The organism is Mesorhizobium sp. BAC0120 (assembly GCF_033542235.1).
Lineage (GTDB): Bacteria > Pseudomonadota > Alphaproteobacteria > Rhizobiales > Rhizobiaceae > JAWRCU01.
The window spans coordinates 224,219-281,173 of record NZ_JAWRCU010000005.1 but is presented as its reverse complement, the minus strand read 5'-3'; the positions used below and the strand labels follow the sequence as shown (position 1 = coordinate 281,173).

Annotated in this window: 52 protein-coding genes (2 of these 52 only partly in view); 19 read left to right on the top strand and 33 right to left on the bottom strand. The window is 62.4% G+C overall.

What is annotated here, in order from left to right:
- Positions 1–765, top strand: partial view of an IclR family transcriptional regulator gene (locus SAZ10_RS14315; RefSeq protein WP_318609915.1) — the 3' portion only. Its footprint begins 36 nt before the window's first position; 765 of the gene's 801 nt are visible here — the last part of the coding sequence; its start codon lies off the left edge, out of view; the stop codon is at positions 763–765.
- A gap of 20 nt (positions 766–785) precedes the next feature.
- Here SAZ10_RS14315 and SAZ10_RS14310 read toward each other — a convergent pair whose 3' ends face one another.
- Together SAZ10_RS14310 and SAZ10_RS14305 are read right to left on the bottom strand one after the other, a co-directional pair.
- A complete protein-coding gene (locus SAZ10_RS14310; protein WP_318609914.1) occupies positions 786–1,724 on the bottom strand; it encodes a threonine/serine dehydratase in 939 nt (312 codons plus the stop codon).
- A complete protein-coding gene (locus SAZ10_RS14305) occupies positions 1,721–2,743 on the bottom strand; it encodes a succinylglutamate desuccinylase/aspartoacylase family protein (RefSeq protein WP_318609913.1) in 1,023 nt (340 codons plus the stop codon). Before SAZ10_RS14305 ends, SAZ10_RS14310 begins: the two co-directional genes overlap by 4 nt.
- 137 nt (positions 2,744–2,880) lie before the next feature.
- Between SAZ10_RS14305 and SAZ10_RS14300 the strand changes: the two genes are divergently transcribed.
- A complete protein-coding gene (locus SAZ10_RS14300) occupies positions 2,881–3,756 on the top strand; it encodes an IclR family transcriptional regulator (RefSeq protein WP_318609912.1) in 876 nt (291 codons plus the stop codon).
- A gap of 11 nt (positions 3,757–3,767) precedes the next feature.
- Here SAZ10_RS14300 and SAZ10_RS14295 read toward each other — a convergent pair whose 3' ends face one another.
- The 5 genes from SAZ10_RS14295 to SAZ10_RS14275 form a co-directional block, all read right to left on the bottom strand.
- Positions 3,768–4,127 carry an L-rhamnose mutarotase gene (locus SAZ10_RS14295; protein WP_318609911.1) on the bottom strand — a complete coding sequence of 120 codons (360 nt, stop codon included), beginning with the start codon at positions 4,125–4,127 and terminating at the stop codon, positions 3,768–3,770.
- Complete coding sequence (locus SAZ10_RS14290; RefSeq protein ID WP_318609910.1) at positions 4,124–4,993, bottom strand: carbohydrate ABC transporter permease; 870 nt, start codon at positions 4,991–4,993, stop codon at positions 4,124–4,126. The genes SAZ10_RS14295 and SAZ10_RS14290 overlap by 4 nt, the downstream gene beginning before the upstream one ends.
- Entirely contained in the window at positions 4,990–5,925 is a 936-nt protein-coding gene (locus SAZ10_RS14285; protein WP_318609909.1) for a sugar ABC transporter permease, read from the bottom strand. Before SAZ10_RS14285 ends, SAZ10_RS14290 begins: the two co-directional genes overlap by 4 nt.
- Positions 5,926–5,979: 54 nt before the next feature.
- A complete protein-coding gene (locus tag SAZ10_RS14280; RefSeq protein ID WP_318609908.1) occupies positions 5,980–7,296 on the bottom strand; it encodes an ABC transporter substrate-binding protein in 1,317 nt (438 codons plus the stop codon).
- Between the two features lie 148 nt (positions 7,297–7,444).
- Positions 7,445–8,530, bottom strand: coding sequence for a Gfo/Idh/MocA family oxidoreductase (locus tag SAZ10_RS14275; protein WP_318609907.1), 1,086 nt, complete (start codon positions 8,528–8,530; stop codon positions 7,445–7,447).
- A gap of 114 nt (positions 8,531–8,644) precedes the next feature.
- On the opposite strand from SAZ10_RS14275, the gene SAZ10_RS14270 reads away from it, so the two are divergent.
- Together SAZ10_RS14270 and SAZ10_RS14265 are read left to right on the top strand one after the other, a co-directional pair.
- Complete coding sequence (locus SAZ10_RS14270) at positions 8,645–10,255, top strand: hypothetical protein (protein WP_318609906.1); 1,611 nt, start codon at positions 8,645–8,647, stop codon at positions 10,253–10,255.
- Positions 10,255–11,175, top strand: a complete 921-nt coding sequence (locus SAZ10_RS14265; protein ID WP_318609905.1) for an amidohydrolase family protein — start codon at positions 10,255–10,257, stop codon at positions 11,173–11,175. The genes SAZ10_RS14270 and SAZ10_RS14265 overlap by 1 nt, the downstream gene beginning before the upstream one ends.
- Here the strand turns inward: SAZ10_RS14265 and fba are convergent.
- From fba to SAZ10_RS14245, 4 genes are read right to left on the bottom strand one after another with little or no spacing between them, the layout of a single operon-like run.
- Positions 11,169–12,203, bottom strand: coding sequence for a class II fructose-bisphosphate aldolase (gene fba / locus SAZ10_RS14260; RefSeq protein ID WP_318609904.1), 1,035 nt, complete (start codon positions 12,201–12,203; stop codon positions 11,169–11,171). The two genes, SAZ10_RS14265 and fba, sit on opposite strands and share 7 nt — an antisense overlap.
- 52 nt (positions 12,204–12,255) lie before the next feature.
- Positions 12,256–12,711 (bottom strand): RpiB/LacA/LacB family sugar-phosphate isomerase, encoded by a 456-nt coding sequence (locus SAZ10_RS14255; protein WP_318609903.1) that lies wholly within the window; start codon positions 12,709–12,711, stop codon positions 12,256–12,258.
- A 14-nt stretch (positions 12,712–12,725) separates the two neighbouring features.
- Entirely contained in the window at positions 12,726–13,496 is a 771-nt protein-coding gene (locus tag SAZ10_RS14250; RefSeq protein WP_318609902.1) for a triose-phosphate isomerase, read from the bottom strand.
- Between the two features lie 3 nt (positions 13,497–13,499).
- Complete coding sequence (locus SAZ10_RS14245; RefSeq protein ID WP_412535215.1) at positions 13,500–14,264, bottom strand: DeoR/GlpR family DNA-binding transcription regulator; 765 nt, start codon at positions 14,262–14,264, stop codon at positions 13,500–13,502.
- An 811-nt stretch (positions 14,265–15,075) separates the two neighbouring features.
- Here SAZ10_RS14245 and SAZ10_RS14240 point away from each other — a divergent pair.
- The 6 genes from SAZ10_RS14240 to SAZ10_RS14215 all read left to right on the top strand — a co-directional run bounded on the left by SAZ10_RS14240 (position 15,076) and on the right by SAZ10_RS14215 (position 20,488).
- On the top strand, positions 15,076–16,098 hold the full coding sequence (locus SAZ10_RS14240; protein ID WP_318609901.1) for a LacI family DNA-binding transcriptional regulator: 1,023 nt from the start codon (positions 15,076–15,078) through the stop codon (positions 16,096–16,098).
- A gap of 290 nt (positions 16,099–16,388) precedes the next feature.
- On the top strand, positions 16,389–17,288 hold the full coding sequence (locus SAZ10_RS14235) for a dihydrodipicolinate synthase family protein (protein WP_318609900.1): 900 nt from the start codon (positions 16,389–16,391) through the stop codon (positions 17,286–17,288).
- A gap of 75 nt (positions 17,289–17,363) precedes the next feature.
- Positions 17,364–18,218, top strand: coding sequence for an ABC transporter substrate-binding protein (locus SAZ10_RS14230; protein WP_318609899.1), 855 nt, complete (start codon positions 17,364–17,366; stop codon positions 18,216–18,218).
- Positions 18,219–18,283: 65 nt separating this feature from the next.
- On the top strand, positions 18,284–18,937 hold the full coding sequence (locus SAZ10_RS14225) for an amino acid ABC transporter permease (RefSeq protein ID WP_318609898.1): 654 nt from the start codon (positions 18,284–18,286) through the stop codon (positions 18,935–18,937).
- The gene (locus tag SAZ10_RS14220; RefSeq protein ID WP_318609897.1) at positions 18,934–19,677 is read left to right on the top strand and encodes an amino acid ABC transporter ATP-binding protein; all 744 of its coding nucleotides are present in this window, start codon (positions 18,934–18,936) and stop codon (positions 19,675–19,677) included. The genes SAZ10_RS14225 and SAZ10_RS14220 overlap by 4 nt, the downstream gene beginning before the upstream one ends.
- A gap of 52 nt (positions 19,678–19,729) precedes the next feature.
- Positions 19,730–20,488: an SDR family NAD(P)-dependent oxidoreductase gene (locus SAZ10_RS14215; RefSeq protein ID WP_318609896.1), complete on the top strand. Its 759-nt coding sequence runs from the start codon at positions 19,730–19,732 to the stop codon at positions 20,486–20,488.
- A gap of 289 nt (positions 20,489–20,777) precedes the next feature.
- Here SAZ10_RS14215 and SAZ10_RS14210 read toward each other — a convergent pair whose 3' ends face one another.
- The 4 genes from SAZ10_RS14210 to SAZ10_RS14195 are packed head-to-tail and all read right to left on the bottom strand — an operon-like array spanning position 20,778 to position 25,837.
- Entirely contained in the window at positions 20,778–21,731 is a 954-nt protein-coding gene (locus SAZ10_RS14210; RefSeq protein WP_318609895.1) for a sugar-binding transcriptional regulator, read from the bottom strand.
- 22 nt (positions 21,732–21,753) lie between these two features.
- Complete coding sequence (locus tag SAZ10_RS14205) at positions 21,754–22,686, bottom strand: sugar phosphate isomerase/epimerase family protein (protein WP_318609894.1); 933 nt, start codon at positions 22,684–22,686, stop codon at positions 21,754–21,756.
- Between the two features lie 52 nt (positions 22,687–22,738).
- Positions 22,739–24,256 carry a glycerol-3-phosphate dehydrogenase gene (locus tag SAZ10_RS14200; protein ID WP_318609893.1) on the bottom strand — a complete coding sequence of 506 codons (1,518 nt, stop codon included), beginning with the start codon at positions 24,254–24,256 and terminating at the stop codon, positions 22,739–22,741.
- A gap of 27 nt (positions 24,257–24,283) precedes the next feature.
- Positions 24,284–25,837, bottom strand: a complete 1,554-nt coding sequence (locus tag SAZ10_RS14195; RefSeq protein ID WP_318609892.1) for an FGGY-family carbohydrate kinase — start codon at positions 25,835–25,837, stop codon at positions 24,284–24,286.
- A gap of 752 nt (positions 25,838–26,589) precedes the next feature.
- Here SAZ10_RS14195 and SAZ10_RS14190 point away from each other — a divergent pair.
- From SAZ10_RS14190 to SAZ10_RS14155, 8 genes are all read left to right on the top strand, one after another.
- Positions 26,590–27,246, top strand: coding sequence for a DUF2291 domain-containing protein (locus SAZ10_RS14190; RefSeq protein ID WP_318609891.1), 657 nt, complete (start codon positions 26,590–26,592; stop codon positions 27,244–27,246).
- A complete protein-coding gene (locus SAZ10_RS14185; RefSeq protein ID WP_318609890.1) occupies positions 27,243–28,784 on the top strand; it encodes a sugar ABC transporter ATP-binding protein in 1,542 nt (513 codons plus the stop codon). Before SAZ10_RS14190 ends, SAZ10_RS14185 begins: the two co-directional genes overlap by 4 nt.
- A gap of 28 nt (positions 28,785–28,812) precedes the next feature.
- A complete protein-coding gene (locus SAZ10_RS14180) occupies positions 28,813–29,862 on the top strand; it encodes an ABC transporter permease (protein WP_318609889.1) in 1,050 nt (349 codons plus the stop codon).
- Positions 29,863–29,959: 97 nt separating this feature from the next.
- Complete coding sequence (locus SAZ10_RS14175; RefSeq protein ID WP_318609888.1) at positions 29,960–30,907, top strand: D-ribose ABC transporter substrate-binding protein; 948 nt, start codon at positions 29,960–29,962, stop codon at positions 30,905–30,907.
- Positions 30,908–31,162: 255 nt separating this feature from the next.
- Positions 31,163–32,038: a DeoR/GlpR family DNA-binding transcription regulator gene (locus SAZ10_RS14170; RefSeq protein WP_318609887.1), complete on the top strand. Its 876-nt coding sequence runs from the start codon at positions 31,163–31,165 to the stop codon at positions 32,036–32,038.
- A gap of 83 nt (positions 32,039–32,121) precedes the next feature.
- On the top strand, positions 32,122–33,648 hold the full coding sequence (locus tag SAZ10_RS14165) for an FGGY-family carbohydrate kinase (protein ID WP_318609886.1): 1,527 nt from the start codon (positions 32,122–32,124) through the stop codon (positions 33,646–33,648).
- Positions 33,645–34,412 carry a DeoR/GlpR family DNA-binding transcription regulator gene (locus SAZ10_RS14160; protein WP_318609885.1) on the top strand — a complete coding sequence of 256 codons (768 nt, stop codon included), beginning with the start codon at positions 33,645–33,647 and terminating at the stop codon, positions 34,410–34,412. The genes SAZ10_RS14165 and SAZ10_RS14160 overlap by 4 nt, the downstream gene beginning before the upstream one ends.
- Positions 34,409–36,061, top strand: coding sequence for a glycerol-3-phosphate dehydrogenase/oxidase (locus tag SAZ10_RS14155; RefSeq protein ID WP_318609884.1), 1,653 nt, complete (start codon positions 34,409–34,411; stop codon positions 36,059–36,061). Before SAZ10_RS14160 ends, SAZ10_RS14155 begins: the two co-directional genes overlap by 4 nt.
- Positions 36,062–36,144: 83 nt before the next feature.
- Here the strand turns inward: SAZ10_RS14155 and SAZ10_RS14150 are convergent, their stop codons facing one another.
- From SAZ10_RS14150 to SAZ10_RS14100, 11 genes are all read right to left on the bottom strand, one after another.
- Positions 36,145–37,635 (bottom strand): DUF1254 domain-containing protein, encoded by a 1,491-nt coding sequence (locus tag SAZ10_RS14150; protein WP_318609883.1) that lies wholly within the window; start codon positions 37,633–37,635, stop codon positions 36,145–36,147.
- Positions 37,636–37,762: 127 nt separating this feature from the next.
- Positions 37,763–39,070: an alpha/beta hydrolase gene (locus SAZ10_RS14145; protein ID WP_318609882.1), complete on the bottom strand. Its 1,308-nt coding sequence runs from the start codon at positions 39,068–39,070 to the stop codon at positions 37,763–37,765.
- A 122-nt stretch (positions 39,071–39,192) separates the two neighbouring features.
- Positions 39,193–40,149: a DUF2950 domain-containing protein gene (locus SAZ10_RS14140; protein WP_318609881.1), complete on the bottom strand. Its 957-nt coding sequence runs from the start codon at positions 40,147–40,149 to the stop codon at positions 39,193–39,195.
- 19 nt (positions 40,150–40,168) lie between these two features.
- Positions 40,169–41,563: a DUF3300 domain-containing protein gene (locus tag SAZ10_RS14135; protein WP_318609880.1), complete on the bottom strand. Its 1,395-nt coding sequence runs from the start codon at positions 41,561–41,563 to the stop codon at positions 40,169–40,171.
- Between the two features lie 60 nt (positions 41,564–41,623).
- Positions 41,624–42,628: an HAD family hydrolase gene (locus SAZ10_RS14130; protein WP_318609879.1), complete on the bottom strand. Its 1,005-nt coding sequence runs from the start codon at positions 42,626–42,628 to the stop codon at positions 41,624–41,626.
- A 231-nt stretch (positions 42,629–42,859) separates the two neighbouring features.
- The gene (locus SAZ10_RS14125) at positions 42,860–44,038 is read right to left on the bottom strand and encodes a hypothetical protein (RefSeq protein ID WP_318609878.1); all 1,179 of its coding nucleotides are present in this window, start codon (positions 44,036–44,038) and stop codon (positions 42,860–42,862) included.
- Positions 44,039–44,040: 2 nt separating this feature from the next.
- Positions 44,041–44,856, bottom strand: a complete 816-nt coding sequence (locus SAZ10_RS14120; RefSeq protein ID WP_318609877.1) for a transporter — start codon at positions 44,854–44,856, stop codon at positions 44,041–44,043.
- Between the two features lie 37 nt (positions 44,857–44,893).
- Positions 44,894–45,664 (bottom strand): hypothetical protein, encoded by a 771-nt coding sequence (locus tag SAZ10_RS14115; RefSeq protein WP_318609876.1) that lies wholly within the window; start codon positions 45,662–45,664, stop codon positions 44,894–44,896.
- Positions 45,665–45,797: 133 nt separating this feature from the next.
- Positions 45,798–47,675: an adenylate/guanylate cyclase domain-containing protein gene (locus tag SAZ10_RS14110; protein ID WP_318609875.1), complete on the bottom strand. Its 1,878-nt coding sequence runs from the start codon at positions 47,673–47,675 to the stop codon at positions 45,798–45,800.
- 131 nt (positions 47,676–47,806) lie between these two features.
- Positions 47,807–49,540, bottom strand: a complete 1,734-nt coding sequence (locus SAZ10_RS14105; RefSeq protein WP_318609874.1) for a hypothetical protein — start codon at positions 49,538–49,540, stop codon at positions 47,807–47,809.
- Positions 49,541–49,695: 155 nt separating this feature from the next.
- Positions 49,696–49,953, bottom strand: coding sequence for a hypothetical protein (locus tag SAZ10_RS14100; protein WP_318609873.1), 258 nt, complete (start codon positions 49,951–49,953; stop codon positions 49,696–49,698).
- Positions 49,954–50,352: 399 nt separating this feature from the next.
- Between SAZ10_RS14100 and SAZ10_RS14095 the strand changes: the two genes are divergently transcribed.
- Positions 50,353–50,766: a hypothetical protein gene (locus tag SAZ10_RS14095; RefSeq protein WP_318609872.1), complete on the top strand. Its 414-nt coding sequence runs from the start codon at positions 50,353–50,355 to the stop codon at positions 50,764–50,766.
- A gap of 323 nt (positions 50,767–51,089) precedes the next feature.
- Here the strand turns inward: SAZ10_RS14095 and SAZ10_RS14090 are convergent, their stop codons facing one another.
- The 7 genes in view from SAZ10_RS14090 to SAZ10_RS14060 are tightly spaced (at most 10 nt apart) and all read right to left on the bottom strand, a layout consistent with a single transcriptional unit that may run on beyond the window.
- Complete coding sequence (locus tag SAZ10_RS14090; RefSeq protein WP_412535214.1) at positions 51,090–51,248, bottom strand: DUF3302 domain-containing protein; 159 nt, start codon at positions 51,246–51,248, stop codon at positions 51,090–51,092.
- A gap of 7 nt (positions 51,249–51,255) precedes the next feature.
- Positions 51,256–52,608 (bottom strand): hypothetical protein, encoded by a 1,353-nt coding sequence (locus tag SAZ10_RS14085; RefSeq protein ID WP_318609871.1) that lies wholly within the window; start codon positions 52,606–52,608, stop codon positions 51,256–51,258.
- Positions 52,605–54,173, bottom strand: coding sequence for a VWA domain-containing protein (locus SAZ10_RS14080; RefSeq protein WP_318609870.1), 1,569 nt, complete (start codon positions 54,171–54,173; stop codon positions 52,605–52,607). The genes SAZ10_RS14085 and SAZ10_RS14080 overlap by 4 nt, the downstream gene beginning before the upstream one ends.
- A complete protein-coding gene (locus tag SAZ10_RS14075; protein WP_318609869.1) occupies positions 54,170–55,171 on the bottom strand; it encodes a VWA domain-containing protein in 1,002 nt (333 codons plus the stop codon). Before SAZ10_RS14075 ends, SAZ10_RS14080 begins: the two co-directional genes overlap by 4 nt.
- Entirely contained in the window at positions 55,158–55,685 is a 528-nt protein-coding gene (locus SAZ10_RS14070; protein ID WP_318609868.1) for a DUF4381 domain-containing protein, read from the bottom strand. The genes SAZ10_RS14075 and SAZ10_RS14070 overlap by 14 nt, the downstream gene beginning before the upstream one ends.
- Before the next feature lie 3 nt (positions 55,686–55,688).
- Positions 55,689–56,690 carry a DUF58 domain-containing protein gene (locus SAZ10_RS14065; RefSeq protein WP_318609867.1) on the bottom strand — a complete coding sequence of 334 codons (1,002 nt, stop codon included), beginning with the start codon at positions 56,688–56,690 and terminating at the stop codon, positions 55,689–55,691.
- Between the two features lie 10 nt (positions 56,691–56,700).
- Positions 56,701–56,955 carry the final stretch of a MoxR family ATPase gene (locus tag SAZ10_RS14060; RefSeq protein ID WP_318609866.1) on the bottom strand. Its footprint extends 726 nt past the window's final position, so the window shows 255 of its 981 coding nt (coding positions 727–981); the start codon falls outside the window, past its right edge; its stop codon occupies positions 56,701–56,703.

The following is a 56,955-nucleotide window of genomic DNA, read 5'->3' as shown; positions in this document are numbered from 1 at the left end:
AGCATCCCGGTCCAGCGCGGCGGCGAGCGCAAACGCGGCATCGATCGTGTCATCATGCTGCTCGAGGCACTGCTGAAGCACCGCGCGCCCGCACGCGTCGGCGATATCGCCAAAATGATCAACGCGCCGCGTTCGACCACCTACGAGATCGTGAACAGTCTGCTCGATGCCGAGATGCTGGAGAATGTCGGTTCGGACGGCCACGTCTATTTCGGCCGCGCGATGCATCTGTTCGGCTGGGCCTACAGCCATCACAATGCGCATTATCGGCGGATCATCGAGACGATGGACGCAATGGCTGCCGAGACGGGCGAGACGGTCCAACTGTGTGGGCTGCGCGGCAACAAATACGTCGTGCTCGATTGCCGCGGCTCGCCGGGGCCGTTCCGTATCTCGAGCGACGTCGGCGTCGAGGTGCCAATTCCGTGGACGGCATCCGGCCGGCTCTTGCTCAGCCACATGAGCGACGACGAAGTGCGTGCCTTCATCCCGAAGGAGGACTTCCGGCTCCGCGACGGCCGCGTGATCGCGCAGGACGCCTTCCTGGCAGATATCGCCAACGCCCGCGAGCAGGGCTTCAGCGAGACTTCGGGGCTTGCCGACAGCTTCACCTGGTGCATGGCGGCGCCATTGCGCGAAAGAAGCGGTGCAATCACGCGGACGTTGTGCCTTGTTCTGCCGGTCGACACGCCTCAGCCGCGGCGGTCTGAATTGCTGGCAGCGCTGCGCGAGCGTGCGCGCAACCTGTCGCTCGCCGGCAATTGATCGGCTCCGGAAACGCAAAGTCAGCCGATACCGTCGGGTCCCGCACCGCAGACGAGCGCGCCGATCGTGTGGTCGCGGCCGAAGCTCACCGCGCCGGATCTCAATGCGGCGATCGCAGCCGCCCCGCTGAGGTCCGCCGCGATGCCGAGCTCGAACCAGAGCCAGCGCGCGGCGTCGATCATCGCCTCGTCGGAGACCAGCACGATGTCATCGACATGGTCGCGCACCGTCTCGAATATCTGCTGATCGGTCTGGCCGCAGCTCATGGTGGCGACACGGCTCGTGACCTTCTCGAGCCGGACGACGTGGCCGGCCTGCAGGGAGGCGAGAAGCGTCGGCGATCCGACAGGCTCGATACCGATGATGCGTATGGATGGCTTGAGGGCTTTCAGGGCCACGGCCATGCCCGAGATCAGTCCGCCGCCGCCGATCGCCACCAGCGCGACATCGAGGTCAGGTAGCGCCTCCTGAAGCTCGAGCCCCACGGTGCCCTGCCCCGCGACCACGGCTGGGTCGGCGAAGGGGTGGAAATAGGCGGCGCCCTTCTCTTCGGCGAAAGCGAGCGCGGCCTCGTTGGTCTCGTTCCAGATCTGCCCCAGCACTTCGACCTTCGCTCCCCAACGCTTGAGCTTATCTCGTTTTTCCTGCGTCGCACTCTCTGTGACGAACACCGTGGCCGGAACCCCGGCGAGCCGCGCCGCGCGCGCCACTGCGAGCCCGTGATTGCCGCCGGATGCCGTGACAATGCCGTTCGCGAGCTCGTTCTTTTGCAAGGTGAGCAACTTGTTGGTCGCCCCACGTGCCTTGAACGAGCCCGTCGCCTGCAGGCATTCGAGCTTGAGCATGAGGCGGGCGTCCGTGACCGGCTCCGAAACTGCCGTGACCTCGATGGTCGGCGTGTCGCGAATATGCGGCGCAATACGATCGGCGGCCGCGCGGATGTCGTCCAAGGAAATCATGGCTTCTTGCTTTCATAAGGCGTGGCAACGACGAGACAGCAATTGCCGGGACGCACTCTGCCGGGTTGGCGCCGGCCATAGACGATGCCGTCGGCTCGATAATGCAGATCGACAGGCTTGCGGCCAGGCTGCGTGATGAAGTGTATGCGCCCTGCCAGTTCCCCTGCCCGCACTTCCGTGCCGAGTCGATGGATCGGCTCGAACACGCCGTCGTCTTCCACGATCACATGGGCGCGAGATGTCAATTCGAAAAGAGCGGGCGGCTTCTCGACGGGCGTCGCAAAGTGGCGCGGCACCACCCCGAGATGCGCCAGCACGTTTCGGACACCTCGACGGCAAAGCGCGAGCGCGTCGATCGACACCGTGCCGCCGCCCGCCATCTCCGTGCCGATCACCGTCAGGCCTGCCAGGGCGGCCGAAGCGGTCGCCGTCCGCGGATCCCCTCTGTTGTCGATCACCACGGCGATCGGCGCACCAAAAGCCGTCGCCGCCGCCACATTCGCCTCATGCTGCTCCGGCGACTTGCCCGGTTCGATGACGGCGCTCGGGATGATGTCCAGCGACGAACCGCCCGAATGGAGATCGATGAACACATCGCCCATCGGAAACAACACGTCGTTGACGAAAGCCGCAATCTGCCGTGTCGTCGTGCCCAGCGGATCGCCGGGAAAGGTACGGTTCATGTTGATCCCGTCGATCGGCGAGACGCGCTGCGCCGCCATGACTGCCGGCTGATTGATCGCCGGAATAAAGATCAGGCGACCCGAAACCGAAGCCGGATCAAGGTCGCGGATCAGTTCGCCGAGCGTGATCGGACCTTCATACTCATCGCCATGATTGCCGCCTTCGAGAATGACGGTCGGCCCCTTGCCGTTGCTGATCACGGCGACCGGGACCGGCACCACACCCCAGGCATCGTCATGCGCCGAGAATGGCACATGAAACGCACCGATCTGCTTTCCCGGTTTGTCGAAGTCCACTGTCGCGGGTGTCAGCTGTTGGGTGGTGTTGCGTTCCATGTGCTACTCTTGGTGCTGGATTTGAAGGAAGCGGATCCTGGCCCGGCGGGATGTGTCGCAGGAGGACGACAAATTTTATAGACGGAAACTTGATTTCTTATATGATAGTACTCGTCGTTTCCAACCGACGGGGCCATATGCCGAAGAAGACCAGCACGACGACCGCTCGACCTGCCAAGACGCCGAGCGCAGCCGAGACCAAGCAGGCCTATGGCGCGCCTGCGCTCGAAAAGGGGCTCGATGTCCTCGAATTGCTTGCAGGCATGTCCCGCGGCGTCACCCAGAGCGAAATCGCCCAGTTGCTTGGCCGATCGCTGCAGGAGGTCTACCGCGTGGTGATGGTGCTCGAACGGCGCGGCTTTATCCAGCGCCGGCCGGGCGACGACGGGCTTTTCCTGTCCAACCGGCTGCACGACCTCTCCAACCGCTATCCGCCGATGCGGCGCATGCTCGATATCGCCCTGCCGATCATGACCTCGGCCTCGGTCGAGGCCTACCAGGCCATGCATATCGCGGTGCTCGACCATCTCGATATCCGCGTCGTCGCTCAGGTCGACAGTCCCGCGCCGCTCGGTTTCCGGCTGCGCGTTGGCACGCAGAACCCTGCCGCCGCAACGGCTTCCGGTCGCGTGCTGATTGCCTTCCAGCGACCCGCCATCAAGGACTGGGCTTTCCAACAAATCGAGCGGACGGTTTCTCAGGACACGGCCAAGGCGCTCGAACAGCGGATCGAAGCCATCCATCGCCGCGGATATGAGATGATCGCCGGCGAGGGACTGCAGGGCATCACCGATGTGAGCTTCCCGATCCTCGATTCCGAGGGCCACGCCATGGCCGCTCTCACCATGCCCTATCTGCCCTCGGCCAAAGAGCGGGTGAGCTTCGACGATGCCTGCCGCGCCCTTTTCGATGCGGCGAGCGCGGTCACGCAAGCCTTCGACGGCACACTGCCCGCGCCGAATTTTCCCCTGGCCCCAATCCGAGAAAAACGGCCTCCGGCGCGCCCGACGTGAGGGCACGGTCCTCACGACCGATCTCCTGCCGGCGTATGGACGCGGTGGCGGAACACTTCCTCCAGCCAGAGAGGCTCGCCATTCGCATCCGCGATATCGGCGAAGACATGACCGAGGGATTCCGTCCAGCGCTTCTGCACGGCACTTGCGCCGGTCACGGAGCTCGCGTGATCGAAGCCGTGCCGTGTGCGCATGCGGGAGACAACCAGATCGCCATGGCGCCAGATCTGGTAGTCGTAGATGCCGGCCTCATCGATCACCTCCAGGATTTCCGGCCAGACCGCCTCATGCGCGCGGTCATATTCCGGTCCCATGCCCGGCTTCAGCCGATAGATGAAAAGCACCGCCTCGCCTGGTCCCTTCGTTATCATCGCACAGCCCCCGCAATGGCGCCGTTCAGGATCTGGCGCTGGAACACGAGATAGACGATCATCACCGGCAGCAGCGCCACGATCAGGCCTGCGCTGATGAGCGGGATCGAGACGTCGTACTGGCCCGAAAGCAGTGCGACGCCGACCATGAGTGTGGTGTTGCCCGAACCGCCCATGATGACGAGCGGCAACAGCAGGTCGTTCCACATCCAGACGAAATTGAGGATGGAGAGTGCGGCGATGGCCGGCGTCGAGACCGGCAGCAGCACCTGGAAGAGAATGCGCATGTCCCCTGCCCCGTCCAGCCGCGCCGCCTCGATCAACTCGTCGGGAATCGCCCGGAAATAAGCGACGAGAAGGTAGGTGCTCATCGGCAGGCCGAATGCGGCATAGGCCAGGATCAATCCCTGATAGGTGCCGCCAAATCCCAAGCTGAGAATGGTGTCGTAGAGCGGATAGATCACGACCTGGCTCGGGATGACGAGCATCGAAATGATGAAAAGGAAGACTAGATTACCGCCAGGCATGCGAAGCTTGGTCACGGCATAGGCGATAAAAAGTGCCGCGACGGTGGACAGCACCAGGCCGCCTGCCGTGGTCACGATGCTGTTGAACAGAAGCCGCGGCACATGTATGCGGCTGAAGGTCTCCAGGTAGTTCTCGAAGGTGATGTTCGCCGGCAGACCCAAGGGGCTCTGCGCATAGGCAACCCGCGACTTCAGCGAATTGATGATCGTGAAAAGCAGCGGATAGAGGGCGCCGACGGCGACGACGACCAGCGCAAAGGTGACGAGCCACCTCGCCAGGCTGCGGAGCATGCGGCCGCTTGGCCCGGGTCGGCGTAGCTGGATCGCGGCTGCGCTCATGACGACCTCCCCGTCCCTTCCCGATACATGCGCCGGACCACGAAAGCCGAGACGAGCGCGGCGAAGACGAAAAGCGCCATGCCTATGGCGGCGCCTTTCCCGCGATTGAGGAATTCGAAAGTGGTCGTGAAGACGAGATACTCCGGCAGCATCGTCGCGCTGCCCGGCCCGCCGCGCGTCAGTGCATAGATAAGCGGGAACATCCAGATCAGCATGCTCGACATGCAGAGCACGGTCCAGTAGCCGATCACGGGCCTGATGAGCGGCATCGCGACGCTGACCAGAAGCCGGAAGAAGCCCGCACCGTCGAGCCGGGCCGCTTCGACAATATCCTGGGGTACCGTGGCGAGCCCCGAGAGATAGGTCAGGACTCCGAGACCGAAGAAGCTCCAGAGCGCGACGCTGGTCAGCGAGAAGAGCGCGCTGTTGGGACCGTTCAGCCACTCGATGGCGAGCGGCGAGAGCCCAATTGCGATGAGCAACGCGTTGAGCGGTCCCTCCGGCGCAAGGATCTGCCGGAACATGATGCCGACCACGACGGGGGCGATCATGTAGGGCAGGAAATAGACGGCCCGGAAGAATTTCCAGCCGGGCGTCCGCTGAAACAGGAGCAGCGCAATGATCAGCGGCAGGAAAATCCAGACTGGCAGCGTGAGGAACACCATGATGGCATTTCGGAAGGCCTGTGCCACGACCGGGTCGCGGAACGCCGAGTAGTAATTGCGCAGACCGGCGAAGGTCGGGTCCTCGAAGCCGCGTGTCCGGAGCAGGCTGAGCCATAGTGCATGGACGAGCGGCATGAGCTTGAACAGGATGGCAAGCACCACGCCCGGCAGCACCAGCGCGACCGCGAGAGGCGACAAGCCGAACTTCCGGCGCCGATGCACCCGGACTGCACCGGCTGCCTGGTTCGGCATTGTCTGTGAACTCATGGTTTCGCGCCTTGCTCAAAGAAGGCGGGGCCGCACGCGGCCCCGCCGTTCCCATCACTCCTTGGTCTTGCCCGGGCTTTCTTCCAGCGCGACCTGCATACGAGCCACCCAGTCATCCACGCTGATGCGGCCGAGCGTCACTTCCTGCCAGCCGCGGGCGAGCGCGTCGGCCTCCTGACCGCTCAGCAGCACGCCGACATGGAGCGTCGGCTTCTTGATGATCTCGCGGATCTGCGCTAGCGCCTCGGACTTGGGGAATAGGGTGGTATCGACATTCTTATTGAGCGGAATCCCGCCGCCCACCGAGATCAGGAGATCGCCATTCTTCTTGCCCGCGATGAACTTCACGAATTTCAGTCCTGCCTCCTGCTTGGTTGACCAGGAAGTCACGCCGAATACCGAGCTTTCGACGCCGCTGAAGCTGTTTGCGAGGGGAGCATCGGGCACCAGGACCGGCCACCGCATCGCGCCGACATTCTCATCGCCAAGCGCTGCGCCAAACGCCTGCCAGTTGACGGCATCGGCGATGATGGTGCTGGCGAAGGCCGCCTTGCCGCTCGAGAAGATGTCCGCGCCATCGGGCAGCATCGAGATCGAGGGCGAGTTGGAATTGATCCAGCCGCGCTTGCCGATGGAAGCCATGGCCTCGAGGATGCTCTTCATCTTCGGATCGGTCCAAGGCATGTCGCCGGCGAGCACGGCGCGCATGTCGTCCTCGCTCAGATAGTTTCGCGCGATCTCGGGGAAGTTCCAATAGGCCGGGAACACGCCGGTCATGCCATGTGCGAGACAGGTCTTGCCGATCGCGGCCACGGCCTTGCAGGCCTTGTCCATCTCGTCCCATGTCTTCGGCGGATTCTGAGGATCGAGCCCAGCCTCCTTCAGCACCTTCTTGTTGTAGTACATCACGTTGCCCTGATAGCCGAAGGGCAATCCGTAGCAGGCCTGGCTGGCATCGAAATTCAGGCAGCCGCCGCTATAGGTGATCAGGTCGCTGCCCGCGCTCTTGACGAGGTCGGCCGGGAGCGGAATGTAGGCCGAGCGGCGATCGTAGAGTTCGAGACCGCTGTTGTTCTCCATGACGTCGGGGCCACTCTTGGTCGCGATGTATGGCCCCTGGACTTCGGGATAACGATCAAAGGGAACCGTCTCGAGCTCCACCTTCACATCCGGATTTTCGGCTTCGAAGGCCTTGACCAGGGCTGCCCAGTAGTCGGGGCCGCCCGGCTGCCAGTTGAGCACCTTGATGGTGGTCACGTCCTGCGCCGATGCAGGCATGGCCATGCCGATCGACGACAGGGCGAGAGCCGCGGCAGCGCAGCCTGCCTGAAGATGTCTTCGCGTTATCGAGAAATTCCAAACACTGCTCATCGCTACGTTCCCTTCTTTGTTTTCTCGCGCTTCCCCCGTCGGAGCGCGAGTCCTCCATTCAACGGGCAGCGCTTCTTTCGACAGCCCGTCGCAAAAGCTAGCCGACAATTTTAATCCATGAAAGCGAAATTTCGTATACGAAAGTCGATTAGACGACTTCAGGCACCACGCCGCCGATCCGGCTCGATTGCAGCGCGGCATCGACAAGCGCCATCGTGCGAACGGAGTCGTGGACGTCGGTATCGAGCGTCGGATCCTCGCCGGCCACGTAGCGCTGCAGATTGGCCATCACGAAGCCGAAGGCGTCGGGCACGCGCTCGCCCTGCAGCGGGAGGTTGGTCCAACTTCCCCCTTCCGTGATGATCTCCAGCCTCTCCGGCACGGGGCGGACGTAGTCGATGAGATAACCGACCGTCAGATGCGCAGCGCCCTTGGTTCCCTCGACGCGGATGGTCGCCTCGATATGCTCGGGGCCATAGTTGTAGGTGTGGTTGAGCGAGAGTGCACAGCGCACCCGATCACCGTAGTCGAGGATGATGCTTGAGCGGGCATCGGCCTGCTTGGGATAGCGCGGATGCTTGACCGCTTTCGCATAGATGCTCGCCGGCTCACCGATCAACGAGCGGATCCAGTCCAGGTAGTGGATGGAATGAAGCGGGATTTCGACCGCATCGAGGTGCGGGATGAAGGACCAGAGCTCCCAGGGCATGTAGACGGCAAGCCTGACCTCGACATCGACGATATCGCCCAGCAGGCCCTTGCGCGCTGCATCGCGAATGGCCAGCATCGAAGGGGTGAATCGAAGCTGGAAATTGGTCGCGGCCGTGATCGACCTTGCATCGAGGACGTCAACGATCCGGCGTGCGGTCGCGCCTTCCGGGCCGAGCGGTTTCTGGATGAGCGCCACGCTGCGCTGAGGCAGCCTTTCGACGGTCGACAGGATTGCCGCAGGTGGCAGCGCCAGGTCGAAGACGCCTTCCGTGCCGCAGGCAGCCAGTGCCGCATCGAGCGTCTCATGAACCACAGGCACGTCGAAATCGGCCGCGAGCGTGCGGGCGACATCAATATTCAGATCGAATACGCCCGCCACCGGAAGGCCCATCTTGCGGTAGGCAGGCAGATGCCCGTCGCGAACGATCCCACCTGCCCCCAGAATGGTGATTGGCCTCGGCGCCGACGGCATCGGCCAGGTTTGCTGGAGGCCGGAAATGAGCATCTGGGTTTGGGCAGACATGGCGGCTCCCTGCTATGTACCTGGCCGGCAGCGCTGGTTTCACTAGCAAAATTTCACGTTGATATTTGATATTGTAGCTGGTCTACTGTGTCAATCTGAGGAGGAACGTCAGACATGATCATTGAAGGCGAAAGCCAACACCCGCACGCAGCCCGCCGCCTGCGGGAATCCCTCGCTTCGGACAAGCGCGTATCGGATGGGGGCGTACGTGTGCGCCTCACGATGGACGAGTCGTTGAAGGAAGGCGCCTATGTGATCAGCCTCGACGGTGACACGGTCGAGGTGCGCGGCGGCCCCTTCTCCGGTGTGATCTATGGCGTCGAGGAATTGATCGAGCGCGCCGGCCGGCACCTCGACGCCGCCTTCCTCAGCGGTGGCCCGGTCAGCGGCGAACCCGGGCTCGCCTACCGGACCTTCTGGACCTGGGACCACTCCACCAACTGGGAGCTCTCGCAGATCGGCCAGCAGGAGATCGGCGTATTCAACCCGTTCCAGAAGCCCCCGAAGGGCTTTCTGGACGACTACCGGCGCCTCGTCGATTTCTGCTCGAGGAACCGCATCGCCGCTATCGTCATCTACGGCTTCCTGCGCGACAGCCATGGCGGCATCGAAGCGGCGCAGGAATTGTGCCGATACGCTAACGAGCGCGGCGTCCGGATCATTCCCGGCATCGCGATCGGTGCCTATGGCGGCGTCTACTGGGAAGGCAATCATCGCTACAATCTGGCGACCTGGCTGAAGCAAAATCCTCAGCATTCCGCCAAAATGGAGAAGGGCGTCGGCTTCCAGATCGCCGACCTGGCGTTCCCCCTCAACTTCCCCCATTCAGACTACACGGTCAGCGCATGCCCAAGCGCTCCCGAGGTGATGGACTGGATGGAGGAGGCCATTTCCTGGCTCGCCGAGACCTTCGAGATCGGCGGGATCAATATCGAGAGCGGCGACTATGGCGTCTGCGGCTGCGAGCGCTGCAAGGCCCGCCGTGCAAATGACGAGGAAGCCAAACGTCGCCAGGATGACCACGGCGATTCATGGTCGCATACCGACATGGCCGCAAACTTCCCGCGTCTGTACCGCGCCGCAAAGGCCAAGCGGCCCGATCTCTGGATCTATTGCGAAATGCAGTGGGACAATTTGCTCGAACCGGTTGCGTCCGAAGCGCAGAAGGCGCTGCCGCGCGGCGCCATCTATCAGCACACGGCGAACCGCAGCTACTGGAAGCGCCTGCGTACCGAGCTCGATCCGGCCTATGTCGCTGCATTGCCGATGCAGCCCAATGTCCTGCGCTGCCAGTTCGCCTGCCAGTGGAACGGCGACGAACGCACAGAGCGTTACGCGCTCAACGCCAGGACGTTCGCCGACATGTCGACACGCGGCAGGCAATTGGGCATGGAGGGCCTCACAGTCTGGGGCGAGCCGTCCGACTATTTCGCCACGGTGGAAATCAGCTACCTCGCCTTTGCCCGCTTCTCCTGGGATCCCGACCTGTCATGGGCGGAATTCCTGGAGCGGGACGTCGCTCCCCGGCTCGGGGGCGTTGAAGCTGCTCAACGCTTCGTGGAGCTGGCGGAGGAACTGGACGGCGCGGCCGCGCTGCCCGTCGAGCGACTTGCGGCGATGCAGAAGGAGGCGCTCGCCCACGCGACGGCCCAGGAAGGCCGGATCGCCAGGCGGTGGCTGACATTGACCGACCAGATCGGCCGGCGCCTGCATATGGGCCGATAATGAAGGCGCTTCGTGACGAAAACGGTCTCTATGCCGGCCCGATCGTGGACGCCCATCATCACCTCTGGGACCTGTCGCTCGACCGGCATCCATGGCTGCGCGGGGAGACCGATCCGCAGTTGGCACGCAACTGCCTGCCCGCGGACTATCTGCGCGAGGCCAGCGGCTACGACATCGTCGCAAGCGTGCATATCGAAGCCAATTGGGACCCGACCGATCCGCTCGGCGAAATCGCCTGGCTCGATGGATTGGAGAAGCCTGCGGGTATCGCGGCACGCTATGTCGGCTATGCTGACCTGGCAAGTCCCGAGGTGGATGGGCTCCTGGAAGCTATGGCAGCCCATGGTCGGGTGGCCGGCATAAGGCAGATCCTGAGCTGGCACCCGGACCCTTCCAAATCCATGGTGCTCGACCGCCATCGCATGGCCGACCCCGCCTGGCGACGCGGAGTGGCCGCTCTCGGCCGGCTCGGGCTCTCCTTCGACATGCTGATTTCGCCGTGGCAGGTGGAGGACGCGCTCGACCTCTTGCGTGCCTTCCCCGACATCAAGTTTGCCCTCAACCATTGCGGCTCGCCCTTCGACCGCAGCGCGGAAGGCATGGCGAGATGGAGGGCTGGCCTGCATGCGCTGGCGCGGGCGCCCAATCTCGTCCTCAAGGTGTCCGATCTCGTCGCCTATGATCCGGAATGGACCGAAGCGAGTCTGCGCGAGGTCCTGCTGACCTGCCTCGACGCGTTCGGTCCCGGACGTTGCATGCTGGCGAGCGACCACCCGGTCGTGACCCGCTTCGCCAGTTTTCGGCAGACCTATGAGAGCTTTCGGCGGACCTTCGCCGATCTCAGCGATCGGGAGTTGCTCGACATCTTCGCCGGAAATGCGGCGCGGTTCTACGGTATCGAAGGGATATCGCTTCAGTAGCGCTTCGCCATGGCCTCCACCGGCAGCGGACGGATGCGGTCGGCATGGCCAGCCGTACCGAAAGCCTCGAACCTCGCCTTGCAGACTTCGGTCATCATCGCCATGGCCGGCTTGAGATATTTGCGCGGATCGAATTCGGCCGGATCCTCGGCCAGCGTCTTGCGGATCGCGGCGGTCATGGCGAGACGGTTATCGGTGTCGATGTTCACCTTGCGAACGCCGCTCCTGATACCGCGCTGTATCTCTTCGACCGGCACGCCCCAGGTCGGTTTGATGTCACCGCCATATGAATTAATGATGGCTTGCAGGTCCTCGGGCACCGACGACGAACCGTGCATGACAAGGTGTGTGTTCGGCAGGCGGCGGTTGATCGCCTCGATCACATGCATGGCAAGGATCGCACCGTCGGGCTTGCGCGTGAATTTGTAAGCCCCGTGGCTGGTGCCCATCGCGATCGCTAGCGCGTCCACACCGGTTTCGCCGACGAACTTTTCGGCCTCGACCGGATCGGTCAGGAGCTGGTGCTCCCCGAGCTTGCCGGTAGCGCCATGACCGTCTTCCTGATCGCCCATACCGGTCTCGAGCGAGCCGAGCACGCCCAACTCGCCTTCCACCGACACGCCCGCCGCATGCGCAACTTCCACGACCCGGCGGGTGATATCGACGTTGTAGGCATAGTCGGCCGGGGTCTTGCCGTCGGCCTTGAGGGAGCCGTCCATCATCACGGACGTGAAGCCGTTCTGGATCGCAGTAACGCAGGTGGCGAGATTGTTGCCGTGATCGAGATGCATGCAGACCGGAATATCGGGATACATCTCGGTCAACCCATCGATCAGCCGTGCAAGCACGCGGTCGCCCGCATAGGCACGCGCGCCGCGGCTTGCCTGCAGGATGACGGGCGCGTTGCAAGCATTGGCCGCAGCCATGATCGCCAGACCCTGCTCCATGTTGGAGATATTGAATGCCGGAACGGCATAGCCTTGCTCGGCGGCATGATCGAGAAGCTGGCGAAGTGTGATGCGGGCCATCTATGATTCCTTCTGCGGGTCCTAAGTGGCGAGTCGTGCCCCCTCGAAACGCTTAGCGCGCGTTGTACTTGGAATCCACCGCGTCGATGGCGGCGACATTCCCGGCAGAGCGGCCGTTCGGGTCGAAAGACTCCTTGAGGAATGCGTCGGCAACGGCCTTTGCCAGTTCCGGGCCGATCACCCGCGCGCCCATGGTGATGATCTGGGCGTTGTTCGACAGCGCCGCACGCTCGGCCGAATAGGTATCGTGCGTGAGCGCGGCCCGGATGCCCGGCACCTTGTTCGCCGCAATGTTGACGCCGATGCCGGTGCCGCAGATGAGAATGGCGCGTTCGTATTTCCCCGACAGAACGTCGGTGGCGACCCGGTCGGACAGATTCGCATAGAAGGGGTCCGGGCCGGCGTCGGTGCGCGAGATCTCGTCGACCTCATGCTTGTCACTCAGATAGTCGGCGAGCAGCTTGGCCAGCCCCTCGCCTGCACTGTCTCCGGCAATTGCAACTTTCATTGGTATGTCTCCTTTCACAATTTTGCGGAGCATCTGGCGAGGATGTCGAGATATCCCTCGACCTTCCAGGCAGAGCGCCCGATGAACAGGCCATCGACATGCGGGCAAGCGATGAGCTCCTCGCAGTTGTCGGGGTTGACCGAACCGCCGTAGAGGCAGGGTACGCGACGGCCAAGCACGACCTCCGCCACGGCGATGATCTCGGCCTGCCGTGTGTCGGCATAGTCGGCGGTTGCGGGAATGCCGTTCACGCCGATCGCCCAGACAGGCTCGTAGGCCAGCAGGATCGGGGCATCCTTCTGCGCTTCAGCAAGCCGCGAAAGCGCCGAGCTCACTTGGATTTCCAATATCTCACGAGCGCGGCCAGACTCGCGCTCCGCCAGGGTCTCGCCGATGCAGATGAGCGGGATCAGCCCGTGGCGAACTGCGGCTTCGGTCTTCAGGCCAACGGTTTCGTCGGTTTCGCCGAAATATGCGCGTCGCTCGGAGTGGCCGATCTCCACCATGTCGAGGTCGCAATCCCTCAGCATCACGGGCGAGATCTCGCCCGTCCAGGCACCCTCGTCGGCCCAGTGCATGTTCTGCGCGCCGACCTTGACCGAGCTGTTCTTCAACATCGCCTTCACTTCGCGAACCACGGTGAAGGGCGGGATCACGAAGCGCTGGATTCGCGGGTCTCGCGCGGCGTCGGCGGCCTTCAGCCCTTCAGCAAAGACGCGCGCTTCGGCCAGCGTCTTGTTCATCTTCCAACTCGTGCCGATCCAGACCTGCGGCGATCGGGTCATCGTTCAATCCTTTGCGACAGTGAGGGTGATCGCAGCCCGGTCGAGGGCAGTGCGATGTTCCGGGACGGGAAAGTCGTCGGTGATGATGGCGTCGAATTCGGAGAGGTCGGCCAGAACGTGCAAGGCCGAACGGCCGAAACGCTGATGGTTGACGAGCAGGCATGAGCGGCCCGCGGCGGCCATCATCGCCCGCTTGGCACGAACTACCGCGTCGTCCATGTGGAAGGCCTTGAGCCCGGAAACGGCCGGCGTCGAGATGAAGGCGATGTCGGCGCGCAACCGTGATAGTGCCGCTTCTGTCACGATGCCGAAGAAGGCGTTGAACTTGGTGCTGAACACGCCGCCGAGAGCGATCACCGTGATGCCCGGCTCGCCCTTCATCTGATCGATGATCGCGGCGTTGTTGGTTATGATCGTGACGGGACGCTTTTCCTGCAGAGCAACGCCCAGCAGCGCGGCCATGGAGCCGTCGTTGATCATCACTGTCATGCCGGGCTCCACCAGTTCGAGCGCCGCCCGCGCCATGCGGGCTTTGGCAGCGCTGTCCTGCTTTTCCCGGATGCGGAAATCGCTCTCGAACTGAGTGCCTGCCTCGATGGTCGCCCCACCGCGCACCTTGCGGAGCAGACCGCCCTGCTCGAGATCATCCAGGTCCCGGTGGATCGTCATTTTCGATACGGCGAAACGCGCGGCCAGATCGTCGAGATCGACGGCCCGTTTCTCGAGCAACAGGTCGATGATCGCTTGCCTGCGTTCTTCCCGCTTCAAAACATGTCTCCCGCGACCCAGCGGCTATGCCTTGAATATGACATCCGTCACAACAATTTCAACATGTTCTGTGTGATTTTGTGATTTTTTTATGTGATTTTATATGGGCGTGCCTGATCCGTGGCCGCAATTCACGTCCACTGGCTTCAGCGGCAGGTCGCAGGAAGGCGCCGAATGCGCTGCAACTAGTGCCAAAAGCCGTCCAGAGAACGAACCTGCAGCGCGGGATGGGCGCGTGCGGCGTGCATGCCGCGAACCGCCAGGCCAGTCCCGTCAACGGATTCCGCGCCTGCGGCCGACGTCCCAGAAGACTATCGAACGTGACGCGGACCGAGTATCTCCGGCGAACCGAAACCCGTCGCGAGCCAGACGTACCTGCCTCGCGGCGGCGATGGTAGCTTTAGCGGGACGCCCTCGTCCTCCTCTCAGGCTCCCTCCTCGCAGAAGGCAAGGGAAGGACGCCGTTTTAGCCGCCAATCGTCAGCCGGACATGATCGGCGTTGACGAACCCATCGTTCCCGATCATCACCGAGAATGGTGCTGACTAGCGATTATTCACAACCGCTTAACACAGATTCTAACTCGTGTATGACTCCAGGCTTACCCCGAGATCGCAATGAACCTTGAAGCTTAAGCTCGCGGATGAAACTACCGGGCAAGAAAGCTCAGGGCACGGCGGTGCTTAAGGGGAACGACAAGTCTGGATCCGGCAGAAAGCAATGGCCGGCACGTCTGGGCCCTTCCACCCCGGCTCGGACCGTGGAATCAACGGTCGCCGCCGCCGGCCGAAATTGGCTCAAATGGTGTGAACATGCCAGCAAATAGACCGACCGTCGCCGACGTTGCCCGCGCTGCCGGCGTCTCGTCGATGACAGTTTCCAATGTCGTCAACGGGCGTTTCGGCTCGATGACCAAGGAAACACGCGCCACGGTTGAGCGCGCGATCCGAGAACTCGGCTACCGTCCTCACGCCAGTGGTCGCAGCCTGAAATTCTCTAAGCGCTTTTCCATCGCGATACTGATTGTCGATGAATCTCCAACGTTTCTTGCCGATCCCTTCATCACATATCTTGTTGCAGGCCTCAGCAATTACCTCAACCAGCGCGACTACGCTCTCGTGGTGCATGGTATGACAGCATCGCAGTTGCAAAAAGCGGCATTGATGAAGCGCCACGAGACGGACGCACTTTGTGTCTTCCTGTCAGGTCGGCAGACACTTCGCCAACGTATGATCGCGCGTTTTGCTACCCTGGGGCAGCCTGTTATCGTGTTCCAAGAGCCTGTACCTAATGAGCCGCATCTATATTCCATCCGGCAGGACGATTTCGGGGGTGCCAAAGCGCTCGCCGTTCACATGCTGCAACGCGGAATTAGGAGTATCGCGTTCCTGGCACCTGAAGTTTCCTGGCCGGCAATCGAGCAGCGTATCGCGGGAGCACGATCAGCGATGCTAGACGCGGGCCGAGCGGAGCATTTTCGAGTCATCCTCTGCGGCGACGGCGGCATAATTGCGACCCAGGCCGCCCTCGAGGACGAGGTCGACAAGTCTGACTGGCCGTCTGCATTGATGGGCGGAAACGACCAAATGGGCATCGCAGCCCTGAAATGGGCTGTGCAGCAAGGCCTATGTGTGCCGAAGGACATTTCTGTGACAGGGTTCAACGCGTTCGATATCTGGCAGTACACTGACCCAGTGCTAACGACAGTAGCGTCGCCCGCCTACTTCATGGGTGCAAAGGCTGGTGAAATTGTCCTGGAGACACTCCACGGCAATCCTCCCAGGGATCGAGAGACAATAGTTCCCGTGGTCGTGCAGATTGGCGGGTCGACATAGGCGCACTTCACTCAGTCCGATTTGGGCTCACGTAATGGGTTGCGTACATCGTGATCTGCGAGGAAGCGGCGATGATACGCGGCTTGGGTGCGCATTGATGAATGGCGCAGCTTCCGCCGTTACTTGCGCCGGAGCTTCGCCCTGGCAACGCGTCGTCCTGGGCAACACGCCGGCTGTTGGATAGTCGCCGAGTGTGAGCTTAGGGAAGTATCAGCTCGTTCATCGCTGGGGCTTGCCAAGCAGTTTGCGGTTTGATAGCGCTTGTTTAGCGATAAACAAGGAGCTCGACCTTGGTCAAAACACGATCTGGATTCCATGGCGTTTACCCCATGATCTATGCCTTCTTCGATGAGAAGGGGGGGCTTCTGCAGGCGCCAGTTGTCGCCTCCGTCGAAGCGATGGTTAAGCACGGCGTGCACGGCCTTGCCGTGCTCGGGCTAGCATCCGAGGTCAACAAACTGTCTCGCAATGATCGCCTCCAACTCCTCGAGTGGGTCAGCGAGGCAAATGCCGGGCGCGTGCCGCTTAGTGTCACCGTGGCCGAGAATAGTGTCGCTGGGCAGATTGAATTCGCCCGCATGGCTAAAGAACGCGGCGCTGATTGGTTGGTGCTGCAACCGCCACCGGTGTCGCACGTCAGCGAAGAGCAACTCCTCGCTTTCTTCAGCGCCATTATCGACAAGATCGACCTTCCAGTCGGCATCCAGAACGCGCCGCAGTATCTAGGCATCGGCCTCTCGAATGCCGGCCTTCGCAAACTGGCCCAGCGCCATCCCAATTTCCGTGTCGCGAAGACCGAAGGCAGCGGGGTCGCGATTGCCCAACTCATCGAGGAGACGGATGGGCTATTTGATGTCTTCAACGGTCGCGGCGGCTACGAACTGCCCGATGTTCTACGCGCGGGCGCTGCCGGCGTTATCCCGGGTGGTGAGAGCTTTGACATCTTCGTCAAGGTCTACGATGCCATGCGCGCCGGAGACGACGCGCAAGCCGAGAAGAATTATCGTGACGTACTGCCCTTGATCGTCTTCCTGGAGGAGAGCATCGACCACCTTGTGACCTACGGCAAGCGCGTCGCGGCTATGCGCCTGGACACTCAGGCAGGTACCGCGCCCCTACCCTCCACCGTTTGCACGCCCTTCGGCCTCTCGGCAATCCGCCGCTTCGTCGACGCTCTCCCGAAACTCTAAGGACGCAGCTCCGCTGGATCTGCCGCACTGCACGATCGATATCATTAACCGCAAACATCAAAGGGGAACAAAGCCATGAACAGCAAACTGACACGTCGTGACTTCACCACAGTGCTCGCCGGGGTGACGGGTGTAGCTCTGCTTAACAGCCTTCCGGCCTCAGCGCAGGAAGAGGACTTGCTCGCTCAGATTAAGAAGCGTGGCTTTCTGCGCGTCGGCACCTTCAGCATCCCTCCCGAAACCTGGATCGACATAGATTCAGGCGAATGGAAAGGCATTGACGCCGACTTCACTCGGGCAATCGCCAAGTCGATCGGCGTCGAGGTCGACCCGGTTGTGCTCGTCCATGCCGCACTCGGACCAGCACTGGAAGGCAACCGCGTCGACGTCATTGCCGGCCTCTACCGGACTGCCGAGCGGGAGAAGGTGATGGCCTATAACAAGGTACCGTTCTGGTACGGCATCGACGTGCTCATCTCCCGCAAAGAAGGCGGGATTGGCAGGGTCGAGGACCTCAAGGGCAAGGTCATCGGCACAGTGCGCGGCTCGGCGCAGGAACTGGAAGCCGAGGAGTTGAAGAAGCGCTACGACATTGAGGATATCCGCAAGTTCGACGCGGCAGACCCGATGCTACTCGACCTCAAGGCCGGTCGCCTTGATGCGGCGATCTGGTGGGGTTACACCTTCGATTACGCGCTGCAGAAGAACCCATCTTACGACTTCAAGGTCGTGGAGTATCTATCGCCCGAATATCTCGGCAGCGACAAATTCCCAGCGACGCACTACGTCTTCGCCAAAAAAGGCACGGAATCGCTGATCGAAGCGTTCGATGCGGAAATCCGCCGGATGCAGTCGGCCGGCGACGACAAACAAATCATGGACAGTTATGGCCTTACCAACCCGGCCTACATCACCGGCGTGCCGAAGTGACTAATCCAGACGGAAGACACTTAGTGTCTTCCGTCACCCTGTCTTGGTTCGGAGTCTCCTAGTCCATGCTGGATTTTCTTAACCTCGCCCAGCTCTACTTCCCATACATCCTGCGCGGGGCGATAGTAACCTTGGAGTTGACCGTGCTAGCCCTGATTGGGAGCATCGTCCTCGGCCTTTTGACGGCGTTCGCGCGCATGAGCAAGCAGCGTTGGCTGCGCGCTGCAGCCGGTACCTACATCGAGCTGATCCGTGCCACGCCTGCCCTGTTGCAACTCTTTATCATCTATTTTGGCTTAACATCGTTTGACATCCGACTCGATCCGTTCTCGGCAGCAGTGCTGACGCTTGGCCTGATTGGCGGCGCCTATGCGGCGGAAGTATTTCGTGCAGGGATAGAGGCCGTTGATCGTGGCCAGTACGAGGCGGCCCGCAGTCTCGGTATGCCGTCGCCGCTCGCCATGCGGCGGATCATCTTACCCCAAGCCGCAGTGCTAATCCTGCCGCCCTTCACCAATTTCGTCATCGCTATGGTCAAGGACACGTCCCTGGCGCTGACAATTGCCGTGCCGGAGATCATGTACCGCTCCTACGACGCGGCCAGCCAGTCCTTCCGCAGCCTGGAAATTTACGTCATGGCGGGCATCATCTACGTGGCGATCTGTTTACCGTTGTCACAACTGGCTAAGGGGCTAGAGCGACGCAGGGTGCCGCGATGAATGAGATCCTGCGCATCGAAGGTCTGCGTATGGCCTTCGGCCACCACGAAGTTCTGCGCGAAATCGACCTCTCCGTGGCCGAGGGCGAGAGCATCGCCATCATCGGGCCGAGCGGTTCGGGCAAAAGCACATTGCTCCGCTGCCTCAATCGTCTGGAAGAACCGACGGGCGGGCGTATGATCTTTGAGGGCCGCGAATTCACCGCGGCCACCGACATCAATGCGCTTCGTACCCGCATGGGCATGGTTTTCCAGCACTTCAACCTGTTCCCACACATGACGGCGCTCGGCAACGTCATTGAGGCGCCTATTCATGTCCGCAAGGTGCGGCGTGAAGAAGCCATCACCGAAGGGCTGCGGCTCTTGGCCAAGGTAGGGCTAGCCGAGCGCGCCGATGCCTACCCCACTCAGCTTTCTGGCGGTCAGAAACAGCGCGTCGCGATTGCCCGCTGTCTAGCAATGCAGCCGCGCTTGCTGCTGCTTGATGAGGTCACCTCGGCGCTCGACCCGGAACTCGTCGGCGAGGTGTTGGCGGTAATACGCGATCTGGCGAGACAAGGCATGACCATGCTGATCGTCACCCACGAAATGAGCTTCGCCCGTGATGTTGCCGACCGTGTCATCTTCATGGACGGCGGCGTCATCGTCGAGCAGGGCTCGCCAACCGAGATCTTCGGTAATCCCAAGAACGAGCGTCTGCGCCGCTTCCTGCGCGCGGTACTGGAACGCGAAGCCGTTTGAGGCGTCACCCAGCACTGACAATCCTCCCCGATTTTCAAGAAGAAAGAAGCGCATGTTTAAGAGCTTTGATCGCGGCTATCACGCCGCCGTCGTTGGCGCTGCCAGTGGCCTCGGTGCCGCCGCAGCTGGGCATCTCGCCGGCCTCGGTGTGTGGATCGCCTGTCTCGATATCGACGGCGTAGGTGCCGAACGCACCGCGGCCGAGATACGCGCGGCGGGCGGTCGCGCCCGAGCCTGGAAGCTCGACGTGAATGACCCCACTGCGGTCGAGACCGTCTTCTCCGCCATTGACGACGAGTTTTCGTCGCTCGAGGCGCTTGTGAATTGCGCTGGCATTACCGGCGCCACCAACATCAAGGCCCATGAGGTAGATCTCGCCGATTTTGACCGCGTGCATGCGGTAAACCTGCGCGGCGCACTGGTGGTCTCGCAGGCGGCCCTGCGGCGCATGCTACCAAACGGCTACGGCCGCATCCTCCATCTGGCCTCGATCGCCGGTAAGGATGGCAACGCCGGCATGACCGCATATTCGACCACCAAGGCTGGCTTGATCGGCATGGTGAAATCGATGGGTAAGGACTACGCGACTACAGGAATTACCGTGAACGCTCTCGCCCCGGCCGTCATCCGCACGCCGATGGTAGACGCTTTGCCGCAGCAAACGGTTGAGTATATGACCGCCAAAATACCAATGCAGCGCTGCGGCGAGATCCGTGAAGCGGCGGAGATGATCACCTGGATCATCTCACCGGCTTGCAGCTTTACTACGGGGTTCACCTTCGACCTCAGCGGCGGGCGGGCGACCTATTGACAGTCTCCGGCCTTAAACGAGTGTTTGGCCTGAATGCACGTGGCTCGCTCCGCTGAACCGAACTCACGAGTCTTTGGGAGATAACTCGTTGGCAGTTGGGGCTGCGCCACACGCTTCCGTCGACGGAGCTCGCTACACGCGCATACGCTCTTGAAGAGGGCGGCCCGCAGCTATCGTCGGAGTTCACGAAGTACTTGCGGCATCTCCATCTGGGAGCGCCGCAACCCGAGCTGTCGGCCCTCGCAAAGATGCAGGCCGCCTACGAGGCCGCCATCGCGTGCATAGGTTACTAACCGGCGAGGGCCAATGCAGTCGGCTCGTCGGTGATCAGCCCGTTCAGCCGTCGGCTCTGGAGCACGGCCCTGATCGCCTGAACCTTCGAGGTGCCGCCGGCAATGGCGACGATCCGGCTTTCGGCGGGGCCGTCGAGATCGACAGCGAGCGTGCGGGCCGTGAGCGTGGTCTCCAGCACACGGCCTTTCGCGTCAAAGAAATGGCCGAGCATCTCCCCCACGCCTCCAACCGCCGTGATCTCGCCGATCTCGCGCGGCTCGATCATGCCCGTGGCCACGAGTTGCGCGTCCGCATCCGCCGTGCCGATGCCGACGATCTTCAGTCCCGCATTGTTCGACATCTCGAACACCTCGCGCACGCCCCGTTGCGCAAGCAGAACCTCGCGGTCTTCCGCTGAATTGGCGAAGAAGGGCACCGGCATCACATAGGCCTGCGCCCCGGTCTTTTCGGCGAGACGATGCATCACGTCGTGCGGGTTCGCGGCATAGTTTCGCGTCAGCCCGCCGAGAAGCGAGACGAAACGCACCCTCCCCGCTTCGAAACGCGGCAGCTGGTGTACGGCGGCTGCGAGGGTCCGACCGTGGCCGAGGCCAATCACTCCATGATCGCCTCGCTCGATCTCGCGCCGCAGGAATCCTGCCCCGGCAAGCCCGAGCGCACGCAGCGGCAATCCCACCTCACCGAGGTCGGGAGCGACCTCGCAGAAATCGAGCCCGAAACGCTGGCAGAGCTGATCTTCCAGGAGAGCGCATTCGACGATCTCGCCATCGATCGAGACTTTCACCACTCCATCCGCGACGGCCCGCGCGATCAACCGGTGCGCCTTGACCGACGGCAGCCTCAGCCGCTCGGCTACCGCAGCCTGTGTGAGGCCACCCGCGTAGTGCAGCCATGCAGCGCGAATGGCCAGGGATTGGTCGTGATCATGTTCACCGTTGCGCCGCGCCATTATGCATTCTCCTCCGCCGCTCTCAGATTTTGAGGCTTCGCACTCCGGTATCGATATGCGGCGCCCAGAATGCAACGCTCTCCGCGATCTGTGCGATCACCTGCCGGTCATTCGGCTCACGCTCCTTGAAACTGAGCTCGAGACAGATCTCGTTGTCCGCCGCCCCGCCGTCCTCGAATGCCTTGAGCAACGGCTCGGGGTGGATGCGGCCTCTGGCGTTGAAATCGGCCGTGAAAGGACGGTGTCCTCCCTTGTCCATCAGGCTCTGCTTGATATGGATGATGGGCGAGACCTTCGGCACCGCGCGTGCCCAGGCGTAAGGATCGTAGTCGTCAGGATTCGCGCTGGTCACGTCGCCATGGTCGATGTCGGCCATCATCCGCATCGGTACGGCCATGTTGGCGGCAGTCAGGCGGTCCTGCAGCTTCATGCATTCAGCGATCGTCTCACCGAACTCCCGGCCGATGCTCATCGGCTCCCAGAAGACGTATAGCAGTCCGGCTGCCTTGGCATGCTCGGCCACCTCGGCCCAGCAGTCGATCGCGATCCGGATCAGTTCCTCGCGACGCTCGGGGTCGTCGTAGTCCCTGTACGTCAGGATGGCGAATTGCGTGCCGACGGAGAAACCGCCGAGATCGGCTGTGATATCCGCGAATGTCTTGAACCAGTCCACATAATAGCGGCGGACGTCGCGGTCGGGATGACCGAAATGATTGAGACGCCCGTAGGGCCCAGTCATGCCGCTCGTGATCCGCACGCCCGTGCGGGCAAGCGCGCTGCTCATCCGGCGCGTCAGCCGGCGCGTTACCGATGCCGGCCAGCTCGGGTTGATGAATTCATGTGTCAGCTGCAGGTCACGAATACGCAGGTCCCGCGCCACCGTGTCGATGAGATCGTCGGGTTCGGCAAAGCGGTTCACGAGTGGGTTCGTGTTGAGTGAAAGCGTCAGTGGCATTGGTGTCCGTTCAGGGCAAAGGGAAGATCGGCGTGCGGAACTCGTGCCGCCCTCACGCCGCGTCGGCAAAACGTTCGGCTTGGAACCAGGCGGCGAAAGCGGCCTGCTCGGCTTCGCTCATGTGCAGGTAATGCTTGGTACGCCGCAGCAGGACGTCCTGCGGAGTGAGCGCCCATTCCTTCGCGACGAGGTAACGCGCCTCGGCCTCGTAGAGAAGTCCGCCATGATGGCGGCCAAGCCCCGCCAGGCTTGTCGCGCCCTTGACCACGTCCTTCGTACGCGCGCCGTAGAGCCGCCCATAGTGGTGGACGAGCCTGCGCGGCATCCATGGATAGGTGTCACGCAGGCTGTTGGCGAAGCTCTCGTAGTCCGCGTTCGGAATCTCGCCGCCCGGAAGAGGCGCATTCTCGGTCCAGTCTCCACTCATTTTCGGGAAGACGTGCTTCAGCCGATTGAGCCCACGCTCGGCAAGCTCCCTGAACGTCGTGATCTTGCCGCCGAAGACGTTCAGCAAAGGCAAGCCGTCGGTCTCATCGAGGTCGAAGACATAGTCGCGCGTGACGGCCGAGGGGTTGCCCTTGCCGTCGTCGAACAGAGGGCGCACGCCCGAAAAGCTGTGCAGCACGTCGGTACGCCGCAGCTTCTCCTTGAAGTAGCGGTTTACGGCGGCCATCAGGTACTCGATCTCGCTCTCATCCACCCCCACGTCCTCCGGACGGCCCTCATACGGGATGTCCGTTGTGCCGATCAGCGCCTTGTCGCCCTCATAGGGATTGATGAAGATCACGCGCCTGTCGTGGTTCTGGACGAGGTAGGCATTCGCACCCGGCCAGAATTTCGGGACGATGATGTGGCTTCCCTTCACGAGCCGCACATTGCGCGCGGAATTCGATCCCGCCACGCGCCCGATTATGTCGGAAACCCACGGTCCGGCGGCATTCACGATGCAGCGCGCGCGAAAGGAGCGGGTCTCGCCCGAAAGCGAGTTCCTCGTCGTGACGGTCCATGCTCCGTTGTCGCGCCGCGCCGAAACCACAGCGCTGCGGGTCAACACCTCGGCGCCGCGCTCGGCCGCGTCGACGGCATTGAGCACCACCAGGCGCGCATCATCCACCCAGCAATCGGAATATTCGAAGCCCCGGGTGAACTGGTCGAGCAGGGGCGCGCCTTCCGGATCGCGCGTCAGATCCAGCGTGCGGGTACCTGGCAGCTTCTTGCGGCCGCCAAGGTGGTCATAGAGGAAAAGCCCCAAGCGGACGAGCCAGGCAGGCCGGTCCTCAGGGCTATGCGGCAGGACGAAGCGCATTGGCCAGATGATGTGCGGGGCAGCATTCATCAGCACCTCGCGCTCCATCAGCGCCTCGCGCACCAGCCGAAATTCGTAGTATTCGAGATAGCGCAGGCCCCCGTGCACGAGCTTGCCCGAGCGCGATGACGTTCCCTCCGCGAGGTCGTCCTTTTCGCAAAGCACCACGGAAAGGCCACGGCCCGCCGCATCCCGTGCGATGCCCGCGCCGTTGATGCCGCCTCCTATCACGAAGAGGTCGATAATCCCGGATTCGGTCTTCATGTCTTGCTCCTAAGAGGCCGCTGCACCTCAGGCGCGGCGCGCGGCGGCAAGCGCGTCCCAGGTGGGAACGAGCTCGCGCCGGGCGGCGGCAAAGGCTGGGAATAGGCGGTCGTAAACAGCCGCCAACGCGGGGTCGGGCGCCTCGGCCGGGCCAAGAAGCGGCGTCACCCATTCGGCAATGCAGGCGTCCATGTCGGGATAGACGCCTATGGCGACGGCGGCCATCATGGCGGCGCCGGCTGCGCCGGCTTCCTCGCGTGCCGAAACCCGCACCGCGGCATGGGTCGCCGCCGAAAGAACGCCCCTAAGGCCCGCCGAGCGCGCCGCGCCGCCCGACAGTCGCAGCTCCGATGGCAGCTCGCCCATTGCGGCATAGCAGTCGCGCATGGCCAAGCCGAGGCCCTCGACCACGGCACGCACCAGGTCGGCATAACGGTGTTGGAGCGACAGACCGATGAATCCGGCCCGCGCGTTCGCGTTGACGAACGGACCGCGTTCACCGGCCTCGGAAATGTAGGGATGATAGACGATCTGGCCCGGAGTGCTGCCAGCAAGCCAGCCATCGACGCGACCGACCAAGTCGCGATGGCTCGCCTCGTGCCCCATGTCCCGCAGCACGTCTGCGGCCATGTTGAGCACCCAGTCGATGTTGAGCGTCGTGGCCATGTTGGTCTGCACCTGCGTCACCCGCCCCGGAATGGGCAGGGCGATCACATAGCCAGTCCCTTCGGCGTTGAGATGCACCTCATCGACCGGCTTTGCTCTCATATGGACGCCCGTGGAGCCGACGATCGAGCAAGCGACGTCTCCGGTACCCCCGCAGACGCCGGCGCCCAGCGCCGTCATCACCATGTCGACATAGCCGAGGCAAACCGGCGTCCCCGCACGCAGCCCGGCTGCGCTGGCTGCCTGGTCGGTCAGTGGATGAGTGACCAGCGTACCATCGATGATCTCCGGAAGGAGTTTACGGCGATGGCTGAGGCCAAGCGCCTCGATGACGATCTCGTCATATCGGCGAGTGCGGAAGTTGCCAAAGGTGAAGCTCGCCTCGGAAGGGTCCGTAGCCCGAACGCCGGTGAGATTGAGATAGAGCCAGTCCTTGCAGTGAAGCGCCACCTCGGCGCGATCTAGAAGTTCCGGGTCCATACGGTCCATGCATGCGAGCTGGCTGCCTTGCTGGCAGGTGTTGAGCCCCGTGCCGGTCGCCTCGAACCGTGCCCGATTGAGTGGTCCCGTCGTCAGAGCCGCAACTGTCCCGGCAGCCCGTGCATCCAGCCACAGCCAGGCATCGCCAACCGGGACGTCGCCCTCGCCCACGAGCCATGTGCCGTCGCCCTGAGCCGTCACCGCGATTACGGCGGTTCGGGAAGCAAGCCCCTCCACCTTCTCACCAAGCGCACGCAGGGCAGCAACGCAGTCAGCCCACGTCCTTGCCAAGGATTGTGTCGCCGACCCGTCCGGGCCGGAGTCGTAGCGATTCGGCACCGAAGCCGACGCGATTTGACGGCCGACTAGGTCGAAGGCCACAGCCTTGATGACTGACGTCCCGGAGTCGATGCCTATAAGGAGGTTGCCTGTCATGGAGATATTCTGTCCGGACGCGTTGCCCCGAACTCGCCACCAGCCATTACGTCTTCTCCTCTGTGCTCCGGCATCGCGATCCAGCAACAGATACATCGGAAGCGAGCGCCTGACATCGGAACCACGCGCCTCGTTTTTCATATCACAGAATTAACATGGCGCATGAAGTTTTTTGCAGACACAGCAATTTTTTTCAGATAGATTGAAGGGTGTCAATGCTCCAGGAAGCCGGCCAGGACTGCCTGACCGACTAAGCCGAGAACAGGTGGCGCCGATCTGGATAGCCGGGGTCATGCTCCGCAGTCGGCTGACACCTCTTGCGAAATGCGCGGAAATATCTTGTGAAATCAGTAGGTTGGCCCTTCTCGCGAAATCGCCTCGGCAACTTTGGCTTGCAGCGCTTGGTGATCCGTCCGGTGCTTGCCATGGCACTGCTGCATCAAGCCGGAATGCCGAGGCCCGTGCGCTCGCGGCCATTCAAATCAGTGAGAGCCGACTTGTGATTATATCATGCTTGACGCAATAAATATCACGCATATAACATGAATTGAAATGCGTGACCAGTTCAGGCGTCGCGGCGGCTGGGAGGAAAGGCCGCAGCGGCGATCGCAGCCGGAGGAGACCCATGGAACAGGATCGCTCGGTAGCGGGCCAGAGCCGGCGCTCGGCTTTCGCCGTATCCGATCCCGCCATGTGGCCGAATGCCGGCTCGCCAGCCTGACACCACCAGTTCGGAAATCCGAGGCTGCGAGATGAGTGCAACGACCGCCCCGACCCCGAAAGCTCCAGGAAAGCCGCGCCGCGGCTTGTTGGTCGGCATTGCAGCCGGCATTGCCGTGCTGATCGCCATGGCACTGGATACTACGGTCGTGCAGATCGGTTCGGACGGTGACATTCGCCAGCAGGCTTTTTCCCCGGACAAATACGGCGATGAACAGTTTCCCCGCATCCAGACCTTTATTGACGAGCGCGCCGTAGATGCCGCGACGCTCGGACCAGCCGTGCTCGCCGACAAGGCCGAGGCGGCCAAGCGCTACGGCACCGCTTCATCGACGGGAGCGATCATGCCGGTTCGGCTGACCGGCGTCGCCGGCGAGGGCAAATCGGGTGTCTACGACCTCTCCGTCGAGGGCGTTCCGGCAGACATTCATGTTCGGGTGCAGACCGGGCCCGCCATCAACGGCACCGACCTGCGCGACGCCACCGGCGATATCGAGTTCGGAAAGTTCAAGAACCAGATCGAGTTCCAGAACGCAGGCTCCGGCATCAATCGGGCGATGAAGAAGCAGATCCTCGACCCGACCGACACGACAAACCTTACCGGCAAGACTGTCGAGGTCGTTGGCGTTTTTCGTCTCATCAACCCCAAGAACTGGCTCATCACGCCATCGAGGTTGGCGGTCAAATGAGCGACGTCCGATCGGCCCGAAATGATGCGCGCGAGGTCGTCCTGGCAGCGCGCAACGTATCCAAGATCTATGGTAGCATCCATGCCCTGAAGGGCGTGAATTTCGACATCCATCGGGGCCAGGTGACCACGCTGTTCGGGGAGAACGGCGCCGGCAAATCAACCCTGATGAAGATTCTCTCCGGTGTCGTGCAGCCGAGTTCCGGCGAGATCATCCTGGACGGAGCGCCGGTCGTCTTCTCCTCGTCGACCGATGCGCGCAACCGCGGCATCTCGATCATTCATCAGGAACTGAGCCTCGCCCCGAACCTCTCGGTGCGTGACAACATCTTCATGGGCCGCGAGATCGAAGGTCCGACCGGCGTCGATTTTGCCGAGGAGGAACGCCAGACCCACAAGCTCATGGAGGAGTTGGAGGAGGATATCGATCCGCTGACCCCTGTCGAGGAATTGCGACTCGGACAGCAGCAGATCGTGGAAATCGCCCGGGCTCTGTCGGTTGACAGCCGCATCCTCATCATGGACGAACCGACCTCCGCTCTGTCTGCCTCTGAAGTGGAGGTGCTGTTCAGGGTGATCCGGGATCTGACCGCGAAAGGCGTGTCGATCGTCTATATCTCGCATCACCTCGAGGAAGCGCTGCAGATCACGGACCACGCCGTGGTCCTGCGCGACGGCATGATGACCGCGTCAGCTCCTCGTGCTGAGATCGATCTTGCGTGGATTGTCCGCAACATGGTGGGCGAGAACTACGACCTCGGCAGTCCGCCGACCGGTTACGATTTCGGCGCGACCGCCTTGTCGGTGCGCAACCTGACTGTGCCGAACCCCTCGGGGGCAGGCTACAACGTGGTGGATCGGCTCTCACTCGACGTCAGGGCGGGCGAGATCGTCTGCATCTATGGCCTGATGGGGGCCGGCCGGACCGAGCTCCTGGAGACGATCGCTGGCCGTCTCAGCGCCTCGTCGGGCGAGATCGTCCTGGACGGCCAGGAGATCTCCCATCTCAGTATCGCCGAGCGCATCGCATACGGCCTTGCCCTGGTTCCGGAGGACCGGCAGCGGGACGGCCTGGTGCAAACGATGACCGTGGGCCAGAACCTCTCGCTTGCATCCATCATGGAATTCACGCGCGGCATCTTCACGTCGACAAGGCTCGAGCGCGCACTGATCGCAAAGTCCATCCGGGACGTGACGGTGAAGACGTCCGGACCGGATGCCGCAATCGGCTCGCTTTCGGGCGGCAACCAGCAGAAGGTGGTCATCGGAAAGATGCTGGCCACGGATCCCAAGGTGATCCTGCTGGACGAACCCAGCCGCGGTATCGACATCGGCGCCAAGGCCGAGGTGTTCCGCATCCTTTCCGAACGCGCCAGGCGGGGTCAGGCCATCATATTCACCACCTCCGAGGTTGGCGAATGCCTGTCCGTCGCTCACCGCATCATCATCATGCGCCGGGGCCGGATCTCGGCGCAGTTCGACTCGGACGTGACCAAGGAGAAGATCATGGCGGCGTCCGGCGAAGCCGCGGCGGCCTGACGGCGCCAGGATTCATGGAGACCAGAGAATGACGGACACAAGCGCAAACCGCGTGTCTCCCCCGGCCAACGGAGTGCTGGGCAAGCTGAGCCTGGGCAAGCTGCTGCTCGAAGGCCGGGCTTTCTTCGCGCTGATCCTGATCGTGGCGGTCTTCTCGTTCCTGTCCCCGAACTACTTCACCACGAGCAACTTCCTCATCATGTCGTCGCACGTGGCGATCTATGGGATCCTCGCCATCGGGATGCTGCTCGTGGTCCTCAACGGCGGCATCGACCTTTCGGTCGGCTCGGTGCTGGCCCTCTCCGGAGTGATTGCCGGCTTCCTGATGCAGGGCGTGGAGCTTCCCATGTTCGGCGTCATCCTCTACCCGCCAGTCTGGGCGGTCGTGGTCCTGACCTGCGCCGTGGGTGCCGTTCTGGGGGCTCTGAACGGAGTGCTCGTCGCATGGTTCAAGGTGCCGGCCTTCGTGGCTACCCTCGGCGTGATGTACGTGGCGCGCGGGATCGCGCTGCTGATGACCAACGGCCTCACCTTCAACAATCTGGCGGGACGGCCGGAGCTCGGAAACACCGGCTTCAACTGGCTCGGCTTCAACAGGCTGTTCGGTGTTCCGATCAGTGTCATCGTGCTAGCCGCCATTGCCGTGCTCGCCGGTCTGATGCTCAGCCGCTCCGCCTTTGGACGCTGGCTCTATGCCTCGGGCGGCAACGAGCGCGCGGCCGATCTGTCGGGCGTGCCGGTCAACCGCGTGAAGATCACCGTCTACACCTTGTCCGGCATACTGTCCGCCATCGCGGGACTGGTGCTCGCCTCCCAGCTCACCTCCGCCGGACCGACCGCCGGCTTCACCTATGAGTTGACCGCGATCGCCGCGGTCGTGATCGGCGGCGCGGCGCTGACAGGCGGCCGGGGAACCGTGCGCGGGACAATGCTCGGAGCCTTCGTCATCGGCTTCCTGTCGGACGGTCTGGTCATCATAGGGGTGTCTTCCTATTGGCAGACCGTCTTCACCGGCACCGTCATCGTTCTCGCGGTGCTTCTGAACTCGATCCGTTACCGGGGCCGCCGTGCCAAATGAGGGGGCAGCCCGCAACAGCTTCTCCGTGACGAGGATCGTCACGGAAGAGAAGGCCGAGCATCGGCGACAATGCAATCCGAAAGGGAGTGAAAGATCTATGTTCAATAATACCAGAAGGATGTTCCTGATCGCGGCAGCGGCCTTGCCGCTGATGGCGAGCCACGCTTGGGCTCAAGGGCTGATCAGCATCATCGTCACCGATCCGGCGAACCCGTACTGGTTCACGGAAGGCCAGGTCGCCAAGAAGACCGCCGAAGAGCTCGGCTACCAGGCCTCCGTCAGCGCCCACAAAGGCGACACGAACACCGAGAGCACGCTGATCGATACTGCGATCACCAACAAGTCGGTCGCCATCATCCTCGACCCCGCCAATGCGGACGGCTCGGTCGGAGCGATCAAGAAGGCCGTGGCTGCCGGCATCCCGGTCTTCCTCGTGAATGCCGAGATCAACCAGGAGGGGCTCGCCAAGGCACAGCTCGTCTCCAATAACGCCCAGGGCGCCGCGCTTGGCGCGCAGCAATGGGTCGAAGCGGTTGGCGACAACGGCAATTATGTCGAGCTTTTCGGAAACCCGGCGGACAACAACGCGGCCACCCGATCCAACGGCTATGAGACCGTTCTGACTCAATATCCCGATCTCAAGAAGGTGGCCCAGGAAGTCGCAAACTGGGACCGCACGCAGGGCTATCAGAAGATGCAGTCCATGCTGCAGGCTCACCCCGACATCATCGGCGTGATTTCCGGCAATGACGAAATGGCTCTCGGTGCGATCGCGGCACTGAAAGAAGCCGGCAAGCTCAGCAAGGTGAAGGTCGGCGGGTTCGACGGTTCTCCCGACGCCGTCGCTGCGATCAAGGCCGGCGAACTGCAGTACACCGTGCTCCAGCCGGTTGCGGTGTTTTCCGCCGAGGCCGTGCGCCAGGCCGACAAGTTCATCAAGACCGGCTCGACCGGTGCGGACTCGGAGAAGCAGCTGTTCGACTGTGTCCTGATCACCAAGGACAACATCGACAAATATACCGGCCCCTTCACTCTGTCGAAGTAAGGCCAAGTCGAGGGGCGCCGACTAGGGCATGATCCCGAAAAGTTGCAGACTTTTCGGATAAGATCATGCCGCAAGAAAGAGCTAGAGCAGGATGAATGGCTCCGCTTCAATTCATCCTGCTCTAGCCGCCCCTTTTTCTCGGGGTTCGAGAGGGGATATGCGCTGAAACTCTGCCTGCCTCCGAGCTTGTTGCGGCATTTCTTGCCAAGGCAGCAGAATCACGGTTATGCGGCGGCGGGGCAGGAGGTGTGCCGGATGAAAGACAACCTCGGTTCTTTCGAGCATGCGCTGGAACGTCTCGTTGCAGATCAGGTGCCGAGCGACAGTCGGCACGCACGCCAGATCGCACGCCGGCAACTCATGGCCGAAGCCGTGATGGCCGAAGGTGCGATGCGCATCGAAGACATCACCGAACGCTTTGGCATCAGCCTCATGACCGCGCATCGCGATCTGGACGAGTTGGTCAGCCGGGGCCTGCTGCGCAAGACACGCGGCGTGGTTTCGGCCGCGCCGACCAGCCTCATCGAGTCCAGTGACGTCTACCGCGCTTCCCGCCAGGGCGCCGAGAAGAGCGCGATCGCCGAGGCGGCGGCCGCCTTCCTCGAGCCAGGCCAGGCGGTCTTCCTCGACGATTCGACGACGGTGCTCCAGTTGGTGCCGCATCTGTCTGCGCGCGTGCCGCTTACGGCCATCACCAATTCGATCACGCTGATGAACGAGCTGAAGGGCATACGTGACCTCACGTTGCTCGGCCTTGGCGGACAATTCCACAACTGGTGCAACGCCTTCATGGGACCAGTGACCATCGCCGAGATCCGGCGGCTCAGGGCGGACAGGGTGTTCCTCTCGATGGCGGCGATCACCGACGACATGGTCTTTCACCAATCACCAGAGATGGTCGAGACCAAGCGGGCCATGTTCGAGAGCGCGGCCATGCGCATTCTTCTGGCCGACCACACGAAATTCGAACGGCGCGCGCTGCATGCTATGGTCACGCTGGACGAGTTCGATGTGGTTATTGTCGACAACGGCACCCCCCCGCGGCACGTGGAGCGGATGAGAGCGCGCGGCATCAACGTCGTGGTCGCTCCGGTCCCGCGCGATGACGGCACGCCCAATGGTGAATTGTAACATCTGTGCGTGTTAACTTCACATCGGCATATGATCATTCTATAAGACTCTGCACAATTGCAGGTTCTTAGGAGTGAGTACCGATGCCCTGTCTTCTGGGGATCGACAACGGCCTGACAGTCACCAAAGCGGTCGTCTTCGACGAGACCGGCACACCGCTCGCCGTCGCGCGGCGGCGGGTCCCGCAGATCATGCCGCGCCCCCGTCATGTCGAACGCGACATGACCGTCCTTTGGCGCGCCACCGCAGAGGCAATCGCCGAGGCGATCGCACACTCGCACCGTCCAGCTTCCGACATCGCTGCCCTTGCCGCGACCGCTCACGGAGATGGGCTGTATCTCCTGGACACGGATCGGCAACCGCTTGGCCACGGCATCTTGTCGCTCGACAGCCGGGCCGGGGGCACAGTGGCCGCTTGGGAAAGGGACGGCACCGCAGCCGCGGCGCTCTCCCGCACGGGCCAGATGCCCCATGCTTCGGCGCTATCGGCCCTGTTGGCGTGGATCCGCGACCATGAACCCGAACGCTTCGCCCGCATCGGTCACGTGCTTGCCTGCAAGGACTGGCTGCGCTTCTGCCTCACCGGGACCGTCGGGACCGACCTGACCGAGGCGAGCACCTCGTTCACGGACGTCCACTCGCAAGGATACGCTCCCGATATTCTTGCGATGTTCGGCCTGGAAGCGCTTCGCAGCGCCCTGCCCCGGGTCGCGCGGCCCGACGAAGTCGTGGGCAACGTAACCGAGGAAGCAGCCGCCCTGACCGGCCTAGTCGCGGGCACGCCGGTCGTTGCCGGCCTGCATGACGTCACAGCGTCTGCCCTCGGCATTGGTGGCTATGGCGAGGGCTTGATCGCGATCGTCGCCGGCACCTATTCGATCAATGAAACCGTCTCGACCGCTCCGAAGGTTGATGCCCGCTGGTTCTGCCGCAACGGGCTTCGGCCGGGCGAGTGGAACAACATGTCAATCTCCCCTGCTTCCGCGGCGAACTACGACTGGTTCCTGGATACGCTCTGCGCGTCCGAACGCCAGGCAGCCGAAGCAGAGGGGCGCTCGATCCATGCGGTGATCGGTCCCGAGATCGAGGCTGCTCTCGGGCGGCCAACCACGCTCCTCTTCCATCCCTACCTCTTCGGTTCCCCGCACGGGCCAGTGGCCAGCGCGGGGTTTCTTGGTCTGCGCGGCTGGCATGACCGGGGCGACATGCTGCGTGCAGTGATCGAGGGGATCGCCTTCAATCACCGCGTCCATGTCGACGCCCTGCGCGGGGGCTTCGCTCCGCACGAGGCGCGGCTGACCGGGGGGATCTCCCGCAACCCGGTCTTCGCTCAGCTCTTCGCGGATGCGCTCGGCCTGCCCGTCACTGTCACCGAGACCGAAGAAGCCGCCGCGTGGGGCGCCGCCCTCTGCGCGGGGGCGGGGGTGGGCCTCTTCGCCTCGCCGCGCCATGACCCGCGGGATCTCAAAGCGCTGGGCCGTATTTACAGCCCCGACCCCAGCCAAAGCGCCGCGCTTGACGAACGCTACCTGCTCCACTGTGAGGTCGCCCGAAGTCTCGCACCGCTTTGGCCGTCCATAGAGGCGTTGGCGCCGGAGGCCGGCATATGAGCGCAGACACCCGCCGCCAGGAGATCGCCGACTACGTCATCGAACGCGGCGAGGCACGGATCGACGAGCTAGTCGCCGCCTTCGGCGTCTCGCGCATGACGATCCATCGCCATGTCGAGGAGCTCGCCCGCCAAGGCATTATGCGTAAGTTGCACGGCGCGGTGAGCGCGCAACCTTCGGGCGTCTACGAAAGCCTCTTCCGCTTCCGCGCAACCCGCGCCGCGGCCGCCAAGAGCGTGCTCGCTCGCGCTGCATTGGCCGAGATAGAGCCCGGCCAGGCCATCGTGCTGGACGATTCCACCACAGCGAATGCGCTCGCGCCGCTGCTGCCTGGGATCAGGCCTCTGACCGTGGTTACCAACAGCCTCGCTCTTGCGCAGCAACTCACCGAGGCGGAGGAGCTGAAGCTCATCCTGCTCGGCGGCGAGTACCACCCGACCTACAACGCCTTTATCGGCCATATCTGCGAAAGCGCGCTCGAACGGATCAGGGTCAACCTCCTGATCTGCTCGGCGTCGGCCGTCAACGGCACGGCAGCGCTCATCCAGGACCCGCAGGTGGTGCGGGTGAAAAAGGCCATGCATGCTGCCGCCGCGCGCCGAATTTTGCTGATCGACTCCTCCAAGTTCGGAAAGGTCGCGCTTCACCTCTTCGCCGACCTGACCGAGTTCGACCTGGTCCTCGCTGACAGCGCCCTCCCCGAACAGAGCGCCCGCGCGCTGATCGCCGCCGGCGTCAACCTGAAGATCGTGCCTTCCGAATGACAGAGGATATCGACGTTCTCATCCTGGGCGCCGGGATCAACGGCGCCGGTCTCTTCCGCGACCTATGCGAGCAGGGTCTTCGCGTCGTCATCACCGACAAGGCCGATTTCGGCTCCGGCACCAGCGCGGCGCCTTCCCGGCTCATTCACGGCGGGATCAAATATCTGGAGACGGGTGAATTCCGCCTCGTCGCACAGTCGACGCTGGAGAGAAACCTACTTCTGCGCAACGCACCCCACTGCGTGACCCCGCTGCCCACGGTGATCCCCATCTTCTCGTGGTTGAAGGGCATTCCCGCAGCCCTGCGCACATTGGCGGGCAGCACCACCGCTCCGCGCAGCCGCGGCGCCGTGCTGATCAAGATCGGTCTTGCGCTCTACGACTTTTACGGTGCGCGCCATCGCGTCATGCCGCGTCATGCGCTCTGGTCGAGAAGCCATGCCCTAAGAAAGATTCCACCACTCAATGCGAACATCGTTGCCGCGGGCACCTATTACGACGCGAAGGTTACCCATCCGGAACGGCTGGTGCTGGAGCTGCTGCAGGACGGCGTCAAGGCGAGCCCCGCCTCAGAGGCCCTGAATTACGCTGATCTGCTCGGAACAGACGGCTCGTCGGTTCGGGTCCGCGCATCGGATGGCAGCGAGCGAGCTTTCCGCCCGCGTATCGTCGTCAATGCCGCAGGGCCGTGGATCGACCGGGTGAATGAAGCGCTTGGTGCGCCCTCGCATCTGATCGGCGGCACCAAAGGCTCGCATATCCTGGTCGACCATCCCGAGCTCATCCGCGCACTTGGTGGGCGAATGATCTATTTCGAGGCGGACGACGGGCGCATCTGCCTCGTGTTCGACTATCTCGGCCGCGCGCTGGTCGGTTCCACCGATATCCGCGCTACGGACCCTGACACTGTGCGATGCGAAGACAACGAGATCGACTATTTCCTGCAGAGCCTCAGGAGCCTCCTGCCGGGGTTATCTTTCGATCGCAGTCAGATCGTCTACGCCTATTCGGGCGTCCGGCCCCTGCCCGCTTCTGACGGAACCGCGCCGGGTCTGATCAGCCGCGACCACTCGGCCCCGGTCATGGAGCCCGAAGGCGCAAGAGCATGGCCGATCGTCTCGCTCGTCGGCGGCAAATGGACGACCTTCAGGGGTTTCGCCGAGGAAGTGTCGGATATGCTCCTCATACGACTTGGGCTATCGCGCCGGAAGAGCACGCGCGAGCTTCCGATCGGCGGAGGCCACGGATTTCCCGCCGACTCGGCCGCACATGCTGGCTGGATCGACGAGGCGGTGTGGGCAACCGGCGCCACACCGGCGCGCGCGGCCACGCTGCTCAGCAGGTACGGCACCACGGCCCGCGCCGTCCTCCTCCATGAGGCAACGCACCCTGCCCCGCCTCTCGCCGACGCGCCGGACTACACGCTTGCCGAACTCGACTGGATCGTCCGCAACGAAAGTGTTGTGCATCTCGACGATCTCGTGATGCGCCGAACGGCGCTTGCGATCACAGGCCGGCTCAGCCTGCGCGACCTGGAGAGCATTGCCGACATGGCCGCCGGCGCGCTCGGCTGGGAGGCCAAGCGGCGGGACGGAGAACTGGATGTGACGCAAGCCAAGCTCGCGGAGCACCGGCTGCGCCAGAACTGACGCGGTAGCGCGGTGTTGTATGGTGGCTTAAAGCGGCTGGGATCACTTCGAATGATCCCAACCGTTCCAGAACCTATTCCGCCTTACTGAGCCGTCAGAACCGAGACTGCGCTCGTTTTGACGACCGGCGGCGGGTTCCATTTTCCCGTCAGAGCCTCGGATTTTGGTGCATAGAGCCGCATCGTCAGCGTGAACGGTCCTTCGGGCGCCGGCAGCCAGTTCCATTCCTTGTCCTTGCCGGGGCTGCGATGCTGGAAATAGAGATCGAGAGAACCGTCTGCATTTTGCAGGAAGGGCATCCAGCTGCTCACGGCAAACCGGTTCATAGCATTCGCGACCTGGAAGCCCTGATCGTCATATAGCGTAATAGACCAGAAGGCATTTGCCGGAGGTAGCTCGTTCTTGTTGAAGTGGATGGTATAGGCAAACTTGCCGTCCAGTGGCTGACCGGTTTCATCGCCGATATTGAACGGGTAGATGGCGTCTTCAGGCAGATTGGCGCCAAGACCCAGTTGCGCAATAATGGCGCGCTTCAGATAGTAATTGCCGTAGACGCCCATCGTGTCGGTATTCATCGACCAGTTATTGGCGACCCGGGCGAGCGTCTTCACTTTCCAGCCCATGAGGGTCTGGGCATCCTGCGGCGCATTCTGCAGGCCTTTTTGCACTGCAGCATCCGCCTTGGCGAGGTCGAAACTCTTGCCCGGTTCGAACCCTATGCGCTTCAGCCGGGCGATGATGGGCTGATCGGTGGCGTGAGGCGGTTGCAGCTTCAGCAGCTCAGCCGCATAAGCGAAATATTTGTCGGCCGGAGCTGTGTCGACCTGGACCTTGGGCGGCGTCTTCATGTCGATCGACGGATCGATCTTCGTCTCACCCGGTTTCGGCTCCTTGCCCCATTTCGAAAGCGGCGTGACCTTGTAGCCATCCTGGATTTTGTGAACAGCGTCGTAGTCCGGAGGCCCGTCGGTCTTCGTACGGCCGATGACCCAGACATAGGGTGTCGGCGCGTCAATTCTCTGCGTCCCTTCCGGCAGCTTGAATTCGTCGAACTTGTCGCGAAGATCGGGACGCCAGCCGGGAGAAGCAATCAGAAAATTGGCGGCCGCAGTGCCGGTCGTGCGCCAGCCGGGCGAAGCAAATACGTCCGTCCACATGTCCAGCATGGGCAACAGATAGTAGCGCCCCTTGGTATCGGGGGCTGAAATGACAACCGGCTCCTTGGTCAGATCGAGCCAGGCGCTGGAATAGAGCGTGTCGAAGTTCGGACGAACGACGACCTTAATGTCAGCCGTCGGAAATTCGGGTATGTTGTTGAAATGATTAGGCGGACCGCCGATCGAGCCCGCCTTGGCCTCGACATTGGTCAATTGCTTTCGCGTGATGTCCATCGTGATCAGCGGATAAAAGTACAGGTAAGCCTCCACGCCGATGGCGTGTGCTTCCTCCTCGGTGATAGCATCAGCGGCGTTTGCCGCAACTGTCGGGATTGTGGCGAGGGCGAATGCCAAAAGGGTGCCACCCACCAATGCGCGGGGCAGGTTCGACTTTTCCGGTACGCTTTGCGCTCGCATCTGCGCCTCCGTTAACGACAGCTGACCCCGCCATTCAGGGAACCGGCCGAAGGAATGCCGGTCAGGCAATTGGGTACCTTCGCGTTTGCGGAGACAAGTAAGTTACTGTAGCGGATCCGACGGAGGTTTATTCGCTTTTGTCGTCAGTCGGCGTGAGCAGCTCGTCGGCTGCGCTGTGGCCCTTCTTGCCGGTATTGGCTCGGCTAGTTCCGACCTGCTCGGACAGGGTATCCGCCTGACGAGACAGGTTCTTGCGCGTTTTCGCGTCTACGACAGAGATCGGTGCGCTGACGGCAAGTCCTACTCCAGTGCCGACCGCCTTGGCAGTGCCTGCAGCGAGGATGGAGATGCTGTCGCCCAGGCCGACCTCGGAATCGGTGAGCGTCTGTCCAGTGGCGAGCCGCGTTCCGATGGCCTGCGCGATCTGCGGGCTCGAGGCGAACTTGTCGTGATTGAGGCTGTCGCCGGTCTTGAGCCTGGTCAGATCGACGACGGTTATGCCTGCCCTCTCAGCAGCACTTCGATAGGGCTCCTGGCTTGGGTCGATCTGACCGAGCCGGTTCACGTTGCCGGCCACGAGCCTGGAGACGGCAAGCGCCTTGTCGTCCTGCGAAACGAAAACCGTGAACTTGGGTCGCTTGTCGCCTAGATCGCGAAATTGTTTGGCGAAGACGTCGATATCGATGTCCGGAGAGGCGAGGATGACGTTCTTGATCTTTGGCGCGACACGCCCGTCCCGTATTGCCATCTGTCGCAGCGATTCCATGGCCAGCCATGTTCCCATCGAATGGGCAAGCACCGTGACCTCGTGAACCTGCGGGCTGTCCGCAAGAAGCTTCAGCACCGTCTCCAGCCCGTCGCGCGAATAGATCGTGCTTTCGCGATCGTAATTGTAGTCGAACACGCTTGCACCGGACGGCCAGGTGAACAAGATCGGCGCGGCATCGACCTTGGAATCGTGCACGATCTGGGCGAAGCGGAATACCGCATCCTCGTAGGTGTTGTTGAAGCCGTGGACGAAGACCAAGACGTCGCGGCTCTTGGGAAGGTTCTCGTGCAGCCAGGCAAATCCTGCCTGCCTGTTGGGTTCCAGACGGTTCACCTCGACGGTCGCGAAGTCCTTGGCGGGGTTGGGTGGAAGCCGCCGCGGCCAGGCCACCTCGCCTGCCTTGCGCTGGGAATCCGGGGGGATCGAGACCTTTATTTCGTCGAGCGAGAAATTCTTGTCGCGCTGGCCACTATAGAGCGTGGCGGGATCTCCGGAAGGCTTGCGAGTGGTGATGACCAGCAAGTCGGTTACGCTGGCTCCTGGCGCGGACTCGGCGACTGGGACCAGCACGCCGACCGTGCGGCCACAGCCTGCAAGCAGAAGCGCCGACAGCACAAGGGCGACAACAGCGTGGACCTTGCACGGAAGCACGGCGATAGCGCTCATGCGATCGCTTCAAGAATGACTTGCACCTGAGACCCCTCTCCTTTGGCCTAGTCAGTGCTGCCGCATCCGCACGATTGGCGGAAAGTAGATAAGCATGCCGGCGGTGCCTGCACCAGAGCTTTTCAGTCGCCGGTCACCTTCCAGCGGTCGTCCGGGTCAAACCGCTTGATGGCTGCTGCCTTCTTCTCCGTCCCAGGTCCAAGGTCCTTTTCGTAGACGATGCCCTGGTGGCTGATGATGAAGGTGTGAACACCCGTCTCCGCATATTTCACCGGCCAGGCAATCAGTGCGAAGCCGGCAATCATGTTGCCGTTGATCACATAGTCGTATGCGCCGCCGGCAACATTGGCACCCTGCCCCGTCAGCACACGGTAGCGGTAGCCGAAATAGCCCTCGCCCTTCTTCGCCTTGTTGAGCGCTGCCTGATCTGTGAACTCGCCGGCAGGGCTGGCTCCGTTGACGTTGTCGGTCGTCCAGTAGAGTCCGTCGGTCTTGCCCTCGCTGCTCACGAGCTTCTGCGCATATTCGAGCACGCCGTCACCGTCACGGTCCTGAGAGGCGTAGTCGCGCTGCGCATCGACATAGGCGCGCATCGCGGCAATCGTCTCGAGCTCGTTTTCGCCGACGCGCCGATTGATGATTTCCTGCAGGCCGGCATAGGTGTCGAAGGCCCATTTGCCGCTCTTGCCTTTCGCGATCGGGAATGGGAACGGCCATTGCTCGTCGCCGATCTCGATCAGCTGGCGGTCGTCGAGATCCTGCACGATCACCTTCACCGCGGCGTTGGCGCGGATCTTGTCGAAAGTGTCCATGACGCCCTCGCTGGTCTTGAGCTTCGCAGGATCGAGCCCGAGCAACTTCGCCAATGCGTCGAAGTCGTTGTTGGCAAGCGATGCCTTGAAGGCGTCGATTGCCGGCGCCGGATTATCGAACACGGGCGGCGAACTGGCCGAGACGTAGCCGGTAAGCCGCATCGCCTCATCAGCCGAAGCTCGTGTCGGGGAAAGCGTTCCGGCAGCCAGCAGCAAAACCGCTGTTGCGAGCAGGCGGGATAAATAGGTCCAAACTGAAGTCGTCATCGCCGTGTCCCTTTCCCCGTCAACGCCGGTGGAATCCACCGCCATGGAAACCGCCATCATGGAAACCACCACCGTGGAATCCCCCAGGTGGGCGCCTGATGGCCATGTTCGGCCGACCGCCGCCGTGAAAGCCACCCCCCATGCTGTAAGCACCGCGATGGGAAGCCAGCATCTCGCGCTTGCCCGGGCCGACATGTCCGAGACCAGAGAGATTCCTGGGCCGGTTGTCCGATTTGGCCGCAAGCCTCGGCTTGCCCGCCGGCCGGTTTATCCTGCCAGCGGCATTGCTGGCGTTCTGGCGATCGATCTTGGGCGTGATGCCGCCGGGCCTGTTGTTGCGCCCGATGCTGCCCGGCCCGCCTGCCCTGGACTTCAGGTCTGCGGCGATCCTGTCCTTGCGAATGTCGGCGGCCGGTCCGCTCCTATTCGGCAGCGCGTTCGGATGCTCTCGCCTGATCTCGGCCGCCCGATCGCGGAAACTGTTGCCTCCATTCGCTTTGACGCGGTCGCGGATTGCCGTCCGGTCGATCTTGGCAAGCTGGTCTCGATCGAAGTTGATCTTCGAACGGTCGACGTTCTTCCAGTCGATGTCGTTGAAGTTGATCTTGCCATTGATGTTGTTGAAGCACTTGTTGCAGTCGACATTGATGTCGTGTCCGTCCCAGTGGCCGCCCCAGATGCCCCAGCCGTCCCAATCCACCGCTGCCGCCCAGACGGCGCCGGTCACCGCGCCGGCGAAGAAGGTGGCGGCCGGATACCAATAGGCCGGGTACGGGTCGGGATAATAGGTTACCGGCGCAATCGCGTAGCCTGGCTCATAGAGCATCTCTGGCTGGTATTGCGGCACGTAGATCTTGTCGCTGGTGGCCGAATGGATGATGACGTTGTCGTTCTCCTGCGTGACCTTCACCTTGTCATCGCTCTTGATTGCGCCGGTCGCTACCGCCCTGTCGCGTAGCGTCTGGATGGCAATCATGACGTCCTTCTGCTGATAGGTCAGCGCGTCGCCAAGCTGCTGCGTCCAATCGAGATCTTCACTCATCATCTTGACGATCTCGGGATAGTTGAGCAGCGAGATCACGCTGCCGTCCCAGCTGTCCTTCGGCTTGAGGCTCTTGTCGTTGTCGTGCCTGTCGAGGAAGCGGCTGGCCTCGACGATCTGCAGCGGATAAAGCGACGCCTCCGAGATGACGCCAATCAACTCGTCGGGATAAAGCGCGATCCGCGCCACCAGCACCTCGAGTTCCTTGTCGCTCAACGGCGCTGGCGGCGCTTCTGCAACCGCATCCGAGGCGGCGGCACGTGCTGCGTCGGCTTGCTCCTGTGCAAGGGCGGAACCGGTCGAAGACGATGCCAGAACGAACCCAAACAACGCCGCCGCCATCAGAGGCGGAATGTGAATTCGGTGGCTCATCGTCTACCTCCTTGCGATCTTGCTTCCAGTTGGACGACGCCTTTCGTCGCGCCGCTCGGCTCACTGCGCCGAAGGGAAAACGACCTTCCAGTCGTTCTTCATACTGATGAGGGGCCAGCCCTTTGCGTTTGCCTCGTCCAGTCCCTTGTCGAGTTTTCCGATCTGCGACGCGCGGTCATAGGCATATTCGCGTTCCGCGTCGTCGTGATGCACATAGAGGACGAGGCGGGCACCGGGGCCGGCAGCCACATATTGCAGCATCTGCAGGTCGCCATCTGAATTGCCGAACGCGATAATCGGGCGGCGGCCAATATAAGTATGGATACCGGACGGCTTGCCCGGGCCATCGTCGACGAACTGCACCTTGGGGAGCTTGACCAATTCAGGCTTGCCGTCTTTGTCGATACGGAACTCCGTCACTCCGGAAGAGCCCACGACCTGTTCGGGCGGTATGCCGTAGACACGCTCGGTCCACGGCCGCATGAAGTCGATACCGCCACCGGACACAATGTACGTCTTGAATCCATTGGCGCGCAGATACTGCATGACCTCGAGCATCGGCTGGTAGACAAGCTCGGTGTACCGCCGGCGGAAGCGCGGATGGCGCGCCGTCTCCGTCCAGTCGCGGACGGTGCTCGCGAACTCGTCCGTTGTCATGCCGGAATGCGTGGCGGTTATGATTTCGAGGAGACCCTTTTCGCCGGCGGAGGCTGCGGTCTTCAGATCGCCCTCCAGCAGAGCCTGGTAGGGCTGGGTCGTTTTCCATTCGGGATGTTGCGGCGCCAGCGCCTTGATGCGGTCGAAGGCGAAGGCCAGCTGGAAGTAGAATGGCTGCTCGCACCATAGCGTCCCGTCATTGTCGAAAGCGGCGATGCGTTCGGGCACCGGCACGAAATCAGGCGAAGCTTGCGACGTGACGCGCTCGACGAAATGGACGATCGCCTGTTTCGTAGCACCATTGTTCCAGGAGGGGAGCGGATCAGTCTGTGCTTCCGCACCCGCTGCCATTAGCAGGAGCGCAAGGAGTGCGCCAAACGCACGACCTAAGGCAAAACTCGTGCGCATGATTTTTCCTTTGCCCAGAATGCCTTGCTCATTCCGTTCGAACATCGAATCATTGCCATTTCCCACCTGTGGTGCGGGCGCGCGGGCTACGCGCGGTGAGCCGCGCCGAGGCTCGCCGATCTCCTGACCGATGGCGGCAGTGTCGATTTTCTTTCGCGCAAAAGAAGTACGTTACAGTTACCGAGTTTATTGTTGCCAGCCGTATGAGCGCTGACACAAGTGCCTGCTTCGTCAGATAAGCAGCAGCTTCTTGCAGATCGCCAGCAGCTCTTTGTACGGCATCTGCGTCGCGCCGGCCGCCACCAACGGTAGCAGGGCGGCTGCACCGACCGGAACCAGCGCCGAGCGGTCGAGGAGCAGCGTCGACATTTTCCGTGTCGCGTCGAATTGCTTGGCAGGATCGGACGCCTCCTGCTGCTCTTCGATCTCGGCAGGATCGGCGGCGACAACATTCGCCCCGAGCAACTTGCGCTCGGCTAGGCGCTGAAACTGCGTTCCCCTGGCGCTGCTCAACATCAGCGTGTTTTGCTTGAGGCGCGCAAGCGGCCTGGTGAAGGCCAGCAGCGGATAGGCAAACAGCGCCAGCACCAGGATGAGCCATAACCCCATGACATAGCCGTAAGCGGTCACCGTGATGCTCTCCTGGACCAGCTGGTGAGCCAGTCCGGCCGCGACCACACAGCTGACGCCGAAGACGCCCATGGCGAAGGCGTTGGGATAGCGGCCGACGAAAGCCAGCCCGGCGTTGCCGTCGGGATGGGTCGTCACGAGTCGCAGTTCGAGCGCTGCGATCCGGCGAAGCAGCATAGACCAGACGAAGTGACGCCACAGACCGCGCAGCAACAGGAAAAAGAAGAACGGGTTGCTGAACAGCAGGCACCACCAGCCAGCCGCCGTGAGCGTGACACCATCGGACCCGACTGCCCAGGAATGGCCGCCGGACTGCGCCAAGTTGACCAGCGACAACAGCGAAAGCGCGATCGCGGCTACGATGCAGACGGCCTCGGCAACGCGTGAGTCCCGCTGCTTCAAAGCGCTCGTCACAGCTACGGCCGCAGGCTCGAATGAGGCCGGTCCTAGAAGCGGGGCCCGCGTGAACTGCTTCAGCGTCTCCCTCAGTTGCTCCTCAACCCGCCCCTCGGCAAGTGTGAATGCCGCAATCGCGATCGCGAACCTCGCCCACACCCCGATGTCGAGCAGGTACGGACGCTCTGCGAATTTTCCGAATGCCTGGCCGGCGATCAGGCTCAAGAGCAGCGGCACGCCCCATGCCAGCGCAACGAACAGCACGGCCCTGCGCCCGGCCTGGAGCGAGTGCTCCCGGAGCATCTTCAGGCGAAGCTGCAGTTCGTAAAAAGGACCGCCATGCGCGGAGAGGAATTCTCCAATCCTTCCGTTATCTGGCGGCATTGCTACTTCTCTGGAAACAGCAATGTCAGGGTCGTGCGAATGCCCCATTCCGGGGCGCCTTCGGGCGCCTCGGCATAGTACTTGCCGCCGACCTGAATGCTCATCGCCTGCTCGCCGATCTTGAAGACCTGCGAGACCCCTAAATTGATCGGCACAGTCCACTGATCGGCAACCCAGTCATAGGTCGACTCGGTATTGAGGTTGAGCGTCGTACCATGACCAAGCGCATAGGCGAGAAAGGGCTGCAGGAAGGTGGAGTTGATCTCGTCGCGGTCATTGTCACCCGCTACCGACCAGATGTGGTTGGCCAGCACACCCACCGTCCACGGGCCGGTCTGCTCGAGCACGACAGCCGTCGGTCCGATGCCGAATTTTCCCGCCCCGAGGAAGTCGTCGGTTGCCGTCGGAATGAGGAACGCCGGTCCGACGCCCCAGATGAGCCCGCCGGGCCCCGGCGCCTTCGGCGAGAAGAAGAGGCTTTGGGTGATATCGCCCAGGCCGAACGTGTTGCCGTCGGGCGGCGGCAGGTAATCGCGATACGCGACAGGGAGAATCGTGCGCGAGATCATGGTCCAGTCATCGCTGATCGAGATCGGGATGACTGGCTGGATGTTAAGCGTGTAGGCAAAGCCGTTGCCGTCGGCGCCGGCGCCCCACTCGAAATTGCTCTGGAAGGGCACGCTGATCAGGTTCGCGATCGGATTAGAAAGTTGCTTGGCCAGTTCATCGGCGTTGTCCTCAGCCGCTGCAGGCCAGGTCATTGCCAGTATAAAGGCGCCCAAACTGATCGACGAAAGGGACAGAAATCTCTGACCCATAAGCGCGGCCCTCCCTACTGCGGTCCCTAAGACACCCCTAGAACTTCATGATGGTGCCCAGGATGGGGCCATGCTGGACTACGTCGTAGATGAAGCCATCATTGTCATAGTCGACGCCAAGTGCCCGGTAACCGAGGGCGAAGGACAGCCAGTTGTTGTACTGGTAGCCAACACCTCCCATCAGATCCCAGCTCAGATCCGATCCAGCGCCGAAGCCGCCGATCATGGCCCAGCCGTTCACGAACCACTTGTCATTGATGTTGTAGCGGCCCTTCAAGCCGACCATCGGGTCCACCCAGGTGCTCCCGTCGCTGCCGCTGAATCCAGCCAGCGCCGGCCCGCTCTGCGTGACGCTGATGTCCAAGTCGGCGTTGACGTCCCAGATCCGCACACCGGCCATCAGGTCGAACGTGGCGGTTGGCTGGGAGTAGAGACGGTACTCGCCCATGACCGTTCCCGTGAAGACCGAACTCTCAACATCAGCGGAGAGTGTCGTCGGCACTCCGTTGACGTCTCCCGTAACCGACCCGTTGGCATCCGTCTTGGCATACATGATGTCGGCGAGCAGGCCCCAGGTGCCGTTCTCGAGTTCCATCACCGCCATGCCGCCGAACTCGAAATCTTTGATAATGTCCCCGAAACTCTCGTCGACGTGCGCGGGTGGACGCCCGAATATGCCGGTGTCGCCCCTGAGTCCCGCCATCCAGAAATAAGGGGCGACGGTGAAGGTCCATTCATGGCCAGGCGGAGGAGGCTGCTGTGGCTCCACGACGTCGGCCGCGTGGCCAGCCGCGGCAAAAGCGACCATACCCAACAATCCTGCGGGCAAGCTCAGCAAGCTTCTCATGAGCGAATCCCTTCCCACCTCAATGCCGCTCAATCCTCCTCGCACGCTTCCCAGCAGCAAGCTACGTTACTGTAACAAAATGCGGTGGAAGTCCTTACCACCCGAGGACATGTTGCGCGGATGCACCTGTCCCTGTTGTCACTTCTGACGCCGAAGTCGCCCCGATCAGCTCGAACACGTCAATCTGCTCGTGACGTCCTTTGGCCTGCGCCAGGCCGAGAGGACGGAAGCAGAATCCTCTGTCAGCGCGCTCGCGCACGGCCCTGCTGGCGAGGATCGAGGTGCCGAACTCCTTGTTGAGGCCTTCCAGGCGCGATGCTACGTTCACCGTGTCGCCCATTGCCGTATATTGCCGTCGCGACATTGCCCCGACGCTGCCGACCACGGCCACGCCCGTGTGCAGGCCGAAGCGGGTGATCAGTTGCGGGAGTCCCGCCATGCGGTTGCCTTCGTTGAGAGCGTCGATGCCGGCCTTCAGCGTGAGTGTGCAGCGGCACGCGTTATCGACGTGGTCGGGATCGGGATCCGGCGCATTCCACATGGCGTAGATGGAATCGCCGAGATACTGGACAATGACGCCGCCGTGCCGCTCGACGATCCCGTTCATCAGCTCGAAATAGGTCGATAGCAGCGCCACCACCTCCTCCGGCGTGCGGCTCTCGGAAATCGTGGTGAAGTCGCGTATGTCGGTAAAAAGTACGGTGATTTCCTGGCGGACGGCGCTTCCAGCAACCGCTTGGCCCGAAGCAACTATCCTCCGCACAAGCTCGCGCGGCATGTAGAGCGCGAAAGTTCCGATGGCGCGGCGTGCGGCGCTCAGCGCGCTGGCCAATGTGTTGATCTCGGCAACGTGCGAATGAAGCTTGCCTTGGTCACGCAAGTCGAGATTGCCGATCTGCTCGGCATCACTGGTGAGCACGGAAAGCGAGCGGCTCACCAGACGGGCAACCAGGACGGAGAGGATGATCCCGATCGCGAGCAGCGCACCCGCGATCGCCAGCGCCTTTCGCAACAGATCGATGCTGGGCTTGGTAAAATCGGAGACGGGCGCGGCAATCACCACAGTATTGCCCTTCAAGAGTTCGGAGTTCCCGGTGGTCGCCATCTCCGCAAGATATGGCTCGCCGCCAACCGTGAAATGCAGCGCTTCCCCGGCCCGGTACGACGGCGATTCCAGTATTTTTTGCACCGCATCCAGCACCGGGTCGTCGATCTTGACGTCGGTGCTGTCGCCCGGCTCGAGGCTCGCCAGCACGCGGGCCATCTTCGCAGCATCGGAATGGACGATGAGCCGCTTCCGATCGTCGAAGACATAACCCACGGAATGCGCCGAGACGGCTTCGCGCGAAAGCAGCCGGCTGATTGTTTCAAGGACAACGTCCGCTCCGACGACTATTTTCTGATCCCTTTCCATCGGCATTGCGATGGTGAGCCCCAGAACGCCTGTCGTCGCCATTACGTACGGCCCGACTGCGGCCGGCCCACCGCTTCTGGAGGCGGCCTTGTACCAGGGGCGCGTCCTCGGGTCGTAGCTGGCATCACCAAGCACCCTCTCGCTGATCAGCGTCTCGTTCGCATCGTAGAAGCGCCATTTCGATTGCCGGCTAGGCCCCACCCCCTCGATTGTGCGCGCTGCCAATACTGCGCCTTGTGGCGCCGACAAGGCTTTCTTCCAGGCCGGACTGTTGGAAATGTTCACCGCGTGCACGAAGGCGCCGCTCGGATACCCGACATACATGCCATCGATATCGGGCGAGGCGGAGAGTGCTGTGGACAGGAAGCCAACCTTGACCTCCATGTCGGCCGGCGGCTCGCGAAGGAATGCCTCATTGGCCGATGTCAAAGCTATGGCCGAGTAGCCAGTGCCGAAGGTCGAGCGGTAGCGTTCGATCGCATGGGCCGACAGAAGCCGCATCTGCTGGGCCGCGGCATCAAGCGCCGTTCGCGTGCCCTGCTGGTAGGTAAGCCACATCAGCGGCAGCGAAACACCTAGCAGAAGCAGGATGATGATGACGCTGAGATGCAGCCGAAGCGGCTGCGACCAGCCTTCGGGCGAAGATTTTACCTGAGAACCGTCACCCAGCCTCGTCTCCTTCCCACCGGTTACGCCACCTTCACGCCGGCCTTCTCAAGGCCAGCCTTTAGCAGCGTGATCAGGCTCGGGGCAAAGCTTCGGTGCGCGAGGTCAGCCCCGAAGGACGCCTCGAACTGTGGTCTCTCCCGCCGCAGATCGGCAATCGCCGCTTCAGCTTCGGCTTTCCGGCCGAGCTGACCCAATATGGCCACCTTCAGGACCTGCAGGCAATAGCAGTCAGACCGGTTGATCTGCCGGAGATGCTGCAACGCTTCCGCGTACTGCCCGCGGCGATAGGCGTCGAAACTCAGGATGCTTTCGACATCGTCGCGGGATTCGCCTTGCTGCAGACTGGCCCTGGCAAGCTGGGCCCCCTCACCCCAGTGGCCCGTCACAAACAGTATGTAGGCGAGCTTGGCGATTGTCCTTGGATTGTTCGGGTTCAGCTCCAGTGCACGCCGGCCTGCCTGGATGGCTGCATCGGAATTGCCTAGCCTGAACTGGGTCATCATTCGGGCAAGGAAGCCTCTGTCGGAATCGGGCGCCAGTTCAACCGCGCGGCCGGCGTGCTCGACCGCCTTGTCCATCAGTCCGGGCATCAGTCCTCCGGATCCGAGCATTGCCAAAACGCCCGCCAGCACGGCATGGGCATCGGCGTCGTTCTCGCGAAGCGCCAATGACCGCTCCAGGCAGGCGCGCACCTCGCCAAGCTCATCCGGTTCCCTCGAATCCATGGCCTCAACCGCCCGCACGACACAGCCGTTTCCGAGCGTTGGGCGGTCTACCTCGCGCGCGGTCTCCAGCCTGTTGATGACGCCGCGGGGGGATGCGAGTTGCGTTGCCAGGCGGCCGGCCAGCCACGCTGTCGGCTCCACGTTCACAGCATTCGGGGGCCTTATAATTCCCGCACGAACCGTCTCACCGTTCCCAGTATCGAGAAGATGCCACCACAGCACGGTTCCTTCGCGGTCCTCTCCGTATTTCAAGAGCAGGCGATAACGGCTCTGAATCGAGCGTGGTGTGCCAGACGTTGCGGCATCGCCGACGCTTGCGGTGATTGCGTCCGGTGCGCTCGTCGTGACCGTCTGGAAGTTGGACAGCGCCACCAGCAATTGATCGCGAAAGACGGCGGCCTCGCTGTTTGCGCGGCCGTCCAGGCGCAACTCGACAGTCAGGTTCGGCCGCTTCGAAAAGGCAGGCCGCTCCGCCCATCGAATGAAAACGATCCCCACGAAAAGGCCAGCCGAAGCCAAGCCGGCCACCGCGCCGATCACGACGGATTTCCACTGGGTGCGAGCGCTGGGTTGGAGAGGCGACGTCGGCGGCTGACTAGCTACGGCGGGAGCAGGCGCATCGTCCAGCGAAACTGGTTCCGGCTCGCAACCAGGCCGACTCCTTGTGAACACGGGAATGTAGCGGCCCTTCGGCAATTCAATCCGCACAGACAGTCCATTACCGTGCAATTCATAGTAGCGCGTGAGTGCGGCGCGCAGGCGCGTCGCCTCGATCCTGACAATTGGATCGGTCGACGGGTCGAAGCTCGGCGGCCGCCCGAACACGTCCACTGCGATCGTGTAGGCCTTGACCGCGTCACCGCGGCCTTGGAGCAGTTCGTCGGTGACAAAGCGCAGGAATTTCCGGTGCCGGACGGTACAGTGAAATTCCGGGTCGGAGAGTATTCTCTCCAATTCCTGCTTGGCGTCGTGGTCGGATACAGTATCATCTCCGACCGCGTACGTATGGCGGCCACTGCCTGAGCTCACGGCAAGCTCCCTCGTTCTTGCCTGCCCCCCGATCTTTTTTAGCAACGAATGTTAACACGATCAATTTCCGTTTTTCTAATCGCAAAAAATCCATCTTATCTTTGTTAACTGTTTGGATGGCGCAAAAATAGAAAGGCCGATGTTTGTAGAAGATTTTACCGGATACACATTTCAATGATTTCGGCTTCAATTTCCTCGCATAAGGTCTCGTATTCATTGATGGCGTTAGAATTCGCCGGTACATTTTCCTTCCGCAACCGCTCGAGGGTCGAGCTGGCCTCCTCGAACGCGCCGCAAAGGCCGAGCAGTTCCGGATTGGCCGCGCTAAGAAGCTGAAGCTTTCCACGCAAGGCGGGCATCCTCAGCATGAGCTTCATCAGGCCGCGCCGCTCGATGTCGGCTTCCGCCGTCATCTTTCCTTCACCTCGCTTCGAGCATTCCCTGCAGCTCACGTTTCGAAGGGGTATGACGAACCACTGATCCAGACGCTCGTAAGGGCATTGGGAGCTGCTCTTCCGAGTGCCCGTATACCTCCGCCTGCCTTGCCTGCGCAGTACTGCAGCGGCTACCAGCGACAGGCGCGCCACCCTGCTCGGCTGGCCAATCCTGCTATTCTCACATGATCTTCCGCAAAGGCTAGGACTTAACAGTAACGAACCGGCCTCCGGTCGTCGGCGAATGCGACTCCCCGGCGCCAGGTTACAGTAACGTACTTTTCCGGCGCCCTGGAACGGGCAAATATGCCTGCTCCGGACAGTCCAGGCAGACCGGTTGCGCGCTACCCCGTGAGCGTACGTTTGAGGGTCCGATCAATGGTTGGCAGGTTTTCTCGCTACTTGGCAGTCGGTGCGGTTCTCGGTGTCAGTGCAGGCACCGCAACCGCAGCCTCGATGGAAGCGATGCAGGGCGCCTGGGCGATGTCGGGCACGGACTGCAACGCTGTGTTCGAGAAGAAGGGCAGCGAAATCCACTTCAGAGATCCAGGTTCGAGCCTCGATACGGGTATCATTGTCTCAGGCAGCAAGGTCGTCGGCCCGAGTGCTACCTGCACCACTGCAAAAATCCGTGAGGAGGGTGACCATTTCAACGTGCTGCTCAGCTGTTCGGACGCAGTCCTGTCGAGCAGCGTCTCGATGTCCTTCCGGATGATCGACGCGACGCATTTCGACCGCTTTGACCCGAGCTTCCCCGACTTCTCGCTGAGCTATATCAAGTGCCCGTTCTGAGCTGGGCAACGCCAGCAAGGCTCCAGCCTTCGCATGGAGGCGTTGACGCTTGAAGCGTCGGATTGATGTGCGACACTCCAGTTTATGGAGTTCGCTTCGTCCGCTCAGGCAAGCTTCACCGGCTGCGAGGTAGGCGACAAGCGGTCCCCGCACTGCCAATGCCAAGCCCGGCCAGGCGACCGTATCATCGGTCGAATGCGAGATAGTTCAGCCACGCCCTCATCCGGATCAGAATTCTTCGGATTTCTGCAAAGCTTTCCCAGTGCTTGGTGTAGATGGCAACTTCGGCGGTCGATGCACCCGGCAACTGAAACGCCGATATGTCATCCGCGACGTCGATGACAGCGAGGAAGCGCGTCTTGATGCGGATAATTACGCGATCTGGCGATCTGATGAGGGATGTCGTGGATGGCGATCAGGCCGTAAACCAAGACGACAACGACAAAAATCAGCAGTGCCAATGCGACGTAGTCGAGGACCATCTGAGCCTCACGGATTGAGCTTAGGTAACGCCCCGGCCGCGGATGCCGTGGCAGAACGGCCCCGAGCTCGTTTCAGCCATGTCGACCTTGCCTTCGACAGGGCGCCGGACAGATCGTGCGAATCCCGGTGCTGGGCACCCCGGTCGCTGCCGAACGTGGCGCGCTCGAACCGTTCGAACTCCTCGCAAGCACCGGGGCCGCCGAATTCGAGCAGCCACTTTGGTACCGAACCTATGTTCGCCCGGCGCCCCCACGCATCCAAAGCGGCGTAGGCTGCACGCAGATCCCCCAACCGGCACGCCACCTCGACACGCCGGAAATACGTGGCTTCTGAATTTTCCCTCGCGATACGCCGTTGTTCACGTCGGGACTTGATCCTTGGCCAGGCACGGGCGCCAAGCCAGGCGAGCAGGGCCAGCGTGAGAGCGGCGCCAGCAACCCACGACAGGAGCTGCAGCCATTTCGTGTAGCCGGGAGGGCCCGCCTGCTTCGGCGCGGCGGGCGGTGCGATTGCGGGCTTGAAGGCCGTATGTTCGCCGACCGTGACTGCGATTTCCCGAACCTGTGCGACTTGTCGCTTTTGGGTCGCCGGATCGTACCAGCCGATTTCGACCGCAGGCAGGACGTAATTGCCGGGCCTCTCAAAGGCGTAAGTCACACGATCGATCCGCTTGCCTTCGGCAGAGCCTTGGCCTTGAGGTGTTCCATCCGAAAGGACGGGGTCCTGCCGATAGATCCGGACACCGTCGGGAGCAGTGAAGTCGGGTGCTGGGATCATCATCGCCTGCATGCCTTCAGCCGTCACGCTGACGGTGCGCACTAGCGTGTCGCCGACCTTGATGCCTTTCAGGTCACGGTCCAGAGCCTGAGCAACCGCGAGCTTTGCGGCGATGGCTGAGCCGGCACCGGCAGATGCCCCAGGAACGCCAGCAACGGTGAACTTCTCAGGTGGCACTGTTACCGACCCGCTCGCCGGCGGCTGTCCAGGAACGGCTGCGTAGCTGAAGGTGATCGGGACCTGCGGCAAAACGAAATCACCGGCTGCCTGGGGTGTGACGAGATAGGTCCTTCGGATGCCGGCGTAAGTGACGCTGTCGATCGTCTCGACGAGATTCATCGCGTTGTCCTGCAGCGTGACGACGGCATTGGGCAGGTCGAATTGGGGGAATTTCGGCGAGGACATGAAGAAGTTCGGTACGAGAACATCGACGCTCACGACCACCTGCTGGCCGACCACGATCGATCCTTGGGTTTCCACCCTTGCACGCACGATCGGCTCGGCCGCCGAAGCCGAGAAGACGGACAGCAGCCACAGCAGCACGAACGCGAACGGCAAGTGCCATCGGGGCAGCGATCTCATTGCGCCGGCTCGCTGGCCTCGATGGCGAATTTGCGGGCGAGCAAATCGGTTGGCGTGACCTGGATGTTCCGCATCCACATCTCGGCCGACTGCTCGGCAAGGTTCACCGTGCCCTCCTTGCCTTTCTTACCTTTCTCGTCGAACTGGATCTGGTCGGGCTTCAGGTTCGGGTCCTGTGCCTGGTCCTTGTCTTCCTTCTCGCGGTCGGCGATGAGCTTCTGGATGATGCCGAGGTTGTCCTTGGCCTCAGGCCAGTCTGGCCGTCGTTTCAGAGCCTGCAAATAGCTCTGAGCGGCTTCCGGCAGGCGGTCGAGATGAGCGAGGGCATTGCCCTCGTTGTAGTAGCTTTCGGCACTATCGATCTGAGCGAAGGCGTCCACGGCCTCGGCGAACTCACCAGCTCGGTAGTGAGCCACGCCGCGCCACATCGGGTCGTCGAAATCGGCAGCGGCCCCTCGGTAGTCGCCATTCTCGAAAGCCAGGCGTCCCTGCTGGTCATGCGTCAGCCACATGCCCATGAAGGGTGAAGTCTGTGCATATGACTGGCCCGGCATGACGAGCGCAAAGCCAAGCAGAATGCCGCTGGCCCAATGCACGGACCAACCACGCCGGAACCAGAGGGCGCCAAGCAGTGCGACCGGAATGGTGAGCCACCAGCCGAGGTCTCGCCAACGGGAATTGCCCTCCCCCTGGCTCTGCTCGAGATGGCTTTGTATGCGTCGCTTGATCCAGCCGACGTCGCTGTCGTCCAGCGTGACGGTCGCGACCTGAACACCGGTCTGGCTCTGCAGTTTCTGCAGCTGGCTGACATCCATCTTCGCGAAAACGCGGGCCCCGCTGGAATCCGTGAGAAACCGTCCTTCGCCAATCTTGATCGGTCCGCCCTGCTCCGTGCCGATGCCGAGGACCATGATCTCGTCACCGCCCGAGTTCTGCTTGAAGGAATCGAAGGCCGCCGGCTCGACCCCGTCTGTCATGAACAGGATGGTCCCCGGCACTTCTTCGGAAGCCAGGGCTGTCTGGACGGCACGCAGCGCCTTGGAGCTGTCCTTGCCCGTCTCGGGCATGATGCGCGTGGCAAGCGAATTCACATAGGTCTGGACCAGCGTCGCGTCGTCCGTCAACGGCAGCACCATGTGCGCCGACCCGGCATAAGCGAAGACCGCGGTTCGCGCTCCCTTGCGACGCTCGAGCAGGTCCTGGACCTTCAGCTTGGCCCGCTCCAGTCGCGTTGGCGATATGTCGGTGGCATCCATCGTCTGCGAGAGGTCAATTGCGATGGCGAGCGGCGCCTTGTCGTCGACGAAGGGCGGACGTTCACGATCGAAAGTCGGTCCGGCCGCGGCAATCGCTCCGAGTGCGATTGCCGCGCTCACCAGATGAACCGGCCGGAACCGCCTGGCGGCGCCGCCCTCAAGGACGAGATGGTCAAGCAGGCTCGGCGCGATCATGCCGCGCCATCGACTGCGCACATCCTCACGGCGCGAGATGGTCCAGGCCAGGGCGACGGCCGCCAGGATTGCAAGCAGCCACCAGGGCCGCAGGAAGTGGAAGTCGCCGATCACGCCGCCGCCTCCCGCTCGCTGTGGCTGCGGAGCGTGGTGATGCCCCAGGCCAAGCCATGATAGGCGATCAGCAGTAACAGCGCCGCACCCAGCGGATAATGGAACAGCTCAATCGTGGGCCGCCACGAGAGCATCTTCTGGTTGGCTGGCGTGATCCGGTCGAGCGTCTGATAGATCTGTTCGAGTTGACCCTGATCCTGCCCGAAAAAGTATCGTCCGCCGGTTGTCGCGGCGATCTTCTGCAAGGCGGCGGTGTCGAGCTTGTCTTCTCCCGTGGCGTTGGGATTGCCGATGCCGACGGTGTGCACAACAATTCCATTCTGCTTTGCGATGTCGGCCGCCTTGTCGGGCGGCATCTTGCTCGCGGTGTCGTTGCCGTCGGTGAGCACGATCAGCACTTTCTCCGGGGCCGGGCTCGCCTGGAACATCTTGATCGCCAGCCCGATTGCGTCGCCGAGCGCCGTGCGCGGTCCGGCAATGCCGGGGATAATTCCCGAGATCATCGCCTGCACCGTCTTGTGATCCTGCGTGAAGGGCACCATGGGATAAGGCGCATCACCGAAGGCGATCAGCCCGATCCGGTCGCCCGTGCGGCGTTTGACGAATTCCGAGACCACCTGCCGCACCGCATCGACCCGAGCCTCGACTTGCCCTGAGGGACTGCGGAAGTCTTCCGTATCCATTGACTGCGACAGGTCGAGCGCCAGCATGAGGTCGCGCTGCGGCTCAGTCTTCTCGACGGGAGGCTCGACGAATTGCGGCCGGGCAAGAGCGAGAACGACAAGGGCCCAGCAGATCGGTGCAATGATCCGCTGCGCCCAGTTCATGCGAGGCACGATCGAGCCCTGTGTGGGCGAAATCCCGGCGGCCCGCGTGACCTCGCCGAAGAATGGAATGCGGACCGACGCCGTTTCCTCCCGGTATGGTGGCAGCAGCCACCAGACCAGTAGTGGCAGCGGCAGCAGCGCAAGGAGCCAAGGGAATTCAAGCTGATACACGGTGCCCCTCGATCCAGCCGCGCGCGGCTTGCGTCAGAGCCACTAGCTGATGCTCGGTAACGTCGATCAGCGACTTGCCCGAAGCATATTCCCCTTGCTTCAGCAGGGTGACCAACTCCGCCGGAACCGGTGCCCCGCCCGCATTGTCCTTCAGGAATTCCACCCATCGCTCACCAGTGAGCGAGGCGACCTCGCCGCGAGGCCAGGCGGCCAGCGCTACGCGCTTGAGCAGCTCCGGCAGGGCGCGCACCGCTGCCGATCTTTGCTCGGGTCGGTCGATCTGTCGTTCAAGAAGCGCAAGCTCAGCCAATGCTTCCCGGCGGTAGCGGTTCACTCGGCGGTGATGGAGCCAGCGCCACAAAGCGAGAGCAGCGAGAGCAAGAAGAAAAAGCGCGAGCACAGCCCAGCCCCAGGTCTGCGGCCACCAAGGCACCGGGGGCGGCAAGGTAATGTCGGCCAGTGAATGCAGGGCAGTGCGGGTCTGCTCGTCGATCTGGGGCGGTGTCTTGTCCATCGGCTAGCGCCCCCGGCTATGCCAGGAAAGCTCGGCCATCATTCGGCGTAGCTGCGGCAAAACCTCCTCGGCCGCCGAGACAACCATCATCGGCAGGCCGAGCTCCCGTTGCCAGGAGAGCAGCTCGCGGCCCCTCCCCTGAGCGAACTCGGTGATGCGGCCGCGCACGTCGCTGCGACCGAACGGCAGCTCGGCCTGGAGCGTGCCGCCGCTCACCACCATCTCGCCCCGTTCGGGCAGCTGGAGCAGGAAAGGATCATAGACCAGCACCGCAAGCACGTCATTGCTCATCGTCAGCTGGAGCAGCATGTCGCGCGTCTCGGCGTCATGGCCGTCGAAGTCGCTGATGACGATTACGAGATGATCATGGGCCGCCTGGCTCGCGACGACACGAAGAGCGGCGTTGAGCTGAGCATGGCCACGCGGATCCTCTACTTGCGCGTGAAGGGCGGTGTTCTGTTCCACAATCGTGTTGAGGAAATCGATCACCGCTGCACGGCTGCGATGCGGCCGGATTTGCGTGAGCTTCCTATCGTTGAAGACGACGCCTCCGACGCGGTCGCCAACCGACAGGACGCGCCACGCGGCGAGCGCTGCCGCTTGGGCGGCCGCCACCGATTTCATCGAGCGCCGGCTGCCGAAGAACATGTTCATGCGCTGGTCGACAACGATCAGCGCCGGGCGGTCCTTCTCCTCCGTGAAGACGCGCACGAATGGCTTGCCGGCACGCGCCGTCACCCGCCAGTCCATGCTGCGGATGTCGTCGCCGGGAGTGTATTCGCGTAGCTCCTCGAAGGACAGCCCGCGCCCGCGCATATGCGACTCGTGTCGGCCGGCCAACAGCTGGCGGCCCGGCTGCCTGGCCCAGAGGCCGGGTCCGCGCACTGCCGCCTCGAGCGACACGAGGTCGGCCCCCGAGACGTAGACGCCTGCCTTGCCATCCGGCTCGCGGCGCGGGCGCGTTACGCCGGTGGAACGCCCCAGTGCCGAAAGCGAGAAAGGCATCACGACCTCCTCAAGCCACCGCGACGCGCTCCAGGATGCGGTCGACCACCTGATCCGCCGTCATGCCGGCGGCATGCGCCTCATATGAGAGGATGAGACGGTGGCGAAACACGTCATGGACGATCGCCTTCACATCGTCGGGCGTGACGAAGTCCCGCGCTTGAAACCAGGCGTGGGAGCGCGAGACCTTATCGAGCGCCAGCGAGGCGCGCGGGCTCACGCCGACCTCTATCCACTTGGCCAGATCGGCATCGTATTTGGCCGG

Coding starts and splice junctions, on each gene's coding strand:
- SAZ10_RS14310 (WP_318609914.1), bottom strand. CDS start 1,724: ATGATTTCCTTGGACGACATCCGCGCGGCCGCCGATCGTATTGCGCCG.
- SAZ10_RS14305 (WP_318609913.1), bottom strand. CDS start 2,743: ATGGAACGCAACACCACCCAACAGCTGACACCCGCGACAGTGGACTTC.
- SAZ10_RS14300 (WP_318609912.1), top strand. CDS start 2,881: ATGCCGAAGAAGACCAGCACGACGACCGCTCGACCTGCCAAGACGCCG.
- SAZ10_RS14295 (WP_318609911.1), bottom strand. CDS start 4,127: ATGATAACGAAGGGACCAGGCGAGGCGGTGCTTTTCATCTATCGGCTG.
- SAZ10_RS14290 (WP_318609910.1), bottom strand. CDS start 4,993: ATGAGCGCAGCCGCGATCCAGCTACGCCGACCCGGGCCAAGCGGCCGC.
- SAZ10_RS14285 (WP_318609909.1), bottom strand. CDS start 5,925: ATGAGTTCACAGACAATGCCGAACCAGGCAGCCGGTGCAGTCCGGGTG.
- SAZ10_RS14280 (WP_318609908.1), bottom strand. CDS start 7,296: ATGAGCAGTGTTTGGAATTTCTCGATAACGCGAAGACATCTTCAGGCA.
- SAZ10_RS14275 (WP_318609907.1), bottom strand. CDS start 8,530: ATGTCTGCCCAAACCCAGATGCTCATTTCCGGCCTCCAGCAAACCTGG.
- SAZ10_RS14270 (WP_318609906.1), top strand. CDS start 8,645: ATGATCATTGAAGGCGAAAGCCAACACCCGCACGCAGCCCGCCGCCTG.
- SAZ10_RS14265 (WP_318609905.1), top strand. CDS start 10,255: ATGAAGGCGCTTCGTGACGAAAACGGTCTCTATGCCGGCCCGATCGTG.
- fba (WP_318609904.1), bottom strand. CDS start 12,203: ATGGCCCGCATCACACTTCGCCAGCTTCTCGATCATGCCGCCGAGCAA.
- SAZ10_RS14255 (WP_318609903.1), bottom strand. CDS start 12,711: ATGAAAGTTGCAATTGCCGGAGACAGTGCAGGCGAGGGGCTGGCCAAG.
- SAZ10_RS14250 (WP_318609902.1), bottom strand. CDS start 13,496: ATGACCCGATCGCCGCAGGTCTGGATCGGCACGAGTTGGAAGATGAAC.
- SAZ10_RS14240 (WP_318609901.1), top strand. CDS start 15,076: ATGCCAGCAAATAGACCGACCGTCGCCGACGTTGCCCGCGCTGCCGGC.
- SAZ10_RS14230 (WP_318609899.1), top strand. CDS start 17,364: ATGAACAGCAAACTGACACGTCGTGACTTCACCACAGTGCTCGCCGGG.
- SAZ10_RS14225 (WP_318609898.1), top strand. CDS start 18,284: ATGCTGGATTTTCTTAACCTCGCCCAGCTCTACTTCCCATACATCCTG.
- SAZ10_RS14220 (WP_318609897.1), top strand. CDS start 18,934: ATGAATGAGATCCTGCGCATCGAAGGTCTGCGTATGGCCTTCGGCCAC.
- SAZ10_RS14215 (WP_318609896.1), top strand. CDS start 19,730: ATGTTTAAGAGCTTTGATCGCGGCTATCACGCCGCCGTCGTTGGCGCT.
- SAZ10_RS14210 (WP_318609895.1), bottom strand. CDS start 21,731: ATGGCGCGGCGCAACGGTGAACATGATCACGACCAATCCCTGGCCATT.
- SAZ10_RS14205 (WP_318609894.1), bottom strand. CDS start 22,686: ATGCCACTGACGCTTTCACTCAACACGAACCCACTCGTGAACCGCTTT.
- SAZ10_RS14200 (WP_318609893.1), bottom strand. CDS start 24,256: ATGAAGACCGAATCCGGGATTATCGACCTCTTCGTGATAGGAGGCGGC.
- SAZ10_RS14195 (WP_318609892.1), bottom strand. CDS start 25,837: ATGACAGGCAACCTCCTTATAGGCATCGACTCCGGGACGTCAGTCATC.
- SAZ10_RS14190 (WP_318609891.1), top strand. CDS start 26,590: ATGAGTGCAACGACCGCCCCGACCCCGAAAGCTCCAGGAAAGCCGCGC.
- SAZ10_RS14185 (WP_318609890.1), top strand. CDS start 27,243: ATGAGCGACGTCCGATCGGCCCGAAATGATGCGCGCGAGGTCGTCCTG.
- SAZ10_RS14180 (WP_318609889.1), top strand. CDS start 28,813: ATGACGGACACAAGCGCAAACCGCGTGTCTCCCCCGGCCAACGGAGTG.
- SAZ10_RS14175 (WP_318609888.1), top strand. CDS start 29,960: ATGTTCAATAATACCAGAAGGATGTTCCTGATCGCGGCAGCGGCCTTG.
- SAZ10_RS14170 (WP_318609887.1), top strand. CDS start 31,163: ATGAAAGACAACCTCGGTTCTTTCGAGCATGCGCTGGAACGTCTCGTT.
- SAZ10_RS14165 (WP_318609886.1), top strand. CDS start 32,122: ATGCCCTGTCTTCTGGGGATCGACAACGGCCTGACAGTCACCAAAGCG.
- SAZ10_RS14160 (WP_318609885.1), top strand. CDS start 33,645: ATGAGCGCAGACACCCGCCGCCAGGAGATCGCCGACTACGTCATCGAA.
- SAZ10_RS14155 (WP_318609884.1), top strand. CDS start 34,409: ATGACAGAGGATATCGACGTTCTCATCCTGGGCGCCGGGATCAACGGC.
- SAZ10_RS14150 (WP_318609883.1), bottom strand. CDS start 37,635: ATGCGAGCGCAAAGCGTACCGGAAAAGTCGAACCTGCCCCGCGCATTG.
- SAZ10_RS14145 (WP_318609882.1), bottom strand. CDS start 39,070: ATGAGCGCTATCGCCGTGCTTCCGTGCAAGGTCCACGCTGTTGTCGCC.
- SAZ10_RS14140 (WP_318609881.1), bottom strand. CDS start 40,149: ATGACGACTTCAGTTTGGACCTATTTATCCCGCCTGCTCGCAACAGCG.
- SAZ10_RS14135 (WP_318609880.1), bottom strand. CDS start 41,563: ATGAGCCACCGAATTCACATTCCGCCTCTGATGGCGGCGGCGTTGTTT.
- SAZ10_RS14130 (WP_318609879.1), bottom strand. CDS start 42,628: ATGCGCACGAGTTTTGCCTTAGGTCGTGCGTTTGGCGCACTCCTTGCG.
- SAZ10_RS14125 (WP_318609878.1), bottom strand. CDS start 44,038: ATGCCGCCAGATAACGGAAGGATTGGAGAATTCCTCTCCGCGCATGGC.
- SAZ10_RS14120 (WP_318609877.1), bottom strand. CDS start 44,856: ATGGGTCAGAGATTTCTGTCCCTTTCGTCGATCAGTTTGGGCGCCTTT.
- SAZ10_RS14115 (WP_318609876.1), bottom strand. CDS start 45,664: ATGGTCGCTTTTGCCGCGGCTGGCCACGCGGCCGACGTCGTGGAGCCA.
- SAZ10_RS14110 (WP_318609875.1), bottom strand. CDS start 47,675: ATGTGGCTTACCTACCAGCAGGGCACGCGAACGGCGCTTGATGCCGCG.
- SAZ10_RS14100 (WP_318609873.1), bottom strand. CDS start 49,953: ATGACGGCGGAAGCCGACATCGAGCGGCGCGGCCTGATGAAGCTCATG.
- SAZ10_RS14095 (WP_318609872.1), top strand. CDS start 50,353: ATGGTTGGCAGGTTTTCTCGCTACTTGGCAGTCGGTGCGGTTCTCGGT.
- SAZ10_RS14090 (WP_412535214.1), bottom strand. CDS start 51,248: ATGGTCCTCGACTACGTCGCATTGGCACTGCTGATTTTTGTCGTTGTC.
- SAZ10_RS14085 (WP_318609871.1), bottom strand. CDS start 52,608: ATGAGATCGCTGCCCCGATGGCACTTGCCGTTCGCGTTCGTGCTGCTG.
- SAZ10_RS14070 (WP_318609868.1), bottom strand. CDS start 55,685: ATGGACAAGACACCGCCCCAGATCGACGAGCAGACCCGCACTGCCCTG.
- SAZ10_RS14065 (WP_318609867.1), bottom strand. CDS start 56,690: ATGCCTTTCTCGCTTTCGGCACTGGGGCGTTCCACCGGCGTAACGCGC.